Source organism: Bacillus sp. Cr_A10, assembly GCF_029222665.1.
Taxonomy (GTDB): domain Bacteria; phylum Bacillota; class Bacilli; order Bacillales_A; family Planococcaceae; genus Psychrobacillus.
Genome location: NZ_JARHXR010000019.1, coordinates 173,015 through 230,685 on the forward strand (window position 1 = coordinate 173,015; position 57,671 = coordinate 230,685).

A 57,671-nucleotide genomic window follows, 5' to 3' on the forward strand; every position below is an offset into this window, starting at 1 on the left:
TTTCTGCTATGCTAATTGCATTTGTTTTAAGTATTTTTGTATTAGAGGAAGAGTATGAATCTAAAGCTACCGTTCAGATTACTTCTAATTCTGCTGCTGAAGGTATTGTAAAACAATATATAGATAGTGAGTTTACAAGCCAAGTTTTTGCAGAGCGTATTAAAAGTCAGGCATTCATTGATCAGTTATTTAATAAGACTTTTAGAGAAGTAAGTAGTACTGATTTAAATGTGAATATAGATGCTGCAACTTCAATGGTTACCTTAACATATAAAAGTGAAGACCCAAAAAAATCTGGTGAAGTACTATCTACATTAATTGAAAAACAAAAGACTGCTATGTCTGATTCACTAAAAAATGAGTTTACTTTACTTGCGGACGCATATACAAAAGAAAGTGACAAGCTATCAGAAGAGATTAGAGATTTAATTAAAATATATAACACATCTGTTAAAGAAAATAACTTGCCAGAAATATTAATATTACAAACTATGATATCAAATGAGCTTATTGTAAATATATCAGACGAGCAAACTCAAGCTCTAACAAATATAGACGGGGAAATGCAAAATGAATTAATGCAATTGCATGCAAGAATTAGCTCTAAATCGGAAGAATATCGCAAAGTACTCGATCAATATCAATCGGTCTTAACAAATATGGAGAGCTTTAGACCAGACCCTTTAATTAAAACTATAATTGAACCAACTGTTCCAGAAAATCCAAGTTCACCAAATCTACTATTGAATATAGCAATAGGTATTGTTATAGGATCACTGATAGGCCTTGGTATTGTATTCATAAGAAAGTATTGGAAAGAAACGAGTCCTACAATAAAATAAAGAGAGGATTGACCTTTATGGGATATAGACAAAGGATTGTAGCGTTTATAGCATTGGATTCTATCATTGTTTTGACTGCAATTTTCTTCAGTTATTTTTTATTACATCCGACATTAACGGTTTATTCTCTCCCAACTCTTATCTTAAGTGCAATTACTTTGCTAATATCTCACCATATAGCGGCATATTTTTTTCATCTATATGACCGAATATGGAGTGTAGCGTCTGTAAGTGAACTACTAACAATTGTTTATGCCGTTACGATTTCGGTTGGTACTGCTAGTTTAATGCAATATGCGGTTCAAAAAGATATTTACTTTAGGGTAATGGCTGTTACATGGATGATACATATCATAGCAATTGGTGGTTCTAGATTTGCACTCCGTGTTTTCAGTGAGCAAAAAATGACCAATATCCATGAACAAAAAAATCGGGCGCTAATTGTGGGCGCAGGCCAAGCAGGTACAATATTAGCTAAACAAATGAAACAATCAATAAATTCTGATCTGATTCCTGTCGCATTTGTCGATGACGATCTTAATAAGCAAAAACTAAAAATGTTAGATATACCTGTTAAAGGAACCGTAGAAGATATACCTAAGATAGTTGAAGAGCTCACAATAAATCATATTATTATCGCAATCCCTTCTTTAACTAAAAAAGATATACAAGAAATCTTTGAACATTGCTCAAAAACAAAAGCAAAAGTAAAAATTATGCCAAGCATTGAAGCGGTTATGACCGGGAAATTATCCGTGAGTGAAATGCGAGAAGTTAAAATTGAAGATTTGCTAGGAAGAGAAGAAGTTAAATTAGACATGGAAGCTATTTCTGAAAAGTTAACCAATAAAACGATTCTTGTCACAGGGGCAGGAGGGTCAATCGGATCTGAAATATGTCGACAGATAATAAAATTCCATCCTAGAAAACTCATTTTACTCGGTCATGGTGAGAATACTATTTATACTATAGACATGGAATTGCGTCAAAAGGTTCCACTCTACACAGAGATAATTCCAGTTATTGCTGATATTCAAGATCGAAATCGAATCTTCGATATTGTATCTGAATTTAAACCAAATGTCATTTATCATGCTGCTGCACATAAGCATGTTCCATTAATGGAATATAATCCAATGGAAGCCGTCAAAAATAATATTTATGGAACTAAAAATGTAGCCGAAGCGGCAGATACATTTGGAGTAGATTATTTTGTCATGATTTCAACAGATAAAGCAGTCAATCCACCTAATATTATGGGAGCTACAAAGCGCTTTGCGGAAATGATAATTCAAAACCTTGCGAAAAGTAGTAATACGAAATTTGCTGCGGTACGTTTTGGAAATGTTTTAGGTTCTCGAGGAAGTGTTGTTCCACTTTTTAAGAAGCAAATTGCTGCAGGAGGACCAGTTACAATCACTGATGTAAGAATGACTAGGTATTTTATGACAATCCCCGAAGCATCGCGTTTAGTAATTCAAGCGGGAACCCTTGCTAGTGGGGGAGAGGTATTTGTTTTGGATATGGGGGAACCTGTAAAAGTGGTAGATTTAGCAAGAAAACTGATTCGACTTTCAGGATACACAGAGGAAGAAATTGGAATTATAGAAACAGGAATTCGTCCAGGCGAGAAATTGTATGAAGAACTAATGAATGAGAGCGAGAAACAAAGTGAAGTAATATATCCTAAAATATATGTAGGAAAGTCGACCCCAATGGCAAGTTCAGAGCTAATATACTTGCTTAATAAAATCCCCTCACTTTCTGTTACAGAATTGAAGGAATTGTTAATTGATAAAGCAAATAAAAAGAATGTTGATATAAAAAATAAAATCAAGGCTATCCAGTTAGTGGGAAATAGTGCAAAAGACATGGAAGAAATAAAATAACAATATTATCACTTAATTAGTATTAAGTTTGAAAAATTTTAGTATTGAACTATTTAAACTAAGTAATAGAGATGGAAAAATTAATCTAATCTAATTAAAATAATAGAATTAACAGGAGAAAAAAATGGCAAAACAAAAAAAAAAAAAAATATATAATAGTATAAAGAGTAGATAAATGAGTAATAAGAAAATGTTTAATAATATTTCCACACTGATGATTGGTACCTTGGTTTCACAGGCTATTCCAATTATATGTTCTCCTATATTGACTAGGCTGTATACACCTGAAGAGTTCGGATCTCTTGCTCTGTTTATGTCAATAAGTTCAGTTTTTTCAGTATTAGCAAACTTTAGATTAGACGCTGCCATTATGTCAGCAGATTGTGATAAAGAAAGAAATATACTAAAACAAATTAGTATTATTTCAACAGTCATATTTTCTCTTGTTTTACTATCCATTGCTTTATTTTTCAATGAAAAAATAGTACTTTTATTTGGTATTCCAAGCTTGGGGAATTTTATATACTTAATACCTGTCTTTGTTATGTTATTTGGTATGACTCAACTCTATACTTATTTAGCTAATAGTGTTGGAGATTATAAAGCAATATCTTTAAGTAAAGTGAACAAGAATTTTAGTATGACAATACTCCAACTTATCATTGGATTTATAAATAAAGGTGCAATGGGGTTAATCTATGGAGTAATAATTAGCTTTTTATTTGCGTGGTATAGTTTAAGAAAGTATGGAACTAAGGATAAAAATATTAAACGAATAGATTATAAATTTAATGAGTATAAGAAGGTATTAAAAAAATATAAAGATTTTCCTTTATTTTCTACTGGCACAGCATTATTAGATAATATTGCAGTTGAAAGTCCTGTAATCTTAATCAATAAATTTCATGGTAATTTTGAAGTTGGATATTTTGATTTAGTCAGAAAAACTTTAATGGGTCCTTTAAGTGTTATTTCCACCTCTATCTCACAAGTTTATCTTAGAAATATAGTAGATAAAAACTCTACTGTAAAATCAAAATTAAAAGATATGTTTTTATTGCAATCCGTACTAATCGTAATTTCTATTATTATAGGACCATTTATTTATTTTGTGGGTGATGATATCTTTGCTTTTGTTTTTGGAGAGGATTGGAGAATTGCTGGGGAGTATGCAAAAATATTAATATTTGCATACTTAATTCGTTTTATAGTATCTCCATTCAGCGTGGTTTTTTTGCAAAGAGATTATATTAAAATAGGAGCAATATGGCAAGGTTTATATTTGATTATTACCTTAGTTGTTGCATTTATCAATCTTCCTCAAGGTATTTTAGATTTTTTTATAGCATTTACAATTAGTGAAGTGACAATGTATTTAATATATTTTCTATTAATAATCTATTCGATAATAAATGAGAATTATAAAAAAATAAGTAATAGGGAGTAGTATAAATGTGTGGAATAGTAGGTTTTGTGTCTAATACAAATGTTTTATCTAAAAAACATGTAATGGATATGTTAGAGAAGATAAAACATAGAGGACCTGATTTTCAAAATACTTTTGAAGATAAAGATGTTTTTTTAGGACATGCGAGATTATCAATTTTAGACTTATCAGATTTAGGAAATCAGCCAATGGTATATAAACAATATACAATAGTTTTTAATGGCGAAATATATAATTATTTAGAAATAAAAGAAATCCTTAAAGGATACGGACATAAATTTATTTCTAATACTGATACAGAGGTAATTCTGCATGCTTTCGAAGTGTGGGGGGAAAAATGCCTTGAATACTTTAGAGGAATGTGGTCATTTATTATTTATGATTCATTGACAAACGAACTATTTGGATCTAGAGACAGATTTGGAATAAAACCATTTTATTATATTAATAATTCTTCAGTATTTGCTTTTGCTTCTGAGATAAAACCTCTACTAGGTTTACCTAATTTATCAACTATACCTAACTTTGAAGTTATTTCATCATACTTAACTGTTAGTTTAATGAATTTTAACAACCAAACATTTTTTGAAAATATTTTACAATTAGAACCAGGTTATTTTCTGAAATATGATATAAAAAATAAAAAACTTACTTTAAAAAAATATTATGATCTAACAAAAATTAGTAATTCTCAAGAATCAGTTAGTTATGAAGAATTTAGAGAAACTCTTAATGATTCTTTTAAATTACATGTCCGGAGTGATGTACCCTTAGGTTCTTGTTTATCAGGAGGTTTAGATTCTTCAACTGTTGCTGCATCGGTTTCTCAATTACTGCAGGAAAATAAATTGATTACGATTACAGCTCAATCTGAATCAGCGCAAACAGACGAATCTCATTTTGCTAAAATGGTTGTAGAACATTTAAATATTGATTGGGCAAAAGTAAAACCTAAGTACTCTGATTTTAATGAAGATATAGAATATTGTTTATTTATGCAAGAAGAACCAGTTGAAAGTCCTTCTATTTTTATGCAGTATTGTGTAATGCAAAAAGCTAAAGAACTCAATCTAAAAGTCATGTTAGATGGTCAGGGTGGTGATGAAGCGTTATTGGGTTATGAAAGGTATTATTCATTATTTTTTGCAGGTTTAATTAAGAAAGGACAATTATACAAAGCTTTCTCGGAATATATACAAACTACTAGAAATTCGAAACTTAATGCATCATCTTTATTTAAACAATTTATTTATTTTAATAGTTTAAGTTTGAGAAAAAAGCATTTATCAAGCAGAAATACAAATATGTATGATCATTATCTTGATAAAGGCTTGACTGTATTGGATATATTAGGATACAACGAGACAAGTCTACAAAAGTTACAAATTACAGAATTGACGAAAACAAATTTGCCTTCTTTGTTGAAATATGAGGATCGAAATTCTATGGTTGCATCTATTGAAGCAAGAGTGCCTTTTGTGGACCATAAAGTAATAGAAAAGGCTTTAAAGTTACCGTTAGAAAATAAAATTAATGATGGTTTTACAAAATATAGTTTACGTAAATATATTAATGACAAACTCCCTAAAGAAATTGTATGGAGAAGAGATAAGAAAGGTTTTGAAGCTCCAAATGATATTTGGTTAAAACAACATATTAATAATATGCAAAATGAAATTGAGCAATCCAAATTAGTTAATGAAATATTTCATACTAAACCAATTTTATCAAATATGGCAGATAAAGAATTGTGGAAAATGTATAACCTTGCTTTATGGGAAAGACAATATTTAAAAATATAAAATTTTGTGTAACAATGGAGAAAAAATATGAATTTTAAAAAATATAATTTAGCGTTGATAATTTTTTTTGTTTTTCTCTATAAATCATTACTGGAACTAAGTTACTTCGTGTTTTTAAACCCTAATTATGATTATTATGGATTTACACTAGAAATAAATATATTTAAGTTTATAGAATCTTCTGTTTATTTTATTATATTGTTAATTATAGTTCCCAAAAATGAACAAAAACCTTCTTCTATAGTAATTTATTCCTTATTCTTAATTATGATAATTCCACATTTTTCTATTTACTGGTTGAAAAATGAGAATCGAGTATTTATGTTTATGGTATTTATATCATTTTTCATTACTATACTATTGGTGAAATTTATTCCCCAAATTAAAATTAGTAAAAGACTAGTTAATAAAAAATTATTGTATTTTTTAGTAACTGTTAATACTATAATCACAATTTCTGTTTTACTGCTTTTTAATGGATTACCTAGTCTGGCTGCACTTAATTTTAATAATGTGTATTCAATTAGAGAAAAAATTAACTATGGCTTTCCAATAATGCAGTATTTGGTTACATGGCAGTCAGTAATATTAAATGTTTTTATGGTAATAATTCTTTGGGTTAATCAAAAAAAAATGTATTCATTGTTTTTTGTCGTTATTCAGATTCTAACTTTCTTAATAACAGGACATAAATCATTTTTGTTTTATATATTAATTATTCCTTTTGTATTATATATATTTAAGAAAAAAAAATACATAATGTTATTTCCATTTGGTTTAATTGTTGGTCTTATTGTTGGTTTAGTTGCTTATTATTTAATTGATTTTTGGTGGATTGCTTCACTATTAATAAGTAGAGTTTTGTTTTTGCCTGCTCAAATTAGTTTTCAATATTATGAGTTTTTTTCAGAAAACAAGTTTATGCAACTCACTCATTCAATTTTTGAGATGTTCAGCAAACAACCAGTTTATGAAAAAAATCCAATAGCAATAATTGGAGAAACTTATTATGATAGCAACTGGCCAAATACTGGATATTTAGGCGATTCATATATGAATTTTGGTATATTTGGGATGTTAGTATTTTCAATTTTATTTAGTATTCTTTTAAAGTTTTTTGATAGTTTAGCAATTAGGGAAAATAATAATAATATAGTGGTTTTGTTTTTTTCAGTTATCTTTACAATTAGTTTTATGAATGTAGGGTTATTTACAAGTTTATTGACTGGTGGAATAATTGTCTTCTTAATAATAGCAATTCTTTATTCAGATGAAGGGAAGTAAGATGTGAAAAGAGGTGTAGATATGCAAAAAAAAGTATTAATGATTCTTTCTAATCCATGTAATCCTGATCCAAGAGTGATAATGGAGGCAAATCTATTAACTGAAATTGGACATATTGTTGATATAATATGTTGGGACAGGGAAGACAGTATAAAAAATAAAGAGTTTGAAGTAATAAATCAAATAAATATAAAAAGACTGAAGTATAAATCAACTTATGGAACTGGATTAAAACAACTTAATAGTATGTTTAAATTCTGGAAGACAGTTTACAAAGAAATTAAAATTAATAAATATGATATAATCCACTGTCATGATTTTGATACGTTGATACCTGGTTTCTTAGGTGCAAAAAAAAGTGGTTCAAAAATTATTTTTGATGCACATGAAATTTATGCTGAGATGATAGAATTCCATACTCCAAAAATACTAGTTAAAATTATTCATAGTATTGAAAAATTTATAGTTAAAAGAGTTAATGCGGTTATTACTGTAGGAGAACGAATGAAAGATTATTATAAAATTTATAATAATAATACAATAATAGTAGGAAATTACAAGAATGCGATTAATAGTGGGTTGGTAAAAGAATTTAAAATAAAAACCCGTCAAGTTTTAGATATTCCAAAAGACGCAATTGTAATTACATACGTTGGAGTGTTTGCAAAGGATCGAGCGTTGTTACCATTAATAAATTCTATAAAAAATGCAAATGAAAATGTTTTCCTGATAATTGGAGGTAAGGGAGAAAATCAAAATGAGATTGAAAAATTAATAGGTAATTCAAATAATATTAAGTATTTAGGATTTATTAACAATGAAAAAATTTCAGAAATTATTAGTGCTGCGGACTTTTTATACTATGGATTATATAAAGAATTTCAAAATAACTATTATAGTACTCCAAATTCTTTGTTTAATGCTATATCTGTAGGAATACCAACAATTACTACCAACATTGGAGAAATTGCTGAAATTGTTTCTAAAAAGAAATTAGGATACGTTTTAGATGAAGATATTGAAGATGGATTATCAAGTATTATTGAAGAAATAAAGTTTAATGGTGAGAATATTTATGAGATGAAAATTAATACAACTAAAGTACAACAAGAGTATTCATTGGATGGAAACAAAAAAAACTTAAGGGATATTTATAACGCTTTATAAAAAGAGGTAATATTATGAATGAATTAGTATCTATAGTTATGCCTGTTTATAATGCTTCAGAATTTATTTCAGATGCTATATTATCTGTGATAAACCAAACATATGAAAATTGGGAATTGATTGTTGTTAATGATTGTTCTAGGGATAATAGTCTTGAAATAATTAATGAATTTACTAGAAAAGATTCTAGGATAAAATTGATTGATTTAAAAATTAATTCAGGAGTTTATTATGCCAGAAACTGTGGTATTCAGAAGGCAGAAGGGAAATATTTAGCCTTTTTAGATAGTGATGATATGTGGGATAAGTCGAAACTTACAAAACAAGTCAATCTTATGTATGAAAAAGATATATTATTCAGTTTCACAGGTTATAGAATGGTAGATCATAAAGGTAATTATCTTGACCAGATAATAAAAGTACCAAAGAAAATAAAGTATAAGGATTTACTAAATGTAAATTATATTGGATGTTTGACAGTAATGGTAAACATACACCGTCTTGGAAAATTTCAAATGCCTAATATTCGACATGAAGATTATGCAACATGGTTGTCTATATTGAAAGAAAATAGAATAGAAGCTTATGGATTAAATGAAGTATTGGCTTCATATAGAAAAACTGCAACCTCACTAAGTTCAAATAAAATCAAGACAATCGGATGGACGTGGAATATATATAATAACCACTTGAAAATGAGTGTTATTGAAAGTGGTTATAGGATTGTTAAATTCGGTTTCAATACATTAAGAAAATATAAAAATGCAAGCAATAAAAAAAAATGATATGCTAAAATTTTTATATAACGAGGCGAATAATGAAAATTTTAATTACAGGGACTAAAGGATATATTGCTAATAATATTGAAAAAACATTGAAAGAGAAAACAACGCTATATGAAACTATGAAGCTTTCAATACGAAAGCAGATAAGAATACCGAAGGAAACAGATGTAATAATTCATACAGCTGCTTTAGTACATAAAAAAGAGAATAATTATCTTGAGTCTGATTATTTTCAAGTCAATTATGACCTGACTTTACAATTGGCTAAAACAGCAAAAGAATCAGGTGTTAATCATTTTATTTTCTTCAGTACAATGGCTGTTTATGGGGAACAAGGGCATAGTCTTTTTGATGTAGTAATAAATAGGTCTTCACCACTTCGACCAATTACTTATTATGGAAAAAGTAAATTAGCAGCAGAAAACAAATTAATGAGTATGCAAGATGATCAATTTATTGTCTCAATAATTCGGCCACCTATGGTCTATGGTCCAAACTGTCCAGGAAATTATGCTATATTAAGTAAAATCGCGAAAATAACACCTTTCTTTCCAAGTGTAAAAAACCAAAGAAGTATGATTTTTATAAAAAATTTGACAGAATTCGTGTATCAGTTGATAAATAATAGAGATAGTGGTATTTTTCACCCCCAAGATGAAGAATATATTCAAACTTCTGAAATGGTAAAAAAAATAGGTTCTATTCATAACCGTAAAATATTCTCAAATAAGTTAATTGGAACCATGATTATAAAATTGTTATTCAAGCAAAAAAATATAGCTAAAGTATTTGGCAGTTTAACTTATGATAAGGAATTATCTTTCTACCGAGATAACTCCTATCAAATGTATACTTTTGATGAAGCGATTAGAATAAGCGAACTTAAAAATAAAAGGGATTGAGTTTTATGTTATTTTTAAAAAGAGCAATTGATATAATATTATCTTTCATAGCTATAGTTATTTTTATTATTCCAGTGTTGTTCATTGCTATTTTCATAAAATTAGATTCAAAAGGTCCAATTCTTTTTAAACAGCAACGTCCGGGTAAAGATAAGAAATTGTTTAATATTTATAAATTTCGGACTATGTATATAGAGACACCGAATGTATCGACAGAAGTACTGGGCGATCCAAGTATATTCATTACAAGAGTCGGAAAATTGTTAAGAAAGACAAGTTTAGATGAAATTCCACAATTACTAAATATATTAGCAGGTCATATGTCAATTGTTGGACCAAGACCAAGCCTATTCAACCAATATGATTTAATTGCTATGAGAGATAAAGTCAATGTAAATTCCATCCGTCCAGGTTTAACCGGATATGCTCAAATAATGGGTAGAGATTTTATTACAGATGAGCAAAAAGTAGAGTATGATAAATATTACTTGGACCATATGAGTTTACTATTGGATGTTAAAATTATTTTGTGGACGGTTAAAAGTGTAGTAAAGTCAGAAGGCGTGCGAATTAACTAAATTATATCGGAAATTTTACAGGAAACAAATGGTCAATTACAAACCTTTTGTTTTCTGTTTTTATTTTGTGTTTCCTTTCTAATAACAAGCTAATTTACCTATTAAAGTTTGTAGATAGTATTTACTTTTAATTTACGATTAGAATACTAATTCTAAACATAAGACAAGATTTCAATTAGAATATATGGAAAAGTATTAGTCACACCATTAATGGTGTGTGAGGAGTAATACCTTTTGTTTTCATGAAACAGTAGCTAAAGAAGTTCCAAAAGCAGATAATAAATTTAAGTTGTTCTGATTCTTACTGATCTATGTTTTTAATGGTGAACATATTTGACTCACTTGAATTTACATTAAGCATCGTAGGAACAATTCAAAAAATGCCACATCTAAATAACTTAAGTAATATAAAATGAAGAGCTGAGTGACGTATTGATCAACATTTTTGACTTCCAGAATTGTTGAATATCGGCTTAAATATCATCGGAATAGATTCACCCATCACTCCTTAAATTTCTATACAACCAAAATCCTTTTTGTTTCACGCTTAAACTACTTCCATCGGCTTTAGAAGAACAAGTTTCATCGGCATCATTGCCATATCCATTATTTCTTTTCCAATAATAATAGAACAATTTCTATTAATCCCTTAAATAATAATTCCTCTAAAATGCTGTTAGTAAACTTGATTTCATTGCGTTTCTCAATTCTAGAAGTTTTTCTACTCATTATATATATTTTATATTCGGTAAGCTTATCAAACTTTTTATAATTCCCTTATTTTTAATCATATATTTGTTCTCTCTTAAATAGTATAAGCGAACAGCTAATTAATATAGGAGGGAACGTATGAAAAAGAAAAAGATGAAAAAAACTTTAGTAGCTTCAGCTCTGGCATTTACGTTAATAACTTCTTCAAGCGTTAGTTTTGCTAATAATTCCTTGCAAGACTTAGTTGATCAGGCAAGGAAAGATATGAAGGAAGCATCTTATGCTTATGTAGTGCCATCTCAAAATGGAAGACTTGCTACAAGTGTAGAATTGTACCCAACATTAAATATGGCGAAAATAAACTATCAAAAAGCAAGGAATGCGCTATTAAAATCAAATGCTAAAAATAAGGATACTTTACTAAAAGAACTAGATGTTTTATACAATGAACGTATTACAAAAGGACTTGTACCGTATATTGATGCTTATAATTATGCGGACAAGTATTTAACACCGATTTTACAAGATATCAAAAAGGCAGAGACTGAAAAGGATTGGGTGAAAATTGAAAAGCTGTATCACCAATTATCCGTCCAATTAAAAAGTAGAACTTCCATTCTCTATCGTTTTACTGGTAAAGCTGCAAGGGATTTATTGTTAAAGGAATACAAGGATCCTGCTAATCTCAAGCGTGATCAGTTAATGGTGGCAGTAACTGTTTATATGAAGGTAAGAGATGCAGATGCACTAATTGCAGATGGAAGAATAGAAGATGCTAGAAGAGTACTAGAATCGATTAAACCGTTACTTGATAGATTACCGACTACGAATAATATGCCGATGATAAAAGAGCTGTTAGAACAAATAGAAGAAGTAAGTAAAAAAGCAGGAATTGTCATCATAACAATACCAACAGTTCCTCCAACCACAGGTGGTGGAAGTAGTGGCGGAGGTAATAGTGGAGGCGGAAATCCGGGTACTAATTTCAATTTATCTATCATGCATACAAATGACACACATGCCCAGTTAGATAATGTGGCAAAAAGAGTTACAGCTGTGAAAGAATTCCGAAAATCGAAGCCATCTGCATTATTAATAGATGCTGGAGATGTATTCTCGGGATCATTGTATTTCAATGAATTTAGAGGTCAAGCCGACGTTGAATTTATGAATTTAATGAAATATGATCTGATGACTTTTGGGAACCATGAATTTGATTTAGGCTCTAGTGCTGAGGGACATAAAGCACTTGCAGACTTTGTGAAGAAAGCTAATTTTCCACTTGTAAGTGCCAATGTTGATTTCTCGCAGGATGATCATTTAAAAGGTTTATTCAATGTGAAGGTATCAAGTAATCCGAATAACAGCCAAATTTATAGTGGCATTATTAAAGTTGTAAATGGTCAAAAAGTTGGCCTGTTCGGCTTAACGACAGCAGAAACAAAGGATATATCAAGTCCTGGAAAGGTAACGTTTACAGAATACGTGAAAGCTGCTCAAACTATGGTGGACGAGTTTCAAAAGCAAGGAGTTAACAAAGTAGTTGCAGTTACTCATCTTGGTTATGATGATAATCCGACGTACGACAATGATTTGGTATTAGCTGCAAAAGTAAAAGGTATAGATGTCATTGTAGGGGGACATAGTCACACCAAGCTAGATAAACCAATCGTTGTTGATAAAGATTCTGATGGAAAAGCAAAGGATCCAACGGTTATTGTGCAGGCGTATCAGTACAGTGAATTTTTAGGGACATTAAATGTAGAATTCGATCTTAATGGCAAGATTGTAAAACATGCAGGTGAGTTGATTAGTGTAGCTGCTAAACAAGAGGATGTGCAAGCAGCAGAATTACTAAAAAAATACGCTTCTAAAATTGCTGAATTGAAAAATGAACCAACTGGAGCTACTGCTTTAAATGCTTTAGAAAATCCTCGAACAAGCGGTAATAGTGTTCGAAGTAACGAAACAAGATTAGGGAACGTTATTACGGATGGCATGCTTCAAAAAGCAAAAGTGTATAACAAAGATGTGATTATGGCCGTACAAAATGGTGGTGGAATTAGAGCACCGATCGACCAAGGACCAATAACAGTTGGAGAGGTCATTACAGTACTGCCATTCGGAAATACACTTGCAACCGTGAAACTTACAGGGGCTGAATTAAAAGCGACCTTTGAAACGAGCTTTAAGGAATTTCCTAAGGAAAATGGCGGTTTCCTTCATGTTTCTGGAGCAAAAGTAGAGTTTGACTCCTCTAAACCAGTTGGAAAACGAGTAGTATCTATCGAATATAAAGCCACTAATGGGAATTTCATAGATATCCAAGATGCACAAACATATACAATTGCCACTAATGCATTTACTGCTAAGGGTGGAGATGGTTACGATGTGTTGAAAAAAGCATACGAAGAAGGTAGAGTAACAGATTTAGGTCTCTCCGACTGGGAGAATCTACGAGATCATATTAAAAAGTTAGTGAACGTTGACCCGAAAATAGAGGGCCGCATTGTAGATGTAGCAGGTAAAGGTCCAATCACTGAATATCCTGGTGGAGATATCGCAGCAAAAGATTTCTCTGGCACACCTGAAGCTCCTAAAGTATACAATGGCGACGTAACAGTTTCTATTTCAGATATATCAAAACTCAAGAATGCAATAGTGAAGGGCAATTTTACCGTTACAGGTAGTTCAAGTGAAAATATCTCCTTTTTCAACATAAAGGTTGAAGGTGATGCAGATTTTTCAGGTCTAAGTAGTAAAATTTATAACTTTGAGGGTCTAACGGTAATAGGTGAACTAATTTTTTAATCTGAAAAAATCCCTATACAAAAGGAGAATTAAATAATGATTAAAAGGAAATGGAAAAAGCAAATAAATGCATTCTTATCTCTTAGTTTAATAGCCGGTCTAGTAATTCCAACTATACCGTCTGATGCTATAGCCGCAACTAATGCTTCTGATTTGATAATTTCGGAGTACATTGAAGGGAGTGGTGAAAATAAAGCTATAGAGATTTACAATGGGACTGGCTCTGATATTAATTTAAATGAATATAAGTTAGAACAATATAATAATGGTAAAAATACAGCAACTTATAACGTTGGACTAACTGGTATATTAGCAAATGGAGATGTTCATGTTGTTTACAATTCAAGTGCAGCTGATGGCATAAAAAATGTAGGTGATCAGGTAGGTGGTCAAGTACTAACTTTTAATGGCGATGATTCCCTTGTTTTAAAAAAAGGTGAAATAGTAGTAGATTCATTTGGTAAAGTAGGCGAAGACCCAGGCACTGCTTGGGGAACGGATGTAAAAACTGTAAATATGACTCTTGTGCGTAAGAGTTCAGTAATAGCTGGAGATACCGTGATTACAGATGCTTTTGATCCTTCTGTTGAGTGGATTGCATTTCCTCTAGATGATTTTTCAAATTTAGGCTCTCACACTATGGATATTGGCGATCCAGGACCAGTAGAAAACAAAGTTAAATTAGTAACAGCTTCTATTCCATCTTCAAGTGTTCCAATAGGTACTGAAGTTACATTATCTACCGACACTGATGGAGCAACCATCTACTTTACAACGGATAATTCTAACCCTACAGTTTCAAGTACAAAATATGAAGGACCAATTGTTATTGATAAAGATCTAACAATAAAAGCAATAGCGGTAAAAGATGGACTAGAAAGCAGCGAAATAGCTGAGTTCAACTATACAATATCAAGTGAGCCAGGAATTTTATCCATTGCAGAAGCACGAAGTAAACCTACTGCTGAGACAATTACCATAAAAGGTATCGTTGCAGCGAACTTGAAAAACACTGTTTCCGTCCAGGATGCTACCGGTGGTATTGCAGTTCGACCAGCAAATCTTGCTGCCTCTGTTGGAGATGAAGTGACACTAACTGGTAAATTGGCTGATTTCCGAGGACTTCTTCAATTAGATGGAGCAACAATCGTACAAAAGACACCGAATGTAGGAGAACCTGTACCTAAAGTGGTTACGGGAGCAGAAGTGAAGGAAGAGAATGAGTCTCTTCTAGTTAAAGCAAATAATGTTACGTTAACTTCTGTAGATAGCAATAATAACTATAAAGCGACTGATGGTACAACTGAATTTATTGTACGCGATGAAAACAACTCCTTAGGATTAGTTGTTGGTACTATGTATGAGTCAATCACAGGTATTGTTCAACAATTTGATAGTGCTTATCAAATAATCCCACGCTCTGTGCAAGATATTGTACTGGATAGCTCCATCATTCAACCAGTTGTTGCAAATCCAAGTAGTGGTACGTTCGTTGGAGGCACAAAAGTAACCTTGTCAGCTTCTATAGGAGCAGAAATTTATTTCACATTAAACGGTTCAAATCCGACAAAGGAAAGCGAAAAATATACAGCTCCTCTAGATATTAAAGAAGACACAATTATTAAGGTAATAGCGGTTACTGCTGATGGATCTTCCGAAGTGAAGTCTTTCGAATATAAAATAACAAATAGTCTACAAATTCATGACATTCAAGGAGAAGGACACTCTACTTCTTTTAATAATAAAACTGTTGAAGGAATTGAAGGGGTTGTAACATATTCTTTCACATTAAATGGCTCGAATTATTACCATATCCAAACACCAGATGAGTTAGCTGATAATAATCCAAGCACATCTGAAGCAATTCTACTATTTAGCGGAAACAAGCCGTGGCCAGTTAACGTTGGAGATTTAGTTTCTGTCACTGGAAAAGTAAGTGAATTCGCTTATGACGGTTATGATGATCGTCAACAAACAGACTTGAAAACTACCCAAATAAATGTTCGAAATGATCAAGGTGGAAAAGTGGAAGTTATTAAAAGTGGCGTTGCTTTACCAGCACCGATCATTATTGACGAATCAAAAATGTCATTAGCGAAAATTGATAGTGATAATCTAGCAGTTTTCAATCCTACTGTAGATGCAATTGACTTCTGGGAAAGTTTAGAAGGTATGAGAGTGCAAGTAGGTAATGTGAAAGCAGTAGCACCGCAAGAACACGGTGATCTTATTACACTTCTTGAAAATGCATCAACGAACTCTCTACATGGTGGTGTATTGTATGAAGAAGGAAACCAAAATCCAAATCGTATACAATTCCGTTTAGAACCTAATGGACCTGGTAGGGATTTCGAAGTTGCAACTGGTGATAAATTCAAAGGTCCGATTAATGGTGTCGTAGGATATTCATTCCAAAACTTTAAAATCTATGTTTCCTTAACTGAAATGAGAGCTGCTCATACAAAAGGGGTGGCAACTCCTGAAAAGACAACCATTGTTAAAACGGACGACAAGCTGACGATTGCATCCTATAACTTAGAAAACTTCTCTAATAACAAAACATCCACTACGGATGACAAGGCACGTAAACTAGCAAGGGCGATTGCGACGGATATGCAAAGTCCTGATATCGTTGGTGTAACAGAAGTTCAAGATAATAACGGTGAAACGACAGGGGATTCCAAGGCTGACCAAAGTTATGCAAGATTAATTGCAGCGATTAAAGCAGCTGGCGGTGTTCAATATGAATATGTAAACATCGACCCAGTAAACAACCAAGATGGTGGTGCACCAAATGCAAATATCCGTGTTGGATTCCTGTACAATCCTGACCGAGTAAACCTGACAGAAGGCATGTCAGCAGGGGATGCTACTACCGCAGTTGGATACGAGAATGGTAAATTAACACGCAATCCAGGACGTATTGATCCAACTAATAGTGCATTTAATAGCAGTCGTAAGCCATTAGCTGCTCAGTTTGAATTTAAAGGTGAAAGTGTTGTTGTAATTGCAAACCACTGGAACTCAAAATCAGGAGATACACCATTATTTGGATCTATTCAGCCTCCAAAATACGATAGTGAGGTTCAGCGTCATAAAATAGCTAATGTCGTATATAACTTTGTGAATGATATTAAAACAAAAAATCCTGATGCAAATGTTGTATCGTTAGGAGATTTTAACGATTATCAATTCTCGCAATCTCTCAAAATACATGAAGGGACCTTGATGACGAATATGATCAATAAAGTGGAAACCTCTGATCGATACACGTATTTATATCAAGGTAACTCTCAGGTTTTAGATCATATTTTAGTTTCGAAAAACTTAGAAAATAAAACGAAAATTGATATTCTTCACATCAACGTGGACTTCACGGATATGGCGGGCCGTGCAAGTGATCATGACCCAGTAATGGTTCAAATCGATTTGCTTGCAGACGAGGTTGTAGTTCCTATTGAAGCAGAAAAAACGGTAAACATTCAAAAGCTAAAAACAAAAAAATTGAATATTGGTTCGACAAGTGTAGCAGTAACATTGGATAATCAATCAGAATTCACAGAAGGTATTCTTTTCACTGGAGCTTATGCAGAAGTTAGTGGGGAAGGGTTAGCAAAGCACTCGGTAACCGTAAAACCGAAAAATGCTGGAGCAATAATAGATTTTAAAGGAACGATCGTTAAAAAGGTGATTATCGATGGAAGCAATGTAAAAGAAATACGAGGTGCTGAAAACATTCTTGAAATTGAATTTTTGAATGGAGCAAGTGTAGAAACGATAAAGTTCACAAACACGAAAGGGGAACCCATTGAGGTTCCTTCTTTTCCAAATGAAAACAAAGCACCGATTGTAAAAAAAACAATACCGAATACTACGATTAAAGCTGGAGAATCTCTATCCGTCGAACTAACGGACCATTTCGCAGATCCAGATAACGATCCATTAAGCTATACAGCTACTAAAGGAACAATAGAAGGTACAACATTAAAATTAAGTCTTGAAGAAGGAAGTCATATCATTGGTGTTACAGCGACGGACGGTGAGAAAAATGTAACGACAAGTTTTACGGTGATTGTCACAAAAGTAACATCACCTACAGATGATTATTACAAAGACGCTTTAGGTAAGGAAGGGCAGACGTTAAAATTAGCTTTACATGAAATTATTGATGGACATACAGAGCTTTCTTACGATCAAGTTTGGGAAGCGCTGAAAGAAACAGATGAGGATCCGAAAAATAAGAACAATGTTATTTTGTTTTATTCTGGCGTATCACGCTCTAAAAGTAGCAATGGAGGAAATGTAGGAAATTGGAACAGAGAGCATACTTGGGCAAAATCACATGGTAACTTTGGGACAAGTAAAGGACCTGGTACGGACATTCATCATCTTCGCCCAACAGACGTGCAGGTAAATAGTGCAAGAGGAAATTTAGATTTTGATAACGGTGGTAGTCCAGTCAAAGGATGCGACGGTTGTTTGAAGACAGCAAACTCATTTGAACCCCCCAACCGTGTAAAAGGAGATGTAGCACGAATCTTATTTTATATGGCAACACGATATGAAAAAGGGGATAAAGTTGATTTGGAATTAAACGAAAAACTAAACAACGGAAGTGCGCCATATCACGGTAAGCTTTCTGTTCTATTAAAATGGCATGCACAAGATCCAGTCGACGAATTTGAAAGAAATCGAAATGATATTATTCAAAAGTGGCAAGGTAACCGTAATCCATTCATTGACCATCCAGAATGGGTAGATCTTATTTGGAAACAAAATGTTTCCAATAATCTACAAAAAGCAGCTTCTTAAATAGAAATCAATATAAAAGGCCGGTGAATAGTTTTTATTCATCGGCCATAATTATATTCGAACAATCTTACAAAGTTTGTGGAATCATTTCAATTTTCCATGAGCTGAAATCAGGATTTTCTTTTTGGAATACTTCTTTCGAGAAAGACAAACTAATTGGTCTAGCTTGCTTCGAAGCAATGTTAAATTCACCAAGCGGGAAGCCAAGTTTACATACTATATCACCAACTGCATCAAACAGTTGAATTGGTAGGTTTTCGATTGTTAAGTTCTGAGAAAATGAATTGCGAATAATGATATAAATATTAATTGAATCCTCTGATTCATGAAAATGGAAACCGACAATCGATATTTCATTTTCCTTAAGGGGCTCTAATGTCGAAACTAGAGTATGTACATAATCTTTTTGATCCTCTGAAAGGCCATTAGACCAATTTTCATCTAAGTATAATTCGAAGTCTTTCACAACTTTTTCATAATACTCAAATGCCATTTCAAATTCCATTTCGTTCTTTATTTCTTCATAAGGAACTACTAAGTCCTCCATTTCAAATAAGAAGTTCCATGGTCTAGCTGTACACGGCTCAAGCTCTCCAAATAGCTGCATATCAAATTGCTTCTTCGCAAGTTCTTTTCCTTCTGTATCTTTTACTACTAATACTACTTGGTCTAAACGTAATTTCTTAGGTAATGAGTGTCTAATAATAGCGGTTACAACAATTCCGGAGTCTACTGTGTATAATTTCACGCCGTGTACGTGTAACTGATTAGCCTCTAGGTCTTCTAATTGCTGATGGTAGAATTGGAATATATATTTTTCTTGTGTCGGTATGTCCCAGTCGGCAGAAAAATCTATTTCTGTTTTATATGTTTTAGGAGAATTTGTCATGAGTAAATTCCTTTCTTTTCTATATAACATACTAATATTATAGCATATTAAAAGATTTAATCATCTGATCCAAACAATGGTAATTATTTATGGATGTATTTTACAATTTACGTTGTTTTTGGACAGTAATAAGGCAATATATTCATGTTAGACTTATTTATAGAAAGATGCATCTAGAGAGACATACTAGTAAAGGGAGAACAAAATGAGAAAAATTACTTTTAAAATTGCATGTTCAATTGCTATTGTTGCTTTTATTTCACCACCAACACAACAAGCTGGTGCAGCGACGAATACAAACCAATTAGTAACAGACGCACAAAATGCAGGAACGATATTAAAATGGGCTATTTCAGTAGAAGGTTCTGCAGATTTTAAAACTCGCCCCTATAATCCATACAATATGGCTAAAAAAACAATCCTCGCAGCAGAAAATGCAGCTAGCAAACTGTCAACCTCTGAAAAATTAAGTATTCAAGCTAAACTGGTAGAACCTAAAATTCATGTTAAGCGTGCGCAGGCTTACATTGATGCGATTACATCAAGTGAAAAAATTGAAGGGTTAACAAACAACCTTCAAAAAGCTATTAATACGAAGGACCTTGATCAAGTAGAATCCGCTTATCATACAGCAACTGCTGAATACCGGAAACAAGTGAAACTACTAGACCGAGTTTATGGGCAATCCACTCGAGATGGCATCCGAAATGCTGTGAAGCCTGCTATGGAAAAGTTGATAAATCAAGTAAATTATGATGTAACGGTGAAAATGCATTTAGATAAGGCTTCCAATTATATTCAAGAAAACAAGCTAGAAGAAGCTACTTTTGAATTAGACAAAGCCGTATACTACTTAAATTTAAATGATGCAAATTTTAGTTTTGAAAGCCATTTAACAAAAACATATAATGATATATTAACGTTATTACCACTAAAACCACTTTCCGTTTTTACTGACGGAAAAAATAGTGTAACTATTAACTTCTCTAAAGAATATTCCATTCCATTGGTTGGCCAAGAAGCGGGGCAATTTAAAATTTCGGGAGAAACTGTGCAATCTGCTACCTTATCAGAGGACAAAAAATCAATAATCTTAACAACATCTGATCTTAACTCTTCAACAAACTATACAGTCACTTGGAAAGACAATAAGATGAAATTTGTTACAGAAGCAAAACCTGATACTACTGGTATTTTGCTTAGTGAATCAGATGTTACATACATGGAAACAACAAATAATCGTATATATAGTGCTAAATTAACAAATTCGGACGGCTCTCCTTATCTCGGGAGAGTACTGATAAGCTTGAGTGATGCGAATCCAGACAATGAAACGACTTCTACAACGGCGAGGATTACCTCTGCAAATGGTCACTTTGGAACAGAAGGACAAGAAGTAACAACCTACACCGATCCAAACGGGAATTTAGCCTTTATTATTGAAGCAGGAAACTTAACCTCTGTCACGCATGTTCAGCCAACAATACAAAAACTAGATGGAAGTCAAACGAGTAAAAAAGCACCAATAACTCACTTTTTCCAGTTACAGAATACAAGTGATTTCTATAAGGTAGTTATCAATGGCTCACACATATATAGAGAGAATGACTATGTGTATTCAGATGGATTTAAATACAAATGGGATTCCAACGATTTATTTTTCATTCGCGGACAAAATGTACCACAAGAAGTATTTGAAAAGGCAATTTCAAATGGTGATGCACTTACTATTGGTTATGAAATAAAACCAGAAAACAATTCTACTTGGAATTTAACATCAGACATAACCGAAGCAGCGAAATTGGAAATTACAAACCCAGCTCATACTCCTGTGACATACGATGGTTCTAGCTATATCATCAGTGGTATAGCTCAAGCTGAATATACAGTCCATCTATATCTTAATGGTACATTCCTTGGTACTACAAAAGTTGATGATAACGGGGAATGGACCTATGGCTCAGTTAGTTTATTACAAAATGAAGCAAATACATTTGAAGCATATCAATATGCCCCTGGTAATTATGGGCAGAATGGTGAAGGTTCTGAAAATCCAACGACTCCAGCTGCGGCTATCATTAACGAAGGAGCATTTGCTTCTACAGAAATTACTTTAAATGATCTAGATAATAACGGATTAACAATATATGATACATTAGATTTCACTTTCTTAAATCCAACCTATGGTCATGAATTCAAAAAAGATATCACTGGAACCATTATGGTTAATGATGGTTATGGTAAATTTGCTGAATTAAAAGTTGAATATGTTGATAGTGATACACTTAAAGTAATTGATATTATTTCTTTAGAAACTAATTTCTCCTATAATTCTGCTTCGTTAATTATTATAGGTACTGAGGGTCTAGTAAACCAAGATCAACTATCATACAATGTTGAACAATCACAATGGAAAGGGACTTTGCTTTCTAGGTAGCATAAAAAAATTTTTGGAAAGTCCATATATCCGGCTCTCCATTTTCTATTCTCTAAGATATTCTCTAAGATATTTTATGGACCTTTCAGTAAACATTTGGTATTACAGGTAGATAGTAAATAAATAAGCGAAAAAGTCTATGTTATTATAAGGAAATAGTTTTATATTTATTGACATTTATTACCTCAAAAATATTCATTTGTAAATAGTATATTGAAAATTTTGACGAAAGATGTCGAGGACTATCGAACTCAAAGTTGAAATGTTAAATCTTAGATAGTAACATGTAATTGTTGAAATATTTGATAATTTCTCAACGACTAACCTAATCACAAGAGGAGGAGTATTATGAGAGGAAGATTTATGAAACAAACAGCAGCAGCGGTATTGTTAACATCTTCAGTTTTATCATTTTCATCAGTTGCCTATGGGAATACCACTACACTAGATCAATCTATTAACAAAGTGAAGGCAGAATTAAACAAAAGTACCACGCATTATGTGTATCCAGCACTGGCGGGTGACCTTGTGCCAAGTAGCTTATTATATTCAGCTCTAAACAGTGCAAAGAAAAATTATCAACTAAATAGAGGATTGATAGTTTCTTCTAAACTTTCTTCTGGACAAAAGCTATCGAAATTGGATGAGATTAATACTTTATATAACGAGAAAATTTTAAAAGGCTTAATTCCTTATATTGATGCATATAACTATGCAACCAAATATTTAGCTCCAATCCTAACAGAGATCAATGCTGCACAAGAAAGAAATGATTTTGCTACAGTGGAAAAAGAATATCATAAATTGTCTTATCAATTAAAAGGTAGATCAGCCATTTTATATCGCTTCTCTGGAAAAGCTGCACGAGATTTGTTGTTAGATAGATACAAAGAAACTGCAGATTCCAAACGTGATGAATTAATGGTGCCAGTAACAATTTATATGAAGATTAAAGAAATTAATAATTTATTAGCCGAAAGTAAAACTACAGAAGCAAAAGCTACTTTGGTAGAAATCGATGCCTTATTGACGGATCTTCCAAATGCTTCAACAAATAAATTTATTGCTGCATTATTAGCTGAAGTGGAAAAAGTGAGAGACGCAGTCGATGCATCTCAAACACCACCGATCACGCCACCAGTGACTCCTCCAGTCACTCCAACAACGCCTGATTCGGTTGGAAGTGATGAACCATCTACAACATCACCTGATTCAGTTGGAATTAATGAGCAGTAGAAAAAAGACTTTGTTACGAATGAATTAGTTAAATTTTATGTGCAAAGTTTTAGGGAAGCATACGGCATGTTAGTTTATTAAACCAGACTTTTGAAAATCGATAACAGAATCCGCTTGGGCATTAGTCCAGGCGGATTTTTTAAAAATAATTGTATTTTTATGGTAAGTGCATAACAAAGTTAGAATATATAAAATGAAGCTGTCAAGGGGATACAAGTGAATATGGAAGAGACTATTAGTTTATCAAATATATTTAAGATGCTAACATCGTAATTTCAATGGTAGACGGTATGACTGTGCGGAAGTTATTAGTTTCTTTCAAAAACGAATTTGTTACTTGGCCAGGAAATAAACGCAAGAATTAAGTCTAAATCTAGGTATCAGGTTCAAAAATAATTAAATTATTCTAGGTAAAAAAGCAAAGCTATGAGAATTAGGAAAGTCTTTTGATTCAGAAATCTATTGAGACAATTTTCTGTTTTATCCTCGTTAGTTTTATTTTTTTAGTAGTTTATCGAATGCCTCAATTAATATTATAAGGTAAGAGAATGTGTATAGTTGGATGAAATTCCCTGTAGAGTGATATCTACAGGGCATTTTGTATTCTATTTATGATACGGGTTTTGACATAATCTTTGGCATTGGATCTATAACAATTCTGACAGCGAATTAGTAGTTTTTAATCACAAGATAACCTCACAATAATCATTTCTTTTTTAAATCGTCATAGAAATATGGACTAGCACATACATTAGCACAGTATCACACTATGCATATGTTACTCCATTTCTTATAAAGGATGAGGTATTTTGTAATATCATTGGACAAATCTATCCTTTCAAAGAGTGGAGTCGACTGTGTTAAAAGGGGGAAATATATTGAAAAAAAGATTAGTTAGTAGGTTATTTAGTTCGTTCCTAGTACTAGCTATGATCTTCGCTTTGATAGGTCCAGCAATGACTGCATCTGCAAACACAGGTACAAAGCCATTTAAGCAAAATGCTCCTAGCGAAAGCACTTTACAACTAAAAGCAGCAATCGCAGAGCAATTGAATGTATTGGATGGTGGACCTAAATTACACAAAGACTTACAAGACCTATCGGGCAATCAAGAAGTTGCAGTAATCATACATTTATCTGAAAAACCGGTTGCCCTTGAAAAAGGAATAAGCGAATTAAAAGGGAAAGCATTTTCAACCACACAACAGAATCAAGTTAGAACAAAAGTAAAAGCACAACAAACATCTGTAAAAAAAGAATTAAGTTTAAAAAATATTTCTATTAAACAAGGTTATTCATTCGATACTGTTTTAAACGGTTTTGCAGCGGTTGTAAAGGCGAATGACCTCCCAAAACTACTTACTGTTCAAGGGGTTACGCTAGTCGAACCTGATACAATCGTTTATGCGATGGAAGAACCAAAAAAATCTAAACCGACAAATACTACTATAAAAGATAAGAAAATAGAAGCAAAGATGAATACGAGTATTTCTTTCCTAGGAATTGAAAAGCTATGGAACGAGGGATTTGAAGGACAAGGTATTAAAGTTGCTGTACTAGATACAGGAATTGATGCAGACCACCCTGAGTTTGCTGGTATTTATAAAGGTGGAAAGAACTTTATCCCGAATTCATCTGACTATACAAGAACACGTTCGGCTGATGACGCATCGGAAACTTCGCCTGTTGAACGTCCTGCAGGAACTCCAGAATTTAATGCTAGAGGAAGTGCGTTCTATACATCTCACGGTACGCATGTTGCAGGTACTATCGCAGCAATTGGTGCAAATCAATACGGCATTAAAGGGATTGCACCTAAAGTAGACCTTTACGCTTATCGTGTGCTTGGAGCATATGGAAGTGGGGCTAATTCTGGAATCGTAAAAGCGATTGACACAGCTGTAATTGAAGGAATGGATGTTATTAACCTATCACTTGGTGGGGAGAATAACTCTGAAACGGATAGCGGATCTTTCGCAATCAATAACGCTATGATGGCTGGGACAATCGCAGTTGTAGCAACAGGTAACTCAGGTCCAAACAGAGGAACAATAGGAACTCCATCTACTGCCCGTTTAGGTATTGCAGTTGGTAACACAACGAACCCAGAAACAATGTACAACGGAGAAGTGAATGTTAAGGTTGGCCAATATAACCTTACTAAGCAATTGCAGTTGATGGGAACTACCTTTGGGAAAGACCTAGCAACACAACTTCAAGGGGAATTTGACTTAGTTGCTGTTCCTGGAAACGGTGAAGCAAAGGATTATCAAGGAATCGATGTAAACGGAAAGGTTGCGTTGATCTCTCGTGGTAGCATTGCATTTGTTGATAAAATTGCACATGCAAAAGCAAACGGAGCAGTTGCAACTATTATCCATAACTTTGCTGGTGGTACGAATGCACCGAATGCATCTGGAACATTTTTAGGTGACTCATTTGCATTCCTTCCAACGTTTGATATGTCCCAAACTGACGGGGATGCAATTCGAGCTGCATTAGCAAATGGAGCAGGAAAAGTTACATTCGGTAAATTTGGCTCTGCTAATACAACTGGAGACGAAGTAAACGACTCAAGTTCCCGTGGACCAACTACTCCTAACTTCGATATCAAGCCAGATGTAAGTGCACCTGGAACGAATATTATGTCTACTATTCCAATGTACAAAGCAGATTTCCCTGATGCTGTTTATAATGAAGCATATGATCGCAAAACGGGAACTTCGATGGCTACTCCACACATCGCGGGAATTGCAGCGCTTGTCAAACAAGCAAATCCGAATTGGACTGCATTCGATGTAAAAGTAGCACTTTCTAATACAGCAAAAGTGCTGAATACAGCAAAATACGATGTATTTGCTCAAGGTGCTGGACGTGTAAATGCTTATGCAGCTGCTCGTCCGAATGCACTTGCCTATGCTTTAGACACAGCTGTTTTAGACGGAACTGGAGCAATTGTTGAAAATAAGAAAGGTACTGTAACATTCGGTCCACAATCTTTGAAGGAAAATGATATTTCTGTTACAAAACAAATCCTTGTGAAAGATATAAAGGGACAGGGTGGAAATTATAATGTAACAGTTGATGTTATAAAAACATTCGGTGATGCAAAACTAACTGTTGATAAACCGACATTCACGTTAGATGGAGAGCAATTGATAAATGTTACATTGACAGCATCAAAAGCGACAGCTCCAAATGGTTCTGAAATTTTAGGATATATCCATATTAACGGTGGCGGATCAGAGGTTTCATTGCCATTCGCAGCAGATTTTGGTGGAGTGGCTGCTACTGAAATTAGAAATATGGCTATTACAGGAACAGACCTGTCCTTTAATGGAGATGGTGTGAAAGACAGTGCTGTACTTTCATTCACGTTAACAGGAGATGTAGCAACTAACTATATCGAAATTTGGGACATCATGAATCCTGAAGGTGGGGAATACGGAGATGGCTATATTGGCTACTTGCATGCAGGTTCTTCACTTGGAAAAGGTTCTTATACACTAAATGTGGCAGGGCAATATAAGCCATGGGGTAGTGCACCTGCAACTACTATTCCAGATGGATTATATACAATTGACTTCACTGCACAGGCAGCTACAGGGGTAATTGGGGACTATGTTGGACCAGTTGTTGTGAAAACAACGAAACCTGCAATTACAGGCTCCGTGAAAGACGGAATAGCAACAGGGCAAGTGACTGACAAATATATCGAGTATAATGAAGAACTATATTTGTACGGCTTAGAATATGACTTAAATGAAAAACTTAATGCTTCTTATATTGCAACTATTAATGGTAACACAGCTGCAGCAGTGGATTTTGATTTGGCACAAGACGGATCATTTACATTCCCTGTAACTGCAGGAACAGATTCCGTGACTGTTGTGATTAAAGATGCAGCAGGCAATGTAGGAGAAGCACTAATATATGAAAATGATAATCCAGAACCAGAACCAGTAGTAACACTTAGTGTAAATCCAACGAAAGTCGATTTAGAAACAGAAGGAACAGCTCAACTTTCTGTTACAGAAACTTCAACACCAGCAGAAGGTGCAGCGACAGTTAAAGATGTAACTGCAGCAGCTACGTACGTTGTAGCAGATGAAAGCGTTGCAAAGGTTTCTAAAGGATTAGTAACTGCGGTAGCTAAGGGATCTACAACGATTACCATTACTCATGGTAAAAATAATGTGACTGTAAATGTAACAGTGAAAGATCCAGTAGTTATTGTACCTGGAGTGAAACTAGTTGCAAACAAAACACAACTTGATTTGGAACCTAAAAAAGAAGCACAACTGACAATTAAAGAAGTAACGACAAGAGCAGATGGAACAATAAGACAGGAAGACGTCACAAAGGCAGCTAAGTACACAGTTGCAAATAATAAAGTCGCTAACGTAAAAGATGGTTTAGTAACAGCAAAAACTGTAGGAAGTACAACAATCACTGCTAAATACGGTAAAAACGAAGTAACTATCAATGTGAATGTTACAGAACCAGTGGTGACCTTAGTTGCAAACAAAACACAACTTGATTTGGAACCTGGAAAAGAAGCACAATTGACAATAAAAGAAGTAACAACAGGAGCAGATGGAAAAACAAAACAGCAAGATGTAACAAAAGCTGCAACGTATAAAGTAGCAGACGGTAAAGTGGTTTCCGTTAAAAATGGTTTAGTAACAGCAAAAGCTGCAGGAAATACAACAGTTACCGCTAAATACGGTAAAAATGAAGTAACTATAAATGTCACTGTTACAGCACCTGGAGTAACACTAACTGCAAACAAAACACAACTTGATTTGGAACCTGGAAAAGAAGCACAACTGATTATTAAAGAAGTAACGACAACAGCAGATGGGAAAACAAAACAGGTAGACGTAACAAAATCTGCAACGTATAAAGTGGCAAACAGTAAAGTGGCTTCTGTTACTAATGGCTTAGTAATAGCAAAAGCAGCAGGAACTACAACAATCAGCGTGAAATACGGTAAAAATGAATTAAATGTAAATGTGAATGTAACAGAGCCAGTTGTAACTCTAATTCCAAACAAAACACAAATTGATTTGGAACCTGGAAAAGAAGCACAACTGACAATTAAAGAAGTAATCACTTCGGCAGATGGAAAAACAAAACAGTCAGACGTTACAAATTTTGCAACGTATAAAGTTGCAGATGGTAAAGTGGCTTCTGTAAGTAATGGGTTAGTAAAAGCAAAGGCTGTAGGAAGTACAACAATTAATGTTAAATACGGTAAAAATGAGCTAACAGTAAATGTGACTGTAACAGAGCCAGAAGTGACACTAACAACAAACAAAACCCAAATTGATTTGGAACCTGGAAAAGAATCGCAACTAACAATTAAAGAAGTAACGACAACGGCTGATGGAAAAACAACAGAAAGAAATGTTACAAAAAATGCTACGTATAAAGTAGCAAATGGGCAAGTTGCTTCCGTAAATGAAGGAGTAGTAAAAGCAAAAGCTGCTGGAAGTACAACAATCACTGTTAAATACGGTAAAAATGAACTCACTGTAAATGTCACAGTTACTGAACCACAAGTGACACTAAGTGTAGACAAAACCCAAATTGATTTGGAACCTGGAAAAGAAGCGCAATTGTCAATTAAGGAAGTAACGACAACGGCGGATGGTAAAGCAACAGAAAGAGATGTTACAACTGCTGCAACTTATAAAGTAGCAGATGGTAAAGTGGCTTCTGTAACTAATGGTTTAGTAAGAGCAAAAGCAACAGGAAACACAACAATTACTGTTAAATACGGTAAAAATGAAGTAACTGTAAATGTGGCTGTTACAGAACCAGTAGTGACTCTAGTGGCTAACCAAACTCAAGTTGATTTAGAATCTGGGAAACAAGTACAACTGACACTTAAGGAAGTAACGACAACGGCGGATGGAAGAACAACAGAAAGAGATGTTACAACAGCCGCAACTTATAAAGTAGCAAATAGTAAAGTGGCTTCTGTAAGTAATGGTTTAGTGAGTGCGAAAGAAGTAGGAAGCACAACAATTTCCGTTAAATACGGTAAAAATGAAGTAATTGTAAATGTGATTGTTAAAGAGCCAGAACTGAGATCAATAGTACCAAATTCAGAATCTTTGATTCCAGGTTCTGAAGCAATTCCGACAATTTAGGTTATTAATATCAGGTCTGACAATATAGCTTGAGTAAGCTAGTTTGTAACGAAGGGAAAAGTCCTTTGATCGAGAAATCGATTGGGGGGCTTTTCTGTTTGTACTTGTCTATAAATTTTGTAGTAGATTAAATTGCGATTTATGGGTTAAATAAAGAAACAATATTGCTTTGTATTTCATTAGAAATAGAAGTTTTGATGAAGAACTAGAAAGATGAAATAATACGATTAATAAAAAAGTTTGTAGACAATATAATATAGTATAAATCTCCAATTTAAGGTAAAGTGAAATAATAGTGTAATTTTGATCGTAATATTAGAAGGAGGAACGGACAATGCTAAAAAAAGTATCTATTGTATTTATTCTTTTTATCTCCATCATATTTGTGAGTACAAATCAAGCAAGTGCAGCCACCAAAGTGATGTGGGGAAAAACGGAATTAAAGATTGGTCAGCTTGGAAAAGTAACGATTCTATCGAACACAAGTTTATGGAAATTAGAGAGCGATGGTTCTTTAAAGAAAGTCCGTGACTTGAGAAGAGGAGAAGAGTATCGGGTTTACAGCTATAAAAGTATTCATGGAGGACTATATGGGGTAGGTGCTGGAGCATTTGTTCAAAAGAATGCTTCCATTAAATATGAAACACCTTCCAAGGTAAAGTTAAGATTATTAAATGGAGGCAAACCAGAAATAATTGTAACGCCAATAGATCCTAATCCAGGTGAAACGAACCCAGTGGAACCACCTGAGCCAGTGGAAGTAATATCTGTAGAATAATCAATTAAAAAAGACTCTTAATAGACTTACGTAGCGATATGAGACATATATATAACACCTTCTTTTATTAGGCTGCCATTAACCTTTATTTTATGGGTTTCAGGTAGTCTGATTTTTCTTCATTATAATTAAGGTATTGCGCTAAACACTAAAAGAAGTAGCCAAAGTGGAAACTTGGCTACTTCTAACTAATGACGTTGCAATTAGTTGTGTAATTTAGGTATTGCGATAGGAAACAGAATCTTAAAATAAATAGTTCATATTATCAAAATATCCACCTATCTTGGAATCACCAACAATGATGATGAAAAGCATAAATAAAATACTAAAAGTGATAATATACAAAATAAATCCGTAGAGAGGGTCAACACTAGATTGGTTGCTTGTAAGCAAAAAACTAATTACATAAAGTGGGAGTATAAAAAGACCAAAAATTAGGGATATAGTTAAAATGGCATTCCCATATGTAAATGATTCTACGAGCATTAGAAATATAGAAACGATAGATAAAATTATGAGTGGAGATAATTGACCCCCATAAAAACTAATAATTGCTTTAAATGAATGCTGTGGACCAAAAAAGTTGCTAATGAGAAATAAAGAAAGAATAACTACCCCAATCATAAAGAATGTAAGTAAAAATACTTCCATAAAAAAGGGTAAAAAACTTGGTGAATTGCTCCAAAATAAATTATTTGTAAATAAATATTGTGAAATCGTAACAAGTGCCACAAATAAGATCATACTAATAAGACTGTTTGTAAACTCATTTTCTCCAGGGTTGTTTGCATGAGAGGGCTTTTTTAATTGTTTCATAAAATATGAGCTATATATTTTTGTTTTTCGTTTAATATTTTCTACATGGACGTTTGTTTGTTTCACTGATCGTGTTCTCGATACAACACTTTCGGTATCCAAAATGGGTTCCTCAAATTTAGTTCCACATATACTGCAAAACTTCCCAAAAACTTGTTCATGATCACAATTAGAACATTTAATCGAATTTCCCCCTTTGTGAGCTCTGTTATACAGATTATATGAAAACTATAAATCTTATATTCACAACATTTTTTATCTAATCAAATAGTACTTGTCAGATAATACTCAGGTGTTTATGACAAGTGGAACAGATACAGGATTATATGGGTTAGGTGCTGGAGCATTTGTTCAAAAGAATGCTTCCATTAAATATGAAACACCTTCCAAGATAAAGTTAAGATTATTAAATGGAAGCAAAGCCGAAATAATTGTAACGCCAATAGACCCTAATCCAGGTGAAACGAACCCAGTGGAACCACCTGAGCCAGTGGAAGTAATCTCTGTAGAATAATCAAAGTGTAAAAGACTCTTAATCGATTTATCGATTAAGAGTCTTTTTATTGGAATTAGATAGTTATCTGTACATAAATTTTGAAAATTACGAATATATTATTTGTAATTCAAAATGTACAAGCTAGGATTTTATTTTCCAATTATATAAATGTTATTTAATTTCAACAGAGGGGGTTGATAGAACTGGATAAAGGAAAGGACATTCTTGTTATATAAATTAAAAATACGGAGGTCATGAATTCATGAAGAGAAGGTCAATTGTAATTTTTACGATGTTGATTATTGTCACGATTGTCTTATCAGGGTGTAATTGGTGGAAGAAATCGGATAGTAATTCGAAAGAGGGAAGTAACCGAGAAGTCGTTGTTGGTTTAGTATCTGAGCCAGACTCTGTTGATATTCATAGAACTTCATCTACAGGCGAAGCGAATATACCTTTATATGATACTTTATTAAAACTTGATAACGACGGAAACATTGTTCCTAATCTAATTACTGATTACGAAGTGATAGGTGATGGGAAGGAAGTTATTTTTAATCTGAAAGAAGATGCAGTATTCCATTCGGGGAAACCGGTGAATGCTGAAGCGGTTAAGCTATCATTTGAAAGACTAGTAGCATCTTCTCCTTTTAGTACCAATGCAGGTGAAATAGAAAACATAGAAGTTTTAAGTGAACACTCTTTTAAAATTAAATGGAAGAATCAATTTGCACCATTTTTTATTAATGCTACGACTCCATTCTTAGCGCCTTTAGATGTAACAGTATTAGGAGCGGATGGAGAAGGTTTTGAGAAAAATCCAAGTGGTTCAGGTCCGTTGAAACTTGTAGAAATTAAAAGAGGCGATTCCCTTGTTTATGAGCCTTATAAGGATTTTGAGTGGGTAGATAAAGGACCAGGGTTTGATCGGGTGAAGTTCAGATTTATTCCGGATGAAGAGACTAGAATTTTAGAATTTAAAAAAGGGAATGTGGATGTCTTGTTAAATGTTCCTTATCAATATATTGAAGATCTCGAAAAAGATTCGGAAGTAACGATTAAAAGAGTTCCAGGCGACGTATTAAGCTACTTGGGATGGAATAATAAGCTACCTATTTTCCAAGACGTTAAAGTTAGACAAGCAATTGCACTTGCAATTGATCGAGATTCCATTATTGAAAATACATTAGACGGTGAGGCAAAAGCAGTATTTGGTCCATTACCAAAAGCAGCATTTGGTTACAGTGAAAAAATAGAAACAATGGCTATCGACAAATATACGAGGGATACGGACGCTGCGAAAAAGCTTTTATCTGAAGCGGGATGGAATGAAAAAAATAAAGATGGAGTTGTGATGAAAGACGGCGAGGAATTTTCAGTCGACTTATGGGTCGATGATGATCCAGCCAATCAAAGGGCTGCACAAGTCATACAAAATCAGTTGATGGAAATAGGCATTAAAATAACAATCTCAGTAAAAGAATCTGCTACTATCATCGAGCAAACACCTAAGGGAGCACATGAAATGTTACTTTGGAGCTTCGGTTGGCCGGATGCAGATGTATTGAATTTCTTACTTTTCGGTAAAGATAAATCCAAAAGATTACACTATGAAAATGAAAAAATATATAGCATTTTGGAAAAAGGAGCAATTGAGATGGATCAAGAAGCTCGCTTAAAGCTATATGAAGAAGCTCAAGAAATGTTAGTGGAAGAGTCTCCATTTGTACCACTATACGTGAAGGAAAATATTACTGCCATTCGCAATTTTGAAAGTTTTGAAATACATCCAATTGACGGTTCAATAGAGTGGACTAGTGTAAAAGTAAAGGAATAAGGAGTTAGAAATAGGTTTTCTAATCCACAAGCAGAGGAGGCGTTAACTTGTCATCCTATTTATTCAAAAGAATGTTTACAATGATAATCACTATAATCGGGGTATCAGTTCTAGTATTTTTAATCATTCATTTAATACCTGGAAATCCTATTAATCATATATTAGGAGACTATGCGACGGAAGAATCGATAAAGGAATTAGAAGTGAGATTAGGATTAGACCGTTCTATTCCAGCCCAATATTTTTCCTATATGTTGAACGCCGTTCAAGGAGATCTTGGTACTTCTTATATTACAGGTTATACAGTAGTGGAAGAGATTTTAAATCGAATTCCTATTACAGCACAATTAGCATTATATAGCATGATTTTTGGATCCGTAACAGGAATTGCAATTGGTGTCCTAGCGGCAGTTAAAAAAAATACGATTTACGATCAGCTTGCAATGTTACTTGCTTTAGTTGGAATTTCCGCTCCTGGATTTTGGATTGCTCTTTTCTTAATACTTCTATTTTCGTATCAATTGAGTATTTTCCCAATCTCAGGATATAGCGGATTTTATTCACTCGTTCTTCCTTCCCTTACATTAGGGTTAGGTACTGCAGGTAGTATAGCAAGAATGACTAGATCAAGTATGCTAGACGTCATTAAACAGGATTATATCCGAACTGCAAAAGCAAAAGGAGCGGGCTTATATCGTTTGGTTTTTAGGCATAGTTTACAAAATGCTATTATCCCTGTTGTAACCTTAATAGGAATGCAATTTGGCTACTTAATGGCAGGAGCAGTTGTTACTGAGACAGTGTTTGCACTCCCTGGGCTCGGTAGCTTAATCGTATCTGCAATTTCTACTAGAGATATCCCAACGGTTCAAGGCTTGCTACTGTTTATGGCTGCGATGATAATAATTGTAAACTTTGTAGTAGATCTTTTATATACAAAACTAGATCCTCGTATTCAATACGAATAACCAAAACAAATTGCGGTCGTTTGAGAGGAGAGAGCATGCTGAAGTCGATAGAAAACAATAGTCTTTCATTTGTTGATCCTGATCCGATAGATATTAAATCAAAATCATCTTTCAATTTTTTAAATAAAATAATGAAAAATAAAGGAGCAATAATTGGTTCAGTCATATTACTTTTTTTCATCATAACTTCGGCTTTAGCACCAATTATTGCCCCGTATCCAGTGAACGAAATGAGTTTTGAGGATAGTTTGCAAGGGCCAAGTCTAGAGCATTGGTTAGGTACTGATGAGTTTGGAAGAGACATTTGGACTAGAATGCTTCATGGAGGCCGAGTTTCCTTACTAATGGGGCTTTTCGCGGTTACTCTTTCAGGAACCATTGGGGTAATCTTGGGAGTAATTGCAGGTTATTACCGTAAACTCGATATATATATAATGCAGTTTATAGATATCCTCATGACGTTTCCTTCGTTACTTATGGCAATAGCTATAGTAGCAGTTCTAGGAGTTGGATTAACGAATGCAATGATAGCTGTAGCCATTTCCACTGTCCCATCATTTGTTCGTGTAGTAAGAGGCTCTGTTCTGTCTATACGTGAAACAGAGTATGTAGAAGCAGCGAGAGCGTTGGGTGTGAAAAATTGGAAGATAATAGGTAAACACATTTTACCGAACGTCACTTCACCTATTATTATATTAGCAACGTTAGAATTTGGTAGCTCGATATTATCTGCTGCTTCTCTTAGTTTTCTCGGCCTAGGTGCGCAACCTCCAAATCCAGAGTGGGGTGCACTTGTATTTGTAGGAAAGTCATTCTTAAGTCAAGCTTGGTGGATGACACTATTTCCAGGACTTGCGATTATGTTAGTTGTGTTAGGCTTTAATTTATTGGGGGATGGACTAAGGGATGCCTTAGATCCCAAGTCGAACTAAATGATGGGGGTAGAAATTATATGAGTTTACAACAAAAAATAGAATCTTATATCGAAAACATCGATGCTACATTTGGCATATACATTAAACATTTAGGAACGAATGAGGAAGTAAATATCGAAGAAAATCAACTATTCCAAATGGCCAGTGTTTGTAAGGTTCCTATCTTAGCTACATTATATGAAAAAGTGTATAAAGGCGAGATAGATTTGCAGGAACGAATAAAGTTAGTAGAAGAAGACTATGTTCCGGGCTCGGGTGTGTTCCAAGAAATGGATTATGGAGTGCAACCAACAATAAAAGATTTAGCTACAATGATGATTATAGTGAGTGATAATTTAGCTACCGATAAGGTGCTAAGTATTATAGGTGGAGCTGATCGTGTTCAAGACAGAATGCATCAACTAGGCTTAAGTAATATATACACTAAACACACTATTTGGGAGCTACTCAGTTTAAGTGTAGGTATACCTTCTCAGCCATATAGTATTGAACTATTTGATGAAATAATACGACGTCTCATAGAAGGTGAATATGATTGGGAAAGCATTGTTTTTCAAGACAGCACCGAGAATAATGTAAGTTCTGCTAAAGATATGAGCCTGTTACTCGAAAAAATTGCTTTAGGAGAATTTGTGTCAGAAGAGTGCTCTAGTGATATTCGCGAAATCTTGTTTAAACAGCACTTTCAACAACGTATTGGAGGGTTATTGCCTAGAAATAAAAAAGTAGCAAATAAAACAGGCAGTCTTGGAACAATGTTCAATGATGCTGGTATCGTTTATTTGCCCGAGGATAAAGGAGAATTTGTCATTACGGTGTATTCTGCTGGCAGTTCCTTGGAGTATAAAGGGGATGAACCAATCGCTCGTATTTCTGAAATAGCCTATCATCATTTTATGAATCGTCCATAAAAGGCATAGGTTCCGAACTAGGCGCTAGGAGGTAGATTATTGACAATCAAACCAATGGAATCAGAATTATTAAAAGTTGAAAATGTTCATATTTCTTTTAAGGATGAGGAAGCAGGTCGAATCTCAGCGGTAAAGAATCTATCCTTTCATATTAATGACGGAGAGACAGTAGGGTTAGTTGGGGAGTCTGGTTGTGGAAAAAGTGTTACTGCTCTTTCCTTGATGAGGCTCATAGAGAAAAGCGTTAGCTTTATAGAAGGTGAAATAATATTTGAAGGGGAAGACCTGAACTTATTTTCAGAAAAAAAGATGCGTTCCATACGTGGAAATAAGATATCTATGATCTTCCAAGAGCCCATGACTTCGTTAAATCCAGTGCATAAAATTGGAAAGCAGATTAGCGAAGTCCTCTATTTACATGGACTAGCAAATAAAACAAATAGTAAGGAAAAAACGATAGATATCCTAAAGAAGGTTGGTATACCTCGCGCAGAAAGCATAGTGGATGAGTATCCCCATCAATTATCAGGGGGAATGAGGCAGAGAATTATGATTGCAATGGCTATGGCTTGTAATCCCAAATTACTTATTGCAGACGAACCGACCACTGCGCTTGATGTAACGATTCAAGCTCAAATATTAGATTTGATGAATACATTGCAGAAAGAATATAATACTGCCATTTTATTGATAACCCATGATTTAGGTGTAATATCGGAAATGGCAGATCGAGTAATTGTCATGTATTATGGGCAGATTGTGGAACAAGCAGATGTACGTACTATTTTTAAGCAACCAAAGCATCCTTATACGATTGGTTTGTTAAATTCCGTTCCGAATATCGACAGTGAAAACGAGGATAGACTAACTCCAATTGAAGGGAATGTCCCAAACCTAGGTGTAATTAAATCTGGATGTCCTTTTCTATCTCGCTGCCAGTATGCACATGCTAAATGTAGTGAAGAAAACCCACCATTATTCAAGACAGAATCTCAAGTTGTTAGATGCTGGTTGTATGAGGAGCAGGGGGTGACTGTTTGAACCAGACCTTACTAAGTGTAAAGAACTTGAAAACTCACTTTCCTATGAAGAAAAACCTTTTTAACAAGGGAACTCAGGTTATTAAAGCAGTGGACGGTATTAGTTTTTCTGTGAGCAAAGGGGAAACGCTTGGTATAGTTGGGGAAAGTGGATGCGGAAAATCAACAATGGGAAGAAGTATCCTTCGCTTAATTGAACCAACAGAAGGCTCGGTCCAGTTTCAAGGAAATGAAGTGACAACATTAAATCAAACTGATTTAAGAAAAGTGAGAAGCGATATGCAAATAGTATTCCAAGATCCCTTTGCCTCTCTCAATCCTAAAATGACTGTAGGAGCAATTCTAGGAGAAGCCCTCTCTACCCACCAAATCGGTCAGAGTGCTAACGAAAGAAAAGAAAAGGTAAAAGAATTATTAAAAAAGGTTGGCTTGAGTCCAATCCACATTGGCCGTTATCCACATGAGTTTAGTGGCGGACAAAGGCAACGAATTGGGATCGCAAGGGCAATAGCGGTGAATCCAGCTTTAATCATCGCGGATGAACCTGTTTCCGCTTTAGATGTATCAGTTCAAGCACAAATTTTGAATTTATTTCAAGATTTAAAAGAAACGTTTGGACTTACTTATATTTTTATCGCCCATGATTTAAGTGTAGTTAAACACGTAAGTGACCGAATCGGTGTCATGTATCTTGGGAAAATTGTGGAGCTGTCTGATAAAAAACAACTATTTCAACATCCCCTTCACCCCTATACACAGGCTCTAATGTCAGCAGTTCCTTCACTTGATCCTGATGTAAGAAAGGAACGAATTATTTTATCTGGAGACGTCCCAAGTCCTTCGAATCCACCAAATGGGTGTGCTTTTCACACTCGATGCAAGTTTCGAAAAGCAGTGTGTGAGAGTGTTATACCTCGTGAAATAACAGTCAGTGAAGAAAGATTTGTTAGTTGCCATATGTATGATGAGGAATATAGTAAGGAATTTAAATGAATACAACTTTGGCAACCTCTTTATCGAGAAATGATGAAGAGGTTTTTTTAGTTTGTCGCTTTGAACGAGTGCTTGGTCGTGTTTAAGTGTTTGTTTGTCGTCCTCTGAGTGTAAGTTGTCGCGTTCACACCGTCAGTTGTCTCATTGAGCCATATTATGGAATTTTGCATTGTAGAATTAAAGACGAATTTAAGTCATGTCATTAATTGTTTTGATAAGCTAATATAATTATAGAAGTATTCAGAATAATTAATTAGATGGGGGAATTAATGTGAATGAAGGGGCAAAATTGGGAGCTGTAACAAGTAGAAAGGTGCGTACAAAGAAAAATATTTTTAATTATCTAGGTCCTGCTTTAATCACTTCGGCGTTGGTGCTTGGTCCAGGGAGTGTCACGTTGTCATCCAAAATAGGGGCAATTTATGGATCACAATTAGTTTGGACGCTTGTGTTGGCTGTCATTCTCATGATGGTCTACACAGAGATGAGCACGAGGATTGGAATAGCGGCGAAATCGAGTTTCATAGAAGTTATTAAGGAAAAATGGGGTTTTGCAGCTGGATTACTAATAGGTATTGGGGCATTTCTTGTAACTGCATCTTTTCAAGCAGGAAATGCGATTGGTACAGGTATAGCCGTATCTACAGTTACTAATTTGAATCCAACAGTTTGGATTGTCATTTTTACGCTATTATCCATTGCTTTGTTGTTTGCAAAACAATTTTATCAAATTCTAGAAAAACTAATGCTTGTTTTAGTAGTCATTATGCTTCTGGCTTTTCTTATTACCGTAATTTTGGTTCAGCCTTCATTGGTTGATATTTTTAAAGGGTTCATCCCAACTATTCCAAAGGGAAGTACAGGGTTGATTATTGCGCTATTTGCAACGAGCTTTTCTATTGTAGGTGCCTTGTATCAATCTTATTTAGTAAAAGAAAAAGGCTGGACGATTTCAGATGCTGGTAGTGGCAGAAAAGAATCATTCTTAGGAATTTTTCTTCTAGGTTTTATTTCATTTCTTATTATGATTACTGCTGCAACCATTTTAAAGCCGCAGGGGCTTATCGTAAATGATGCTACTGAAATGGGGTTGGCGTTAGAACCGCTTTTCGGAAGTTGGTCTACATTTGTTTTCATGCTTGGTTTGTTTGGTGCATCCTTTTCATCTCTTATGGGAAATGCAACAATCGGTGGATCTTTATTGGCGGACGGTTTTGGAGTAGGAAATAACTTATCGAATATGAAAGTAAAATTTTTAATAATTCTCGTTATGCTCTTTGGTTCTGTGATTGGGATTGTTTTTGGATCAGCACCATTGAATTTAATTATCTTTGCACAAGCAGTGACGATTTTTGTTGTACCTTTCATCGCTATCTCCATTTTAGTCGTTGCAAATGATGAAAAAGTGATGGGCGAGCTTAAGAATAAGATGCTAAGTAATGTTTTAGGGATTATTGGACTGCTCGTTTTGTTCTATCTAGCGTTTAACAATGTAAAAAACATCTTTTTTTCTTAAGGGGGATACAAGTTGAAAACAGTAGAAGAATTAGAAAATTTAATGACAGAACCATCAGAAGCCTTGATTGAGGATATGGTTAAAATAGAAGGTAATATCATTATTCTAGGTATTGGTGGGAAGATGGGACCAACACTTGCAGTGATGGCAAAAAGAGCAATTGAAAAGGCTGGTATTGATAAAAAAGTAATCGGTGTTTCTCGTTTTTCATCTGGGACATTGAAAGAGGATTTAGAAAGCGCGGGAATCGAGACAATTGCCGCTGATTTACTAAACGAAGAAGAGTTGAAGCGTCTACCTGTAGAGAAGAATGTAATTTATATGGCAGGTAATAAATTCGGGACTACTGGTAATGAGCATTATACATGGGCAATGAACGCTTATTTACCTGGTAGAGTAGCAGAACATTTTAAAGGTTCCAATATTGTTGCGTTTTCAACAGGGAATGTATATCCATTAGTGCCTGTATATTTTGGAGGGTGTGAGGAGCTTCATCCAGTTGCCCCAGTTGGGGAATATGGCCAATCCTCTTTAGGTAGGGAAAGAGTTTTCACTTATTTTTCCCAAAAGGATCAAACACCTCTTACTATTTTTAGATTAAATTATGCGATTGATATGCGGTATGGAGTAATACTTGAAATCGCTAGATCCGTTTATAACGAAAAGCCGCTTGATTTATCGATGGGGCATGTAAATGTTATTTGGCAAGGGGATGCCAATGAATATGCGATTCGCTCGTTATTGTTGGCAAGTACACCTCCAACTATTCTTAATGTAACTGGTCCAGAAACACTTTCCGTTAGATGGCTCGCTAACGAATTTGGTCGCTTGTTTGGTAAAAAGCCAGTCTTTGTTGGAGCAGAGCAAGATAATGCATTGTTAAATAACGCAAGCAAAGCGCATAAATTATTTGGATATCCGCGAGTTTCCATAAGAGAAATGATTGAATGGACAGCTGATTGGGTTGCGAATGATGGAGAGACGATTAATAAACCAACTCACTTCCAAGAGAGGAAGGGGGAGTTTTAATGGCATTAACACCGGAGTTAATTAAGCATTTGCATGATGGAGCATTTATTCCAGCTCATCCTCTAGCCTTGACTAGAGATAAGAAGCTGGATGAGAAGGCGCAGAGAAGATTGACAAGATACTATCTGGAAGCTGGTGTAGGTGGAATTGCTGTAGGTGTTCATACGACTCAATTTGAAATTCGAGATCCTGCTTTTAATTTGTATGAAACGGTTCTTAGAGTTGCGATAGAGGAAGTAGAGAAAGCACAATTACAACGCCCCTTCTTAAAAATTGCAGGTGTTTGTGGAGGTACTGAGCAAGCAATAGAAGAATCAAAAATAGCTAAAGCTCTTGGGTACGATATGGTATTATTAAGTAACGGTGGATTAAATGAATATTCTGAAAAGGAACTTTTGGAAAGAACGAAAGAAGTCGCAAATGAGTTGCCGGTGTTTGGATTCTATCTCCAACCAGCTGTAGGTGGCCGAGTTTTCAGTTATGATTTTTGGGAATCGTTTGCGGAAATACCAAACGTAGTAGGAATTAAGATTGCTCCATTCAATCGTTATCTTACTTTAGATGTATTACGTGCTGTGTGTGCTTCTTCCAGAAGAGATGAAATTGCGCTTTATACAGGAAATGACGATAATATTATTGCGGATTTATTTACGTCGTATGCTTTTGAACTAGAAGGTAAAATAGTAACTAAACAAATTGTTGGTGGACTTTTGGGGCATTGGTCCGTATGGACGCATGAAGCAGTAAAATTGTTTGAACAACAAAAACTTGCTCGTGAAAGTAATCAAGTCGATAAGAAATGGTTTACTATTGCTCAAAATGTAACAGATGCGAACGCTGCATTCTTTGATTCCAAAAATGATTTTAAAGGAAGCATTGCTGGAATCAATGAGGTTCTAAGAAGACAAGGACTTCTACAAGGGAATTGGTGTTTAATGGATCATGAAGTATTAAGTTCTGGACAGTCAGAAGAAATTGACCGTGTCTATGCGACCTATCCCGAGTTAAATGACGATGAATTCGTTCAGTCTTTTCTTAATAGGGAAAGTGAAAATTAAGAAAGAGGAAAAGACACATGATGAGATGTGTCTTTTCACGTTGGAGGCCAGGATGCTATGAAAACAAATATAACGGTTGGGGTAATTGGGCCACTTTGGATTCGCGAAACGCTTATAAGGTGCTTTGATCTCTTTCCTACTATTCAGCCTATTTTTCGATTGTCGGATGTGCTGGAGGAAGCGAAAGATTTCACAATAGAACTTAGAGATAAGGTAGATTGTTTATTTTATTCGGGCAGAATACCGTACCTAGTTGCTAAAGAAGAAGTACCGATGGATATTCCTGCATTTTATATTCCTTTAAAGGGCTCCGGACTCTATCAAGCACTTTATAAATTGAAAGCTAAAAAGAATCTCACTCAAATAAGTTTTGATGGGATTCAAAATGAATATATAGAAATAGTTAAAAATAATTTAGAAGAAACATTTACGCATTGTAATTTTAAAGACATGGTCTCCAATGAAAATGTAGAGGATTTGGTTAATTATCATCTTGAAAACATAGCAAAAAATCCGGATACAGTTGTAATAACAAGTTTGAAAATAGTAAGTGAATCTTTGACAAATAAAAATGTTCTCAACGAATGGTTAAAGCCTTCAGAGGAAGATATTATTGTTGCTATCGAAAGAATGCTTCTAGGAACGAATCAACGAAAACAAAAAGAGATGCAGATTATTATAGGGAGAATCTTTATAGAAAATACCGCTTCTCCCATCAATGATTTTATGACGGAGCATCAGTTACAAAAACGAAACCATGCTATTTATCGTATGCTCCTTCATTTTGCGGAACAAATGAGTGGATACTTAACCGCTCTCAGCAGCAATGAATATTTGTTTGTAACGAATAGAGGAATTTTTGAGCGAATTACAGAAGGATATAAATTTTTGCCTATTGTAGATGAAGTAAAGAAAAAATTAGGTGTTCACTTATCCATTGGGATTGGATTTGGTTTTTCTGCCTTGGAGGCTGGTTCCCACGCAAGAGTAGCGCTTATTCAAGCCCAAGATAGTGGAGGATCTTGCTGCTTTATCGTGAGGGAAGACCGAAGTGTTTTTGGTCCGATCGATTTGATTGCACCATTAAAATATCCATTAGCAATGACAGATCAATTATTAATTAACAAAGCCGAGATTATCGGTATGAGTACAGCAAATATGGAGAAAACAATGGCATTAATAAAACGAAAAAAGAAAAACGAGTTCACAGCTCATGAACTTGCTTCCGTTTTAGGAATTACACCAAGGAGTGCCCACCGAATTATCCAGTCTTGGTTGGATGGCAAATTAATAGAAGTAATAGGTATGGAAAAAATATCAAGAAGAGGACGACCGCGACAAGTATTCTCTCTTCTAAAAAGTGAGGAGAGTACCGTATGAATATCGGTTTAATCGGCTTAGACACTTCTCATAGTGAGATATTTACGAGATTATTGAATGATTCAAGTGACCCTCATCATGTCAAGGGTGCTAGAATAACTCATGCTATTCCTACCTTTTCTAAGGATTTGCCAATAAGTGCGGATAGATTCCCGCAGTATTTTGAATTAGTTACTATGAAGTTTGGAGTAGTACCTGTTGATGATGTTGATGAATTTATGAATTTGGTCGATGCAGTAATTATTGGAACGGTTGATGGTAGAAATCATTTAGATTGGTTGAAGAGAGTTGTAGGTTATGGTAAACCGATTTTTATTGATAAGCCGATTGTGATGAGCAGTACGGAGATGGAGGAAGTGATTAGGCTAAGTAAAGAGTTTAATACACCTGTAATGAGCTCCTCTTCTTTAAGATTCTCAGAATCAGTTATGGCAGCGGCGTCTAATAAAGATCTTCTTAGCGGTTATTTCTTTGGGCCGACTCCATTGCAAGAGCAAATGCCTGGCTATTTATGGTATGGAATTCATTTAGTCGAAATGGTTGTCACCCTTTTTGGATCAGCAGTGGATCATATGGAACTGAAGGTTCTGCCAGATTGTGAGCAATTACATTTAACTTTTTCAAGTGGCAATCACGTGATTATCCGTGGGGAAAACGCTTGGCATAATAGATTTGGAGCGGTACTTCATTCAAAAGAACACGTGCATACACTGAAACTTTGGGAAGAAGAAAAACCTTACTATGCAGGATTGCTTGAGCATGTCGTAAAATTTTTTGATACAGGGGTTACACCAGTTTCATTAGAAGAAACAGCAGAGATTATTCATATAATAGAAAGAATCAATCAACTAAAAGAAAAATAGGTAGATGCAAGCTTAAGGAAGTCTCTTCTAAGAGGCTTTTTTTGTGTTGTCGCTTTGAGTAGGTGGTTTATCGTGTTCAAGGCAAGGTTTGTCTCGTTGAACCATTTTCTGGCATTATGTAAGACAAAATATGAGTAGAATCCTTTTCTGATTTCGGCAATAGTTTTTTCATGGTACGATGGAAATATATGAAGTTAAGCAGTAAGGGGGAATTTCATGTTTCTCGATAAGATGAAGAATGTACTGAAAGATCAACCTTTATTTATTGGTGAGGAGACAGCGATGCGGTTTGCAGTTTTGATTCCGCTTGTTCAAATAGATGACGAATGGCATGTACTTTTTGAAGTGCGTTCGATGACGATGAGAAGTCAACCAGGGGATATTAGTTTTCCAGGGGGACGAATAGACCCATCAGATGCATCTCCATTAGAGGCAGCAGTCAGAGAAACACATGAAGAGTTAGGTGTCGATCCAGTATTCATCCATGTTCTTGGACAATTGAGTGTCTATATTCCAACCTCCTCGTTTATCGTCTATCCATTTGTAGCAACTATTGATCAACAAAAATATTCTCTTAACAAACAAGAAGTAGAGGAAACTTTCACGATACCAGTCAAATGGCTTTTAAACCATGAGCCTTACGTTCATTATGTACCCGTGCAGCCTATGCCACCAACTGATTTTCCTTATGATAAGATTGCTAATGGCAATCAGTATCAATGGAGAGCGAGAAAAATAGAGGAATGGTTTTATGACTATGAGCATTATACAATTTGGGGTTTAACCGCTAGGATTTTAAAGCATTTTATTGAAACGATTAAATAGAAATATACTTCACCTATTCAGTTACTTCTGCTGAATGCTAAATTGTCTGTCAGTTGCAAAGATACTTATCTTAAAGTCGGATTTGTTTCATCTGCCCCCATTTTTAGATATACTGACTTTGAGTTTCGAAGTATTTACAGTCAATGGGAGGGAACATGATGGGCGAAACATTATCAGGTAAAAAAGCCATAATTACCGGTGCGGGTAGAGGAATTGGACGTGCAATAGCTCTTGCACTAGCTGCCGAAGGAGTCAATGTGGGTCTTCTTGCACAATCGGAAGCAACATTGCAGGACGTTGCGAAGGAAGTAGAAGCACTCGGTGTGAAAGCAACGATTGCAACAGCAGATGTGTCATCAAATGATGAAGTGACCCAGGCGATCGAGTCATTGACAAGTGAATTGGGTCAGGTGGACATATTAATCAATAACGCAGGAATCGCGAAGTTTGGCAATTTCCTGGACTTGGAAGTTTCGGAATGGGAAAAAATCATTCAAGTAAACTTAATGGGTGTGTATTATGTGACACGTGCTGTTCTACCAGGAATGATTGAGCAGAAATCAGGCGATATCATTAATATCTCCTCTTCGGCTGGACAAAAGGGAGCACCCTTGACAAGTGCATACAGCGCTTCAAAATTCGGAGTGTTTGGGATAACAGAGTCCTTAGCGATGGAAGTACGTAAGCATAATATTCGTGTGACAGCTTTAGCACCAAGTACTGTCGCAACAGATTTGGCTCTTGAAAATAAATTAACCGACGGCAATCCAGATAAAGTGATGCAACCGGAAGATATTGCAGAATTTATTGTTGCACAGTTGAAACTGAACAAACGTATCTTCATTAAAGAAGCTGGCCTTTGGTCAACGAATCCATAAATCCGATTTGAATAGAATAATAAACAATCATGATAGCATTTAGAGTAACTAAGTAAAAATCTCTATTCGGCAGATCTGGACTTCCGTTTGTTAGAAACTATCTAACAACAACTGGAAGTCCAGTTTTTTAATATAACGGGTTACTTAGTCGAGTTCTACGATAAACTATTTCATTCGCATAAAAGTTTGTCTAGTAATAGTCATTTAAAGGAATAAAGGAATAATATCTAAAATCCATATAATGTAAAATTTGTGGATAAAAATAACAAGGGATATTTTAACTATTTACATAAAATTAATAATATTTCGATTGTCGTAGATATTGATTTAGATTATCTTTAAATAGGGGTCTTATTATTCTGAAAATAGAGTAATAAGGTGAGAATTGTACAACCAAAAACAGGAGGCGAATTATGAAGAAAAATACGATTAAAAAGTCTGTAGTGGCTGCGGCACTTGCGACGTCTTTGTTGGCTTCTACGAATGTAGGATTTGCTAATAGCTCGATGCAAGGTTTAGCGGATCAGGCGAAAAAAGAAATGAAAGCAGCTACTCATGGTTATGTAGTGTCTGCACAAAAGGGTAAATTAGCTACTAGTAAGGATTTATATCCTTCGCTAAACAAGGCGAAAGCAAATTACGAAAAAGCGAAAAATGCCATTTTTAATTCTAAAGAAAAAAATAAAGCTGCTTTGTTAGTAGATTTGAACAAACAATATAATGATAGTATTGCAAAAGGTCTTATTCCTTATATTGATGCTTATAATTATGCGGACAAGTATTTGAATCCAATTATGGCAGATATCAAGAAGGCAGAGGCTGAAAAAGACTGGGCAAAAGTAGAGAAATTATATCATCAACTTTCTTATCAATTAAAAGGTCGTACGGCTATTCTTTATAGAATTACAGGTAAAGCAGCAAGAGATTTATTGTTAGAGCATTACAAAAAACCAGCGGACCTAAAGCGTGACCAGTTACGAGTACCTGTCACTATTTATATGAAGGTAGTTCAAGCGGAAAATTTATTAGCAGCTGGTAAAAAAGAAGAAGCAGTAAAAGTTTTAGAAACAATGAAGCCATTGCTTGATAAATTACCTTCTACTAGCACCCTGCCAATGGTGAAAGATTTACTTGAAAGAGTAGAGGCAGTATTGAAAGCAGCTGGTATAGATTCAACTCCAACTGGTGACACAGTTTCTTTACGTATTTTAGGTACATCTGATATTCATACAAATATCGTGAACTATGATTATTACAAAGATACAGTTTCTAATAGCCTTGGACTTGCTAAAACAGCTACATTAATCAAAAATGCACGTACGGAAAACAGCAATACTCTATTGTTTGATAACGGAGATGCAATCCAAGGTACTCCACTTGGTTCTTACAAGCAAGCGGTAGACAAGCTCGTTGATGGTGAAGAGCATCCATCTGTAACGGCGATGGAATTACTGAAATATGATGGCGCAACGTTTGGGAATCATGAATTCAACTATGGACTTGATTATTTAGATGAAGTTACAGATGATGCAAACTTCCCTTATGTTAATGCAAATATCCGCAATGCTGCTACAAAAAAATTAGCTTATACACCATATGTATTAATTGACAAAGAAGTAGTTGATGCAAAAGGTAAAAAATCAACGATTAAAGTAGGGGTTACTGGTATCGTACCTCCGCAAATCTTGAAATGGGATAAATCTCATTTAGAAGGAAAATTAACGGTCGACGATTCTGTTCAAGCTGTAGAAGCGATCGTTCCTGAAATGCAAAAAGCTGGAGCAGACGTAATCGTTGTTCTATCTCACTCTGGTCTTGGTGATACGAAGCATGAAGTTGGAGAAGAGGACGTTACGTATTTATTGACAAAGGTTAAAGGTGTAAATGCGATTATTACTGGACATGCTCATCAAGTATTCCCTGGTAAAGTGGACGCTTCTTTAACAAATGTTGATGTAGCGAAAGGAACGATCAATGGAGTACCAGTTGTAATGCCAGGTAAATTCGGCAGTCATTTAGGTGTAATTGATTTAACACTTGAGAAAAAAGGAAACAAGTGGTCAGTAGCGACTTCTAAAGCAGAAGTTCGTACAATTGCGAAGGATGCTACAGACGTGGATCAAACCGTTGTAAATGCAGTGAAAGAAGCACACGAAGGTACAATCAACTATGTTCGTAAAGCCGTTGGAACAACAACAGCAGACATTCATAGCTACTTCTCACAAGTGCAAGATGATCCATCCATCCAAATCGTAACAAACGCTCAAACAGTTTATGTGAAATCAAAACTGAAAGGTACAGCAAATGAAAACCTTCCGGTGCTTTCTGCTGGTGCACCATTTAAAGCTGGAACTAGAAGTGATCCTGAATACTACACATTCGTTCCAAAAGGCGAACTGGCAATTAAAAACGTAGCGGATCTATACCTATATGACAATACACTTGCGACTGTTAAAGTAACAGGAGCAGACGTAAAAGAATGGTTGGAAATGTCAGCAGGTCAATTCAATCAAATTGATGCAGCAAAAACAGGTGAGCAACAGCTAATCAACGCTGATTTCCGTTCATACAACTATGACGTAATTGACGGCGTAACTTATGAAATAGACGTTACACAACCTGCAAAATACGATGCAGATGGTAACCTGAAAAATGAAAGTGCATCTCGTATTAAAAACTTACAATACAATGGCAAACCAATTGATTTAAAACAAGAATTCATCGTTGCAACAAACAACTACCGTGCAAACGGAACATTCCCAGGAGTGCGCAATGCAACAGCTATCGAAATATATCCAGATGAAAACCGTCAAGCAATCATCGATTACATTCTAGCAGAGAAAACAATCGATCCAACTGCGGACGGCAACTGGCAATTCGCTACATTACCTGCTAATGCGAACGTAGTATTTGAATCATCGAAACAAGCTGAGAAAGTAATCCCTGCAGATGGTAATATAAAATACATTGGTGAAGGCACCGATGGATTTGGGAAGTATTCAATTAAATAAATGTTAGTTAAGTTCAGAAATCCTCCTACTGTCATTACGGACAGAGGGGGATTTTTGAGTACTTATAACTATTACGTGGTATCTAAAATTTATATTTTAAGGAAAAATAATGGAAAAAGTAGATAAATATAATAAAAAAGTTGTAGAAAAATGAGTTAGATAGTAAAATTTAATAGTTATAAAGTTTTAGTGAATAGTTACTATTAAGGAGATGAGAAATGGAAAGTAAATTTTTAAAACAAACCACGGCATTAATATTGTTAACTTCTTCTATATTATCTTTTTCAACGGTTGCTTATGGGGAAACTAATTTACAGCAAACGATTGATGAGGTGAAATTAGAAATGAAGCGAGCACCTCTGTATTACGTAGATCCGGCACTTGACGGAGTAATTCAACCAAGCTCCACGCTTTATTCAGTTCTAAATAGCATAAAAAGTAATTATCAAAATGTAAGAAAAGATATACAAAAATCTAAGCTTTCGGAAAGAGAAAAGAAACTTAAAATGAAAGAATTGGATGCCTTGTATGATGAAAAGATTAACAAGGGGATTGTTCCTTATATTGATGCTTATAATTATGCAGTGAAATATTTAGACCCACTATTAAAAGACATTATTGTCTCTCAAGAAAAAAATGACTTACAAGCAGTAGAGCAGGCATACCACAAACTTTCTATTCAATTAAAATCTCGAACTTCTATCCTGTATCGTTTTACAGGTAAAGCTCCACGTGATTTATTGTTAGCAAAATACAAAATACCAGCAGATGACAAACGAAATGAATTGATTATTCCAGTAACTATATATATGAAAGTAGTAGAAGCAGAGAAATTATACAAATTAGGAAAAAAAGAAGAAGCACAAAAAATACTAGATAATATTCAGCCTTTAGTTGCTACCCTTAATAATCAAGCGTCTAGTGAATTCACTAAAGCCCTATTAAAAGAAACAGAGAGAGTAGAATTAGTTGTTTTAGTTCCAACTGTACCGACGCCAACTCCAGTACCACCAACTAATGGAGGAAGTGAATCGTCAGGAGAAACTTCTAGTGAACGAGCATTACGCATTGCAAAGACAAATGCAATTTCAACACTAACGAATTATAAAACAGCATCAGATTATAGTGCAGCTAATTGGATAAAAATTTTAGATTTAAAGTCAGTTGGTAATGGTGCAATTAACTCAGCAGCTACAACCACAAAAGTAACTCAAGTGTTGACAGATGCTAAAAGTAATATTGATTTAGTTGCTACGAAAGTACAGGAAGAAACAGCTCAATCAGTAATTGATTTAATTAATTCTGCAAGTACCCAACAACAAATAGAAGAAGCTCGAAATGCATATATTCAATTGTCTTCAATTGTTAAATCATTGGTGACGAACGAGGATGACTTACAAGTTAAAGAGCAAAATCTTGTTAATAATATTGCAACTGCTACCAAAGTAACTACAAAATATGAATCCGCTCATATTGGAAACTTAGTTGAAGTTGATTCAGTTCCAGTAGGGTTTACAGTATCTTTCGAATCGAGTGGGGATGAATCCATCATTTCTAATTCCGAAGGTAAAATAGTTTCAACAGGTACAGTAAATATTGTATTCAACATTATTCATACATTTTCTGGAAAATCACAAATCACAAGTCCAATTTCGATAACTATCACACCTAGCGATACAACTTCTTTACTTACAGGAATCAATGAAGCAAATAACCTTCATTCTAACGCAGTAGAAGGAACTGAAGTTGGTGAATATGCAGTAGGATCAAAAATATTATTAAAAGATGCTATTGATGGAGCAGAACAAATATTAAATGATGCTGCGAAAAAGACTCAAGCAGAAATAGACAATGCTACATCAGAATTATTAAAAGAAATAACAATATTTAAGGAAAAAGTAATTAAAGCAGGTAACGGAGCAGCTTTAGACGCTAAAATTAAAGAAGCGGAAAAAGCTTTGGGAGATCATGTGGAAGGAACAGGAGTAGGTAATGTTCCCAAAGCAGAGCGTGATAAATTAGTACAAGCAACTCTAACTGCTGAAGTAATATACTCAAGTGCAACAACCAAAACTCAATTACAATTAGACACTGCAACAACGACTTTAGATGATGCGATCATAACATTTAACAAAACAGTGATTAAAGCTGGAGATCCAGCAGTATTAAAAGCAAAAATTGAATTAGCAGAGCAAACTTTGGATAATCATGGAGAAGGAATAGGTGTGGGTCAGGCATCGAAAGAGATCCGTGATGCATTACAAGAAGCCATAACTGTTGCAAATGCTGTTTTTGTTGATGCGGAGAACAAAACACAAGTGCAATTCGATAACGCAACAACAACTTTAGAGCTAGCGATAGCACAATTTGAGGTTCATGTAATTGGTGTAGGAGATTCGAAAACATTAGGCGAAAAAATTACAGAAGCTGAACAAGCTTTATCAACTCATGTAGAAGGAACAAATGTTGGAAATGCAACAATAGCCGATCGTGATAAATTAGCTGAATCTATAGCTACTGCTAATGCTGTTTACGTTGATGCTGCAAACAAAAGTCAAATAGAATTGGACAATGCAAATACAATATTAAATAATGCTATTACAACTTTTAAAGATGCAATTATTAAAGCCGGAGATCCAACAGCATTGAGTTCGGAAATTACAGAAGCAACAAACCTCCATACGAATGCGGAAGAAGGAATAAATGTTGGTCAATATGTGCCAAATTCAAAAGCTACTTTTAAAATCGTAATAGACGAAGCCAAAGTAGTATTAAATGCTGCTGCAACCAAAACAACAGAACAATTAGCGGCAGCAAAGGAAGCTTTAGACCAAGCTGTAGCTGAATTTGAAAATCGTAAAGTTGTTGCATTAACAGGACTAAAAGATGTAACGATAACAGGCACTGCAAATGACACTAGTAATACAGTTTCACTTAGTGAAGGAGAAACACTGGTTTTGAATTCAAGCAATACTTCTATTGCTACAGTCTCAGAAGAACCTTCTGGAACGATTAAAGTAACAGGTGTTACAGCTGGTGCTCCGATTTCAATTACAGTTCAAGTTATAAAAGATGGAAACGTAATTAAAACAGGGACATTTACTGTAAGTGTATTTTCAGAAGGTATTACAAGTAAAGCGATTTCCAATCTAGATTTTTCAACACTATATGCTACTCAAGCGAAGCTCGTAAGCAAACCAGTAACTATAGGTGATTTCACTGGAAATCGAAAAGAATTTACTATTGTTATAGGTCAAGAGCGTATTCCAATCTATATTGATTGGAAGCTTTCCGCAGATTTTCCAAAAGGCGCATCAATGGGAAGTGTGGTAGAAAGTCATATTCAAGATTACTTCTATAAAAAGTATGGAATAAATGGTTTTTCAATTCGTACTATAGCTGCTTTTGGAAGTTCTGATACATTCCAAATAAGTACATTTCAAACAGGTGCTAGCTCATCCTATACATTAGAAGGTTTAAATTGGAATGACTTCTTTGAACAGTCAGTTGCACAAGGGACAGATGAGGATAAATCTAAAAATCGTACATTTACAATTAGTGATGGAACAAATATAGCAACGATTCAACTTACAACTAAATTCTCGACCATTGATACACTAATCAATCAGATGAACACACGTCTGAAAAATGCTAATGTAAAAGTACAAGCAGAAAAAGTCAATGAATCACAATTTAAGTTAACATTAACATCTTCAACTGGAGAGTTAATAGTAGACGGTATAAATAAGGCAGATTTTTTTGAATAAGCATTAAAGGTGTTATAGCTATATTACAAGTGCCTGGCACCCGTAATATAAAATTTTATGAAGTAAGAAAGTAGTCAAGGTTATGAACTTGGCTACTTTTTTAGCGTTTCAACGAAAAAATATCATCTTTGATGTGAGGACACTCTACTTATTATTTATGAGTTGTACCTTTAAACTCATAATGATTCTCCAGTTTAGTATTACAAGTGCCTGGCACCTGAAACATAACATAGCACCTGAAACATAATATTTAGAATTTGTTATTTTTCGATGTGGATACATTCTTCTTATGTACAATTAGATAGAATCGGATGGTTAATTGGAATAAACGGACGGTTCATCGCAATTACTGGATGGTTTAATCAGAAAATCGGATGGCTAACCTGAATAACTGCTACTTTTTCTGTTCTCCAAAACAAAAAAGCCCTCTGCCTAAGCAAAGGACTCTCTCAATTAGGATTTCTGCGTAGTACCTTCTAATTGCGTATGATTTTCCTGTTTAGCGGGTGAATCATTATTATCCCCAGGCAATGACTCTTCTGTTTCAGGTAACTTTTTCTTGTGTGATTTAGGGTATGCTTTTTTCGATTCTGATTTAGAGTTGTTGTCTTGTACGTTTTCATTGAAGTATTGAACGCTTGTCATAGCACCTTCTTCAACCATTCGATTGTCATCTGGATCCTGTGGGTCGGAGAAGCCTGTTTTCGTTGCTAAGTTTGGTTTAAATTTTTGAGAATCTATATAGGATTTTGCTTTAGTCTTTGTGTTTTTCATTTTTGTTTTCGAACTCTCTTTATTTATATACATAAGCGCAAAGGCAGTTATTCCACCCAATAGAAAAGCACGTTTACTTCCTCTTTCCATTTCCAACACTCCCTTTTTTGGTTTTCTATTATAATACCCACTTTTCATTTAAAGAAAACCGCATCACCATAAAAGTTATTTTATAATATTGGTTTTCTGAGTTTTCGATGAGATTGTACAGCTTGTTTGAGACTTTAATGGACATTAAGTAATAGTCCTTTCCTCTTAACTATATCATCCATAATACGGAAAATAGCATATAAGAAGTGAGCATTTTTTCTTTTTCAGTGCTATTCAATGTGCTCATTATTGAAGATAGCTAAACATACAATATGAGAAAAAAGAACTTAGCTGAAAACAGTAATGAAAGCGTATACAATCATTTGTCGAAGGAGAATGAAAATGAATCGAAGAATAATAGAAGAAAGTTCAATACAACTAAACGTCTCGGCGAAAAACTGGGAAGAAGCAGTGAGGATTTGTGGGGAAGTGCTTGTGGATAACGGAAAAGTAGAAATGACTTATGTCGATGCAATGATAAATAATATTAAAGAGTATGGTCCCTATATATTAATAGCGCCTGGTGTTGCATTACCTCATGCGCGTCCAGAAGATGGTGTTAGAGAAGAAGGAATTTGTATTGTTCACTTACAAGATGAAGTAGCTTTTGAGCCTGGAAAAGAGTTTAAGGTATTAATTGGTCTAGCCGCTAGAGATAAAGAATCCCATCTAAATATTTTAAGGAAAATTGCGGAGGTGATTTCAGAAGAAAAAACGATAGAGCAACTAAAAAATGCAACAGGGCTACAGGAGGTTCTGACATTATTTAATGGAAAGGAGGAGCTGGAGCGATGAAAATATTAACTGTATGCGGAATGGGATTCGGATCAAGTATGATGTTGAAAATGACCATTGAAAAAATTCTAAAGGAAAAAGGTATTACAGCAGATGTAGAAACAGCCGACTTTACTACTGCATCTAGTACCTATGCAGACATCATTTTTACAAATGAAGAATTTGCCAGACAGCTGAATGATGGGAAAGTCAAAGTCGTTAGTATTAAAAACATTGCCGATGCCAATGAAGTGAGAGCTGGATTGGAGTCTGTGTTATAAAACAAATGAGAGGATGGAAGTATGGCTTTCTTTGAGTTCTTAATGAATGAGATTTTAAGCATTCCTGCGGTATTAGTTGGTTTGATTGTTTTCATTGGTCTTGTTTCTCAACGAGCTGCTTCTACAAAAGTTATGTCTGGTACTCTAAAAAGCATTATTGGCTTCCTTATTTTAGGAGCAGGTGCAGGGGTAATTGTAGGTTCTCTCGATTCGTTAGGAGGGATTATTAAAGAAGCCTTCGATATTCAGGGAGTAATCCCGAATAACGAAGCAGTTGTTGCTTTGGCACAGCAATTGTTTGGAGCGGAAACAGCACTCATTATGGGTTTTGGATTCATTGCTAATATTTTATTTGCTCGTTTTACTCCATGGAAATATATCTTTTTAACCGGTCATCACACATTCTTTATGGCGGCCTTATTATCTGCAGTTTTAGGAACAGCAGGACTAAACGGTGTAGCATTAGTTATTGTCGGTTCCTTGCTATTAGGATTTTTCATGGTCTTGATGCCAGCACTAGGGCAACCATTTATGAAGCAAGTGACAGGTAGTGACGACATTGCAATTGGACACTTCGGTACGTTTGGATATATTTCTGCTGCTCTAATTGGAAAGTGGTTTGGAAATAAAGAAAAGTCCACGGAAGATATCAAAATCTCCGAGAAATGGTCATTCTTAAAAGATTCATTAATTTCCACTGCTTTAACAATGGTAGCGATTTTTATTATTTTAGCTGTATTAGCTGGTTCGGATGTAGTGTCTAATTTCGCTGGTGATCAAAACTACATTATGTTCAGTATCATGCAAGGTATTACGTTTGCGGCTGGTTTAAGTATTATCTTACTCGGTGTACGTATGATTCTAAATGAAATCGTTCCTGCATTCAAAGGAATTGCAGATAAGATTGTTCCTGGTGCAAAACCAGCTCTTGATGTGCCGATTGTCTTTCCATATGCACCAACTGCGGTAATGATTGGTTTCCTTTTCAGTTTTGCTGGTGGGCTTATTAGTATGGCAGTTTTAGGCGTATTGTCCTTGCCACTTATTATTCCGGGCCTTGTGCCTCACTTCTTCACTGGAGCAGGTGCTGGAGTATTTGGTAATGCGACGGGTGGTCGAGTTGGAGCTGCTGCTGGAGGTTTCGTTAATGGGGTCTTGATCAGTTTCTTACCAGCCTTCTTATTACCAGTATTGGGTGACCTTGGTTTTGCGAATACAACATTCGGTGATGCGGACTTTGGTGTAATTGGTATTATCATAGGATTCATTGCAAGTCTATTTAGCTAAAATACTTTTGGTAGCCTTCTTTTTATCTAATGAGAGGGCTACTTTTATCTTAATGAATACATAACTCCGGAAGGGGAAAATGAATTGAATAAATCTATCCAAACGGTCGATGAATTAGAAAGAACGGCAAATGAACTGAGAAAAAGAATTTTATTTACGGCTCATTATAAAAAACAGGGACATGTAGGTGGGTCTCTATCATGTGCTGATATTTTAACAGTTTTGTTTTTTAATCAGTTAGCTATTGACCCATCGAATCCTAAATGGGAGGATCGAGATCGATTTGTGTTATCAAAAGGGCACACCGCACTTGGTCTTTACGGAATACTTTCGCTTAGAGGCTATATTCCAGAAGAGGAATTAAAAACTTTCGATCAATATGAATCTCGACTGCAAGCTCATCCGGATATGACTCGATTAGATGCGCTTGATATGTCTACTGGTTCACTAGGTCAAGGATTATCAACCGCAGTAGGAATGGCATTAGGCGCTAAAAGATTAAAAAAAGATTTTCATGTCTATTGTTTAATCGGTGATGGTGAGTCCCAAGAAGGCCAAATTTGGGAAGCGGCCAATATTGCTGAAAAGTACAACTTAGATAACCTTATTGTCGTGTTGGATCAAAACGGGCTTCAACAATATGGGTGGAAAAATGAAACGGATCGTAAGCCTCCTGAACAAAAGGCAAAAAGAAAATTTGATAGTTTTGGATTTGAAACATGGGAAGTAGACGGACATTCTATAGCGGATTTAGTGCAAGTTTTGACGGTTGCTAAGAAGAGCTCGAATGGACTCCCTAAAGCAATTATCGCAAATACGGTAAAAGGCAAAGGAGTCAGTTTCATGGAACATAATTATCAGTGGCACTCAAAAGCACCAAATGATGAGGAGTACCGAATGGCTTTAACCGAACTAGAGGGAGGATTCGACTAAGCATGTTATTAAGTGTAAGAGATCAATTTGGAAAGCACTTGGCTAAATTAGCGAACGAAGACTCAAAAGTTCTAGCATTAGATGGAGACCTTGGAAACTCTACTCGTCTTGATACAGTAGAAAAAGAAACAAAGGATTCTTTTCTACAGATGGGGATTGCAGAGCAAAATATGGTAGGGGTTGCGGCAGGGTTAGCATCCGTTGGACTTCAGCCATGGGTTTGCAGCTTTGCCACTTTTCTAACAAAAAGAGCATTCGATCAAATTGTGGTCAGTGTTGCTCAAACAAATTTTGATGTGAAATTAGTAGGAAGTTATAGTGGACTACTGACAAGCAACACAGGCAAAACACATCATGCTTTAGATGATCTAGCAATGATGTCAACAATCCCGAACATGACGGTCCTGGCTCCTGGCGACGCCAATGAAACAGTTGCTGCAATGAATGCCATGTATCAAACAAAAAGGCCAATCTACTTAAGATTAACACGAGATGAAACGATACCTGCTTTTTTAGCCGATTTGGATTTTGAGATTGGAAAGGGTAAAACACTTAGAGAAGGTACGGACATCTTAGTTGTAAGTACAGGGAGTATGACCTATCGAGTGTCTGAAGCGATTGAAAAAATCGATGGCGTTTCTATTGCGCATCAACATTTTCCAACGATAAAGCCGTTTGACA

The 57,671-nt window shown here is 34.8% G+C and carries 39 protein-coding genes (2 of these 39 running past the window's edge); 36 read left to right on the top strand and 3 right to left on the bottom strand.

The features are described 5' to 3' along the window. The 11 genes from P2Q73_RS17180 to P2Q73_RS17230 all read left to right on the top strand — a co-directional run. Window positions 1-842: the 3' portion of a Wzz/FepE/Etk N-terminal domain-containing protein gene (locus P2Q73_RS17180; protein ID WP_275789360.1), read on the top strand. The gene continues 79 nt to the left of window position 1, outside the view; only the last 842 of its 921 coding nucleotides appear in the window; its start codon lies off the left edge, out of view; its stop codon occupies window positions 840-842. Window positions 843-859: 17 nt separating this feature from the next. After that, on the top strand, window positions 860-2,731 hold the full coding sequence (locus P2Q73_RS17185; protein ID WP_275789362.1) for a polysaccharide biosynthesis protein: 1,872 nt from the start codon (window positions 860-862) through the stop codon (window positions 2,729-2,731). Window positions 2,732-2,906: 175 nt separating this feature from the next. Beyond that, window positions 2,907-4,178 (top strand): lipopolysaccharide biosynthesis protein, encoded by a 1,272-nt coding sequence (locus tag P2Q73_RS17190; RefSeq protein WP_275789364.1) that lies wholly within the window; start codon window positions 2,907-2,909, stop codon window positions 4,176-4,178. A 5-nt stretch (window positions 4,179-4,183) separates the two neighbouring features. Further along, complete coding sequence (gene asnB, locus P2Q73_RS17195; protein WP_275789366.1) at window positions 4,184-5,980, top strand: asparagine synthase (glutamine-hydrolyzing); 1,797 nt, start codon at window positions 4,184-4,186, stop codon at window positions 5,978-5,980. 27 nt (window positions 5,981-6,007) lie between these two features. After that, complete coding sequence (locus P2Q73_RS17200) at window positions 6,008-7,264, top strand: O-antigen polymerase (protein ID WP_275789368.1); 1,257 nt, start codon at window positions 6,008-6,010, stop codon at window positions 7,262-7,264. Between the two features lie 21 nt (window positions 7,265-7,285). Further along, window positions 7,286-8,431, top strand: coding sequence for a glycosyltransferase family 4 protein (locus tag P2Q73_RS17205; RefSeq protein WP_275789370.1), 1,146 nt, complete (start codon window positions 7,286-7,288; stop codon window positions 8,429-8,431). Window positions 8,432-8,445: 14 nt separating this feature from the next. After that, window positions 8,446-9,216 carry a glycosyltransferase family 2 protein gene (locus P2Q73_RS17210; protein ID WP_275789372.1) on the top strand — a complete coding sequence of 257 codons (771 nt, stop codon included), beginning with the start codon at window positions 8,446-8,448 and terminating at the stop codon, window positions 9,214-9,216. Window positions 9,217-9,248: 32 nt separating this feature from the next. Continuing rightward, window positions 9,249-10,118, top strand: a complete 870-nt coding sequence (locus P2Q73_RS17215; RefSeq protein ID WP_275789374.1) for an NAD-dependent epimerase/dehydratase family protein — start codon at window positions 9,249-9,251, stop codon at window positions 10,116-10,118. Window positions 10,119-10,123: 5 nt separating this feature from the next. Continuing rightward, window positions 10,124-10,696 carry a sugar transferase gene (locus tag P2Q73_RS17220; RefSeq protein ID WP_275789498.1) on the top strand — a complete coding sequence of 191 codons (573 nt, stop codon included), beginning with the start codon at window positions 10,124-10,126 and terminating at the stop codon, window positions 10,694-10,696. Between the two features lie 849 nt (window positions 10,697-11,545). Beyond that, a complete protein-coding gene (locus tag P2Q73_RS17225; protein ID WP_275789376.1) occupies window positions 11,546-14,218 on the top strand; it encodes a 5'-nucleotidase C-terminal domain-containing protein in 2,673 nt (890 codons plus the stop codon). A gap of 36 nt (window positions 14,219-14,254) precedes the next feature. After that, entirely contained in the window at window positions 14,255-19,030 is a 4,776-nt protein-coding gene (locus P2Q73_RS17230; RefSeq protein ID WP_275789378.1) for an endonuclease, read from the top strand. A 67-nt stretch (window positions 19,031-19,097) separates the two neighbouring features. Here the strand turns inward: P2Q73_RS17230 and P2Q73_RS17235 are convergent, their stop codons facing one another. Then, the gene (locus P2Q73_RS17235) at window positions 19,098-19,919 is read right to left on the bottom strand and encodes an SLAP domain-containing protein (protein WP_275789380.1); all 822 of its coding nucleotides are present in this window, start codon (window positions 19,917-19,919) and stop codon (window positions 19,098-19,100) included. Between the two features lie 205 nt (window positions 19,920-20,124). Here P2Q73_RS17235 and P2Q73_RS17240 point away from each other — a divergent pair, with 205 nt between their 5' ends. The 4 genes from P2Q73_RS17240 (at window position 20,125) to P2Q73_RS17255 (ending at window position 30,528) form a co-directional block, all read left to right on the top strand. Continuing rightward, complete coding sequence (locus P2Q73_RS17240) at window positions 20,125-22,356, top strand: hypothetical protein (protein WP_275789382.1); 2,232 nt, start codon at window positions 20,125-20,127, stop codon at window positions 22,354-22,356. 348 nt (window positions 22,357-22,704) lie between these two features. Then, entirely contained in the window at window positions 22,705-23,592 is an 888-nt protein-coding gene (locus P2Q73_RS17245) for a hypothetical protein (RefSeq protein WP_275789385.1), read from the top strand. 878 nt (window positions 23,593-24,470) lie between these two features. Further along, window positions 24,471-29,750, top strand: a complete 5,280-nt coding sequence (locus tag P2Q73_RS17250) for a S8 family serine peptidase (RefSeq protein WP_481747167.1) — start codon at window positions 24,471-24,473, stop codon at window positions 29,748-29,750. Between the two features lie 334 nt (window positions 29,751-30,084). Beyond that, window positions 30,085-30,528, top strand: a complete 444-nt coding sequence (locus P2Q73_RS17255) for a hypothetical protein (RefSeq protein WP_275789387.1) — start codon at window positions 30,085-30,087, stop codon at window positions 30,526-30,528. A 243-nt stretch (window positions 30,529-30,771) separates the two neighbouring features. On the opposite strand, the gene P2Q73_RS17260 is transcribed toward P2Q73_RS17255, so the two are convergent. After that, complete coding sequence (locus P2Q73_RS17260) at window positions 30,772-31,446, bottom strand: hypothetical protein (protein ID WP_275789389.1); 675 nt, start codon at window positions 31,444-31,446, stop codon at window positions 30,772-30,774. A gap of 196 nt (window positions 31,447-31,642) precedes the next feature. On the opposite strand from P2Q73_RS17260, the gene P2Q73_RS17265 reads away from it, so the two are divergent. The 16 genes from P2Q73_RS17265 (at window position 31,643) to P2Q73_RS17340 (ending at window position 52,851) form a co-directional block, all read left to right on the top strand. Beyond that, the gene (locus P2Q73_RS17265; RefSeq protein WP_275789390.1) at window positions 31,643-31,858 is read left to right on the top strand and encodes a hypothetical protein; all 216 of its coding nucleotides are present in this window, start codon (window positions 31,643-31,645) and stop codon (window positions 31,856-31,858) included. A gap of 244 nt (window positions 31,859-32,102) precedes the next feature. Further along, on the top strand, window positions 32,103-33,677 hold the full coding sequence (locus P2Q73_RS17270) for an ABC transporter substrate-binding protein (protein WP_275789392.1): 1,575 nt from the start codon (window positions 32,103-32,105) through the stop codon (window positions 33,675-33,677). Between the two features lie 47 nt (window positions 33,678-33,724). Next, window positions 33,725-34,645 (top strand): ABC transporter permease, encoded by a 921-nt coding sequence (locus P2Q73_RS17275; protein WP_156316796.1) that lies wholly within the window; start codon window positions 33,725-33,727, stop codon window positions 34,643-34,645. Between the two features lie 131 nt (window positions 34,646-34,776). After that, complete coding sequence (locus P2Q73_RS17280) at window positions 34,777-35,577, top strand: ABC transporter permease (protein WP_275789504.1); 801 nt, start codon at window positions 34,777-34,779, stop codon at window positions 35,575-35,577. Between the two features lie 20 nt (window positions 35,578-35,597). Next, entirely contained in the window at window positions 35,598-36,491 is an 894-nt protein-coding gene (locus tag P2Q73_RS17285; RefSeq protein ID WP_275789395.1) for a serine hydrolase, read from the top strand. A 54-nt stretch (window positions 36,492-36,545) separates the two neighbouring features. Next, complete coding sequence (locus tag P2Q73_RS17290; RefSeq protein WP_275789505.1) at window positions 36,546-37,532, top strand: ABC transporter ATP-binding protein; 987 nt, start codon at window positions 36,546-36,548, stop codon at window positions 37,530-37,532. Continuing rightward, window positions 37,529-38,524: an ABC transporter ATP-binding protein gene (locus tag P2Q73_RS17295; protein ID WP_275789397.1), complete on the top strand. Its 996-nt coding sequence runs from the start codon at window positions 37,529-37,531 to the stop codon at window positions 38,522-38,524. Before P2Q73_RS17290 ends, P2Q73_RS17295 begins: the two co-directional genes overlap by 4 nt. A gap of 271 nt (window positions 38,525-38,795) precedes the next feature. Continuing rightward, window positions 38,796-40,040: an Nramp family divalent metal transporter gene (locus P2Q73_RS17300; protein WP_275789399.1), complete on the top strand. Its 1,245-nt coding sequence runs from the start codon at window positions 38,796-38,798 to the stop codon at window positions 40,038-40,040. A gap of 12 nt (window positions 40,041-40,052) precedes the next feature. Continuing rightward, complete coding sequence (locus P2Q73_RS17305) at window positions 40,053-41,069, top strand: NAD-dependent epimerase/dehydratase family protein (protein ID WP_056827927.1); 1,017 nt, start codon at window positions 40,053-40,055, stop codon at window positions 41,067-41,069. Continuing rightward, window positions 41,069-42,127, top strand: a complete 1,059-nt coding sequence (locus P2Q73_RS17310; protein WP_275789401.1) for a dihydrodipicolinate synthase family protein — start codon at window positions 41,069-41,071, stop codon at window positions 42,125-42,127. Before P2Q73_RS17305 ends, P2Q73_RS17310 begins: the two co-directional genes overlap by 1 nt. A 57-nt stretch (window positions 42,128-42,184) precedes the next feature. Beyond that, window positions 42,185-43,507: a GGDEF domain-containing protein gene (locus P2Q73_RS17315; RefSeq protein WP_275789403.1), complete on the top strand. Its 1,323-nt coding sequence runs from the start codon at window positions 42,185-42,187 to the stop codon at window positions 43,505-43,507. Beyond that, entirely contained in the window at window positions 43,504-44,370 is an 867-nt protein-coding gene (locus tag P2Q73_RS17320) for a Gfo/Idh/MocA family oxidoreductase (protein WP_275789405.1), read from the top strand. Before P2Q73_RS17315 ends, P2Q73_RS17320 begins: the two co-directional genes overlap by 4 nt. 216 nt (window positions 44,371-44,586) lie before the next feature. After that, entirely contained in the window at window positions 44,587-45,195 is a 609-nt protein-coding gene (locus P2Q73_RS17325; protein ID WP_275789407.1) for an NUDIX hydrolase, read from the top strand. Between the two features lie 158 nt (window positions 45,196-45,353). Further along, on the top strand, window positions 45,354-46,073 hold the full coding sequence (locus tag P2Q73_RS17330; RefSeq protein ID WP_275789409.1) for a 3-ketoacyl-ACP reductase: 720 nt from the start codon (window positions 45,354-45,356) through the stop codon (window positions 46,071-46,073). Between the two features lie 413 nt (window positions 46,074-46,486). Further along, window positions 46,487-49,084, top strand: coding sequence for a bifunctional 2',3'-cyclic-nucleotide 2'-phosphodiesterase/3'-nucleotidase (locus P2Q73_RS17335; protein ID WP_275789411.1), 2,598 nt, complete (start codon window positions 46,487-46,489; stop codon window positions 49,082-49,084). Window positions 49,085-49,302: 218 nt separating this feature from the next. Further along, the gene (locus tag P2Q73_RS17340; RefSeq protein WP_275789413.1) at window positions 49,303-52,851 is read left to right on the top strand and encodes a hypothetical protein; all 3,549 of its coding nucleotides are present in this window, start codon (window positions 49,303-49,305) and stop codon (window positions 52,849-52,851) included. Window positions 52,852-53,304: 453 nt separating this feature from the next. Here P2Q73_RS17340 and P2Q73_RS17345 read toward each other — a convergent pair whose 3' ends face one another. Beyond that, the gene (locus P2Q73_RS17345; protein WP_053590437.1) at window positions 53,305-53,715 is read right to left on the bottom strand and encodes a hypothetical protein; all 411 of its coding nucleotides are present in this window, start codon (window positions 53,713-53,715) and stop codon (window positions 53,305-53,307) included. 342 nt (window positions 53,716-54,057) lie between these two features. Here P2Q73_RS17345 and P2Q73_RS17350 point away from each other — a divergent pair, with 342 nt between their 5' ends. From P2Q73_RS17350 to P2Q73_RS17370, 5 genes are all read left to right on the top strand, one after another. After that, the gene (locus tag P2Q73_RS17350) at window positions 54,058-54,510 is read left to right on the top strand and encodes a PTS mannitol transporter subunit IIA (RefSeq protein ID WP_275789416.1); all 453 of its coding nucleotides are present in this window, start codon (window positions 54,058-54,060) and stop codon (window positions 54,508-54,510) included. Continuing rightward, entirely contained in the window at window positions 54,507-54,770 is a 264-nt protein-coding gene (locus tag P2Q73_RS17355) for a PTS sugar transporter subunit IIB (protein WP_053590435.1), read from the top strand. Before P2Q73_RS17350 ends, P2Q73_RS17355 begins: the two co-directional genes overlap by 4 nt. Before the next feature lie 21 nt (window positions 54,771-54,791). Then, complete coding sequence (locus P2Q73_RS17360) at window positions 54,792-56,057, top strand: PTS ascorbate transporter subunit IIC (RefSeq protein ID WP_275789418.1); 1,266 nt, start codon at window positions 54,792-54,794, stop codon at window positions 56,055-56,057. 84 nt (window positions 56,058-56,141) lie between these two features. After that, on the top strand, window positions 56,142-56,990 hold the full coding sequence (locus tag P2Q73_RS17365; protein ID WP_275789420.1) for a transketolase: 849 nt from the start codon (window positions 56,142-56,144) through the stop codon (window positions 56,988-56,990). A gap of 2 nt (window positions 56,991-56,992) precedes the next feature. Continuing rightward, on the top strand, window positions 56,993-57,671 hold the 5' portion of the coding sequence (locus tag P2Q73_RS17370) for a transketolase family protein (protein ID WP_275789422.1). It continues 254 nt past the right edge of the window; the window shows 679 of its 933 coding nt (coding positions 1-679); it begins with the start codon at window positions 56,993-56,995; its stop codon lies off the right edge, out of view.

Coding starts and splice junctions, on each gene's coding strand:
- P2Q73_RS17185 (WP_275789362.1), top strand. CDS start 860: ATGGGATATAGACAAAGGATTGTAGCGTTTATAGCATTGGATTCTATC.
- P2Q73_RS17190 (WP_275789364.1), top strand. CDS start 2,907: ATGAGTAATAAGAAAATGTTTAATAATATTTCCACACTGATGATTGGT.
- asnB (WP_275789366.1), top strand. CDS start 4,184: ATGTGTGGAATAGTAGGTTTTGTGTCTAATACAAATGTTTTATCTAAA.
- P2Q73_RS17200 (WP_275789368.1), top strand. CDS start 6,008: ATGAATTTTAAAAAATATAATTTAGCGTTGATAATTTTTTTTGTTTTT.
- P2Q73_RS17205 (WP_275789370.1), top strand. CDS start 7,286: ATGCAAAAAAAAGTATTAATGATTCTTTCTAATCCATGTAATCCTGAT.
- P2Q73_RS17210 (WP_275789372.1), top strand. CDS start 8,446: ATGAATGAATTAGTATCTATAGTTATGCCTGTTTATAATGCTTCAGAA.
- P2Q73_RS17215 (WP_275789374.1), top strand. CDS start 9,249: ATGAAAATTTTAATTACAGGGACTAAAGGATATATTGCTAATAATATT.
- P2Q73_RS17220 (WP_275789498.1), top strand. CDS start 10,124: ATGTTATTTTTAAAAAGAGCAATTGATATAATATTATCTTTCATAGCT.
- P2Q73_RS17225 (WP_275789376.1), top strand. CDS start 11,546: ATGAAAAAGAAAAAGATGAAAAAAACTTTAGTAGCTTCAGCTCTGGCA.
- P2Q73_RS17230 (WP_275789378.1), top strand. CDS start 14,255: ATGATTAAAAGGAAATGGAAAAAGCAAATAAATGCATTCTTATCTCTT.
- P2Q73_RS17235 (WP_275789380.1), bottom strand. CDS start 19,919: ATGACAAATTCTCCTAAAACATATAAAACAGAAATAGATTTTTCTGCC.
- P2Q73_RS17240 (WP_275789382.1), top strand. CDS start 20,125: ATGAGAAAAATTACTTTTAAAATTGCATGTTCAATTGCTATTGTTGCT.
- P2Q73_RS17245 (WP_275789385.1), top strand. CDS start 22,705: ATGAGAGGAAGATTTATGAAACAAACAGCAGCAGCGGTATTGTTAACA.
- P2Q73_RS17255 (WP_275789387.1), top strand. CDS start 30,085: ATGCTAAAAAAAGTATCTATTGTATTTATTCTTTTTATCTCCATCATA.
- P2Q73_RS17265 (WP_275789390.1), top strand. CDS start 31,643: ATGACAAGTGGAACAGATACAGGATTATATGGGTTAGGTGCTGGAGCA.
- P2Q73_RS17270 (WP_275789392.1), top strand. CDS start 32,103: ATGAAGAGAAGGTCAATTGTAATTTTTACGATGTTGATTATTGTCACG.
- P2Q73_RS17280 (WP_275789504.1), top strand. CDS start 34,777: ATGAAAAATAAAGGAGCAATAATTGGTTCAGTCATATTACTTTTTTTC.
- P2Q73_RS17285 (WP_275789395.1), top strand. CDS start 35,598: ATGAGTTTACAACAAAAAATAGAATCTTATATCGAAAACATCGATGCT.
- P2Q73_RS17290 (WP_275789505.1), top strand. CDS start 36,546: ATGGAATCAGAATTATTAAAAGTTGAAAATGTTCATATTTCTTTTAAG.
- P2Q73_RS17310 (WP_275789401.1), top strand. CDS start 41,069: ATGGCATTAACACCGGAGTTAATTAAGCATTTGCATGATGGAGCATTT.
- P2Q73_RS17315 (WP_275789403.1), top strand. CDS start 42,185: ATGAAAACAAATATAACGGTTGGGGTAATTGGGCCACTTTGGATTCGC.
- P2Q73_RS17320 (WP_275789405.1), top strand. CDS start 43,504: ATGAATATCGGTTTAATCGGCTTAGACACTTCTCATAGTGAGATATTT.
- P2Q73_RS17325 (WP_275789407.1), top strand. CDS start 44,587: ATGTTTCTCGATAAGATGAAGAATGTACTGAAAGATCAACCTTTATTT.
- P2Q73_RS17330 (WP_275789409.1), top strand. CDS start 45,354: ATGGGCGAAACATTATCAGGTAAAAAAGCCATAATTACCGGTGCGGGT.
- P2Q73_RS17335 (WP_275789411.1), top strand. CDS start 46,487: ATGAAGAAAAATACGATTAAAAAGTCTGTAGTGGCTGCGGCACTTGCG.
- P2Q73_RS17340 (WP_275789413.1), top strand. CDS start 49,303: ATGGAAAGTAAATTTTTAAAACAAACCACGGCATTAATATTGTTAACT.
- P2Q73_RS17345 (WP_053590437.1), bottom strand. CDS start 53,715: ATGGAAAGAGGAAGTAAACGTGCTTTTCTATTGGGTGGAATAACTGCC.
- P2Q73_RS17350 (WP_275789416.1), top strand. CDS start 54,058: ATGAATCGAAGAATAATAGAAGAAAGTTCAATACAACTAAACGTCTCG.
- P2Q73_RS17355 (WP_053590435.1), top strand. CDS start 54,507: ATGAAAATATTAACTGTATGCGGAATGGGATTCGGATCAAGTATGATG.
- P2Q73_RS17360 (WP_275789418.1), top strand. CDS start 54,792: ATGGCTTTCTTTGAGTTCTTAATGAATGAGATTTTAAGCATTCCTGCG.